The sequence below is a fragment of the Arthrobacter sp. ISL-69 genome, from assembly GCF_018613775.1.
GTDB lineage: Bacteria > Actinomycetota > Actinomycetes > Actinomycetales > Micrococcaceae > Arthrobacter.
Window position 1 is genome coordinate 56,783 of sequence record NZ_JAGGPO010000019.1, and the last position, 55,111, is coordinate 111,893.

Annotated in this window: 56 protein-coding genes and 3 tRNA genes (2 of these 59 cut by a window edge); 43 read left to right on the forward strand and 16 right to left on the reverse strand. The window is 66.5% G+C overall.

All coding sequences use genetic code 11. From position 1 onward, the window contains the following. Positions 1 to 141: the 3' end of a diguanylate cyclase gene (locus J7I79_RS14895; protein WP_214954421.1), read on the forward strand. It extends 1,779 nt beyond the left edge of the window; only the last 141 of its 1,920 coding nucleotides appear in the window; its start codon lies beyond the left edge, outside the window; the stop codon is at positions 139 to 141. 6 nt (positions 142 to 147) lie between these two features. Here J7I79_RS14895 and J7I79_RS14900 read toward each other — a convergent pair whose 3' ends face one another. The 5 genes from J7I79_RS14900 to J7I79_RS14920 form a co-directional block, all read right to left on the reverse strand. Then, a complete protein-coding gene (locus J7I79_RS14900; RefSeq protein ID WP_214954423.1) occupies positions 148 to 1,080 on the reverse strand; it encodes a cation diffusion facilitator family transporter in 933 nt (310 codons plus the stop codon). Positions 1,081 to 1,094: 14 nt separating this feature from the next. Then, entirely contained in the window at positions 1,095 to 1,523 is a 429-nt protein-coding gene (locus J7I79_RS14905; RefSeq protein ID WP_214954425.1) for a metallopeptidase family protein, read from the reverse strand. Between the two features lie 9 nt (positions 1,524 to 1,532). Then, positions 1,533 to 2,510, reverse strand: coding sequence for a DMT family transporter (locus J7I79_RS14910; protein ID WP_214954427.1), 978 nt, complete (start codon positions 2,508 to 2,510; stop codon positions 1,533 to 1,535). A gap of 134 nt (positions 2,511 to 2,644) precedes the next feature. Beyond that, the gene (bla, locus tag J7I79_RS14915) at positions 2,645 to 3,586 is read right to left on the reverse strand and encodes a class A beta-lactamase (protein ID WP_214954429.1); all 942 of its coding nucleotides are present in this window, start codon (positions 3,584 to 3,586) and stop codon (positions 2,645 to 2,647) included. Positions 3,587 to 3,800: 214 nt separating this feature from the next. Then, a complete protein-coding gene (locus J7I79_RS14920; RefSeq protein WP_214954431.1) occupies positions 3,801 to 4,682 on the reverse strand; it encodes an ArgP/LysG family DNA-binding transcriptional regulator in 882 nt (293 codons plus the stop codon). 69 nt (positions 4,683 to 4,751) lie between these two features. On the opposite strand from J7I79_RS14920, the gene J7I79_RS14925 reads away from it, so the two are divergent. Further along, positions 4,752 to 5,354: a LysE/ArgO family amino acid transporter gene (locus J7I79_RS14925; protein ID WP_311380588.1), complete on the forward strand. Its 603-nt coding sequence runs from the start codon at positions 4,752 to 4,754 to the stop codon at positions 5,352 to 5,354. 82 nt (positions 5,355 to 5,436) lie between these two features. Continuing rightward, a complete protein-coding gene (locus J7I79_RS14930) occupies positions 5,437 to 5,997 on the forward strand; it encodes an isoprenylcysteine carboxylmethyltransferase family protein (protein WP_214954433.1) in 561 nt (186 codons plus the stop codon). A gap of 45 nt (positions 5,998 to 6,042) precedes the next feature. On the opposite strand, the gene J7I79_RS14935 is transcribed toward J7I79_RS14930, so the two are convergent. After that, positions 6,043 to 7,065: a PHP domain-containing protein gene (locus J7I79_RS14935; protein WP_214954435.1), complete on the reverse strand. Its 1,023-nt coding sequence runs from the start codon at positions 7,063 to 7,065 to the stop codon at positions 6,043 to 6,045. Positions 7,066 to 7,239: 174 nt separating this feature from the next. Between J7I79_RS14935 and J7I79_RS14940 the strand changes: the two genes are divergently transcribed. The 18 genes from J7I79_RS14940 (at position 7,240) to J7I79_RS15025 (ending at position 25,549) form a co-directional block, all read left to right on the forward strand. Continuing rightward, a tRNA-Glu gene (locus J7I79_RS14940) sits at positions 7,240 to 7,312 on the forward strand. Positions 7,313 to 7,427: 115 nt separating this feature from the next. Continuing rightward, a tRNA-Asp gene (locus tag J7I79_RS14945) sits at positions 7,428 to 7,501 on the forward strand. A 48-nt stretch (positions 7,502 to 7,549) separates the two neighbouring features. After that, positions 7,550 to 7,625: transfer RNA gene (locus J7I79_RS14950), tRNA-Phe, on the forward strand. A 433-nt stretch (positions 7,626 to 8,058) separates the two neighbouring features. Continuing rightward, complete coding sequence (locus tag J7I79_RS14955) at positions 8,059 to 9,141, forward strand: LacI family DNA-binding transcriptional regulator (protein ID WP_214954437.1); 1,083 nt, start codon at positions 8,059 to 8,061, stop codon at positions 9,139 to 9,141. A 78-nt stretch (positions 9,142 to 9,219) separates the two neighbouring features. Beyond that, positions 9,220 to 10,899 (forward strand): ABC transporter substrate-binding protein, encoded by a 1,680-nt coding sequence (locus J7I79_RS14960; RefSeq protein WP_214954439.1) that lies wholly within the window; start codon positions 9,220 to 9,222, stop codon positions 10,897 to 10,899. 164 nt (positions 10,900 to 11,063) lie between these two features. Further along, positions 11,064 to 12,041 carry an ABC transporter permease gene (locus tag J7I79_RS14965; protein WP_214954685.1) on the forward strand — a complete coding sequence of 326 codons (978 nt, stop codon included), beginning with the start codon at positions 11,064 to 11,066 and terminating at the stop codon, positions 12,039 to 12,041. A 12-nt stretch (positions 12,042 to 12,053) separates the two neighbouring features. Beyond that, positions 12,054 to 13,067 (forward strand): ABC transporter permease, encoded by a 1,014-nt coding sequence (locus J7I79_RS14970; RefSeq protein ID WP_251042836.1) that lies wholly within the window; start codon positions 12,054 to 12,056, stop codon positions 13,065 to 13,067. Next, positions 13,064 to 13,999: an ABC transporter ATP-binding protein gene (locus J7I79_RS14975; protein WP_214954441.1), complete on the forward strand. Its 936-nt coding sequence runs from the start codon at positions 13,064 to 13,066 to the stop codon at positions 13,997 to 13,999. Before J7I79_RS14970 ends, J7I79_RS14975 begins: the two co-directional genes overlap by 4 nt. Beyond that, on the forward strand, positions 13,996 to 15,120 hold the full coding sequence (locus tag J7I79_RS14980; protein ID WP_214954443.1) for an ABC transporter ATP-binding protein: 1,125 nt from the start codon (positions 13,996 to 13,998) through the stop codon (positions 15,118 to 15,120). Before J7I79_RS14975 ends, J7I79_RS14980 begins: the two co-directional genes overlap by 4 nt. Beyond that, positions 15,117 to 16,655 (forward strand): glycoside hydrolase family 32 protein, encoded by a 1,539-nt coding sequence (locus J7I79_RS14985; RefSeq protein WP_214954445.1) that lies wholly within the window; start codon positions 15,117 to 15,119, stop codon positions 16,653 to 16,655. The genes J7I79_RS14980 and J7I79_RS14985 overlap by 4 nt, the downstream gene beginning before the upstream one ends. 112 nt (positions 16,656 to 16,767) lie before the next feature. Further along, complete coding sequence (locus tag J7I79_RS14990) at positions 16,768 to 20,508, forward strand: glycoside hydrolase family 32 protein (protein WP_214954447.1); 3,741 nt, start codon at positions 16,768 to 16,770, stop codon at positions 20,506 to 20,508. A 398-nt stretch (positions 20,509 to 20,906) separates the two neighbouring features. After that, positions 20,907 to 22,502, forward strand: coding sequence for a glycoside hydrolase family 68 protein (locus J7I79_RS14995; protein ID WP_104173704.1), 1,596 nt, complete (start codon positions 20,907 to 20,909; stop codon positions 22,500 to 22,502). A 215-nt stretch (positions 22,503 to 22,717) separates the two neighbouring features. Continuing rightward, a complete protein-coding gene (locus tag J7I79_RS15000) occupies positions 22,718 to 23,161 on the forward strand; it encodes a hypothetical protein (protein ID WP_214954449.1) in 444 nt (147 codons plus the stop codon). An 88-nt stretch (positions 23,162 to 23,249) separates the two neighbouring features. Next, positions 23,250 to 23,711, forward strand: a complete 462-nt coding sequence (locus J7I79_RS15005; RefSeq protein ID WP_214954451.1) for an Asp23/Gls24 family envelope stress response protein — start codon at positions 23,250 to 23,252, stop codon at positions 23,709 to 23,711. Beyond that, positions 23,708 to 23,899 (forward strand): hypothetical protein, encoded by a 192-nt coding sequence (locus J7I79_RS15010; RefSeq protein ID WP_104173701.1) that lies wholly within the window; start codon positions 23,708 to 23,710, stop codon positions 23,897 to 23,899. Before J7I79_RS15005 ends, J7I79_RS15010 begins: the two co-directional genes overlap by 4 nt. Beyond that, complete coding sequence (locus J7I79_RS15015; protein WP_104173700.1) at positions 23,896 to 24,279, forward strand: hypothetical protein; 384 nt, start codon at positions 23,896 to 23,898, stop codon at positions 24,277 to 24,279. Before J7I79_RS15010 ends, J7I79_RS15015 begins: the two co-directional genes overlap by 4 nt. Beyond that, on the forward strand, positions 24,276 to 24,941 hold the full coding sequence (locus tag J7I79_RS15020; RefSeq protein ID WP_214954453.1) for a DUF6286 domain-containing protein: 666 nt from the start codon (positions 24,276 to 24,278) through the stop codon (positions 24,939 to 24,941). The genes J7I79_RS15015 and J7I79_RS15020 overlap by 4 nt, the downstream gene beginning before the upstream one ends. Continuing rightward, complete coding sequence (locus J7I79_RS15025) at positions 24,938 to 25,549, forward strand: hypothetical protein (protein ID WP_214954455.1); 612 nt, start codon at positions 24,938 to 24,940, stop codon at positions 25,547 to 25,549. Before J7I79_RS15020 ends, J7I79_RS15025 begins: the two co-directional genes overlap by 4 nt. A gap of 124 nt (positions 25,550 to 25,673) precedes the next feature. Here the strand turns inward: J7I79_RS15025 and J7I79_RS15030 are convergent, their stop codons facing one another. Then, entirely contained in the window at positions 25,674 to 27,566 is a 1,893-nt protein-coding gene (locus J7I79_RS15030) for an alpha-amylase family glycosyl hydrolase (protein WP_396020202.1), read from the reverse strand. 110 nt (positions 27,567 to 27,676) lie between these two features. On the opposite strand from J7I79_RS15030, the gene J7I79_RS15035 reads away from it, so the two are divergent. From J7I79_RS15035 to J7I79_RS15055, 5 genes are all read left to right on the forward strand, one after another. After that, positions 27,677 to 28,966 carry an ABC transporter substrate-binding protein gene (locus J7I79_RS15035; protein ID WP_214954459.1) on the forward strand — a complete coding sequence of 430 codons (1,290 nt, stop codon included), beginning with the start codon at positions 27,677 to 27,679 and terminating at the stop codon, positions 28,964 to 28,966. A 6-nt stretch (positions 28,967 to 28,972) separates the two neighbouring features. Next, entirely contained in the window at positions 28,973 to 30,010 is a 1,038-nt protein-coding gene (locus J7I79_RS15040) for a carbohydrate ABC transporter permease (RefSeq protein ID WP_214954461.1), read from the forward strand. After that, complete coding sequence (locus J7I79_RS15045; protein WP_214954463.1) at positions 30,007 to 30,903, forward strand: carbohydrate ABC transporter permease; 897 nt, start codon at positions 30,007 to 30,009, stop codon at positions 30,901 to 30,903. Before J7I79_RS15040 ends, J7I79_RS15045 begins: the two co-directional genes overlap by 4 nt. 8 nt (positions 30,904 to 30,911) lie before the next feature. After that, the gene (locus J7I79_RS15050) at positions 30,912 to 31,178 is read left to right on the forward strand and encodes a hypothetical protein (protein WP_214954465.1); all 267 of its coding nucleotides are present in this window, start codon (positions 30,912 to 30,914) and stop codon (positions 31,176 to 31,178) included. Positions 31,179 to 31,278: 100 nt separating this feature from the next. Continuing rightward, positions 31,279 to 32,355: a LacI family DNA-binding transcriptional regulator gene (locus J7I79_RS15055; RefSeq protein ID WP_214954467.1), complete on the forward strand. Its 1,077-nt coding sequence runs from the start codon at positions 31,279 to 31,281 to the stop codon at positions 32,353 to 32,355. Here the strand turns inward: J7I79_RS15055 and J7I79_RS15060 are convergent. Together J7I79_RS15060 and J7I79_RS15065 are read right to left on the reverse strand one after the other, a co-directional pair. Next, positions 32,352 to 33,305, reverse strand: coding sequence for a hypothetical protein (locus tag J7I79_RS15060; RefSeq protein WP_214954469.1), 954 nt, complete (start codon positions 33,303 to 33,305; stop codon positions 32,352 to 32,354). The genes J7I79_RS15055 and J7I79_RS15060 overlap by 4 nt on opposite strands. Positions 33,306 to 33,315: 10 nt before the next feature. Then, positions 33,316 to 34,122: an exodeoxyribonuclease III gene (locus J7I79_RS15065; protein ID WP_214954471.1), complete on the reverse strand. Its 807-nt coding sequence runs from the start codon at positions 34,120 to 34,122 to the stop codon at positions 33,316 to 33,318. Positions 34,123 to 34,407: 285 nt separating this feature from the next. On the opposite strand from J7I79_RS15065, the gene J7I79_RS15070 reads away from it, so the two are divergent. Genes J7I79_RS15070 through J7I79_RS15085 form a run of 4 tightly spaced genes read left to right on the forward strand, consistent with a single transcriptional unit; the run spans position 34,408 to position 38,756 of the window. Then, on the forward strand, positions 34,408 to 35,907 hold the full coding sequence (locus J7I79_RS15070; protein ID WP_214954473.1) for a CoA-acylating methylmalonate-semialdehyde dehydrogenase: 1,500 nt from the start codon (positions 34,408 to 34,410) through the stop codon (positions 35,905 to 35,907). Beyond that, the gene (locus J7I79_RS15075) at positions 35,907 to 37,007 is read left to right on the forward strand and encodes an enoyl-CoA hydratase/isomerase family protein (RefSeq protein WP_214954475.1); all 1,101 of its coding nucleotides are present in this window, start codon (positions 35,907 to 35,909) and stop codon (positions 37,005 to 37,007) included. Before J7I79_RS15070 ends, J7I79_RS15075 begins: the two co-directional genes overlap by 1 nt. Further along, complete coding sequence (gene mmsB, locus J7I79_RS15080; RefSeq protein WP_214954477.1) at positions 37,000 to 37,932, forward strand: 3-hydroxyisobutyrate dehydrogenase; 933 nt, start codon at positions 37,000 to 37,002, stop codon at positions 37,930 to 37,932. The genes J7I79_RS15075 and mmsB overlap by 8 nt, the downstream gene beginning before the upstream one ends. Positions 37,933 to 37,976: 44 nt before the next feature. Beyond that, entirely contained in the window at positions 37,977 to 38,756 is a 780-nt protein-coding gene (locus tag J7I79_RS15085; RefSeq protein ID WP_214954478.1) for an enoyl-CoA hydratase, read from the forward strand. A 43-nt stretch (positions 38,757 to 38,799) separates the two neighbouring features. Here J7I79_RS15085 and J7I79_RS15090 read toward each other — a convergent pair whose 3' ends face one another. Further along, on the reverse strand, positions 38,800 to 39,432 hold the full coding sequence (locus J7I79_RS15090; protein WP_214954480.1) for a cyclopropane-fatty-acyl-phospholipid synthase family protein: 633 nt from the start codon (positions 39,430 to 39,432) through the stop codon (positions 38,800 to 38,802). 63 nt (positions 39,433 to 39,495) lie between these two features. After that, entirely contained in the window at positions 39,496 to 40,461 is a 966-nt protein-coding gene (locus J7I79_RS15095) for an NAD(P)/FAD-dependent oxidoreductase (protein ID WP_214954482.1), read from the reverse strand. 78 nt (positions 40,462 to 40,539) lie between these two features. Between J7I79_RS15095 and J7I79_RS15100 the strand changes: the two genes are divergently transcribed. Then, positions 40,540 to 41,118, forward strand: a complete 579-nt coding sequence (locus J7I79_RS15100) for a helix-turn-helix domain-containing protein (RefSeq protein WP_214954484.1) — start codon at positions 40,540 to 40,542, stop codon at positions 41,116 to 41,118. Positions 41,119 to 41,124: 6 nt separating this feature from the next. On the opposite strand, the gene J7I79_RS15105 is transcribed toward J7I79_RS15100, so the two are convergent. The 3 genes from J7I79_RS15105 to J7I79_RS15115 all read right to left on the reverse strand — a co-directional run bounded on the left by J7I79_RS15105 (position 41,125) and on the right by J7I79_RS15115 (position 43,932). After that, the gene (locus J7I79_RS15105) at positions 41,125 to 41,553 is read right to left on the reverse strand and encodes a DUF1761 domain-containing protein (protein WP_104175770.1); all 429 of its coding nucleotides are present in this window, start codon (positions 41,551 to 41,553) and stop codon (positions 41,125 to 41,127) included. 81 nt (positions 41,554 to 41,634) lie between these two features. Beyond that, the gene (locus J7I79_RS15110; protein WP_214954486.1) at positions 41,635 to 42,141 is read right to left on the reverse strand and encodes a MarR family winged helix-turn-helix transcriptional regulator; all 507 of its coding nucleotides are present in this window, start codon (positions 42,139 to 42,141) and stop codon (positions 41,635 to 41,637) included. A 30-nt stretch (positions 42,142 to 42,171) separates the two neighbouring features. Beyond that, positions 42,172 to 43,932, reverse strand: a complete 1,761-nt coding sequence (locus J7I79_RS15115; RefSeq protein ID WP_214954488.1) for an AMP-binding protein — start codon at positions 43,930 to 43,932, stop codon at positions 42,172 to 42,174. A gap of 221 nt (positions 43,933 to 44,153) precedes the next feature. Between J7I79_RS15115 and J7I79_RS15120 the strand changes: the two genes are divergently transcribed. From J7I79_RS15120 to J7I79_RS15130, 3 genes are all read left to right on the forward strand, one after another. After that, positions 44,154 to 45,287, forward strand: a complete 1,134-nt coding sequence (locus J7I79_RS15120) for an acyl-CoA dehydrogenase family protein (protein ID WP_251042857.1) — start codon at positions 44,154 to 44,156, stop codon at positions 45,285 to 45,287. 85 nt (positions 45,288 to 45,372) lie between these two features. Beyond that, on the forward strand, positions 45,373 to 45,531 hold the full coding sequence (locus J7I79_RS15125) for a hypothetical protein (protein WP_181038982.1): 159 nt from the start codon (positions 45,373 to 45,375) through the stop codon (positions 45,529 to 45,531). 8 nt (positions 45,532 to 45,539) lie between these two features. Next, positions 45,540 to 46,427: a hypothetical protein gene (locus J7I79_RS15130; RefSeq protein WP_214954490.1), complete on the forward strand. Its 888-nt coding sequence runs from the start codon at positions 45,540 to 45,542 to the stop codon at positions 46,425 to 46,427. 33 nt (positions 46,428 to 46,460) lie between these two features. On the opposite strand, the gene J7I79_RS15135 is transcribed toward J7I79_RS15130, so the two are convergent. Then, positions 46,461 to 47,027, reverse strand: a complete 567-nt coding sequence (locus J7I79_RS15135; protein WP_214954492.1) for a dihydrofolate reductase family protein — start codon at positions 47,025 to 47,027, stop codon at positions 46,461 to 46,463. A gap of 381 nt (positions 47,028 to 47,408) precedes the next feature. Between J7I79_RS15135 and J7I79_RS15140 the strand changes: the two genes are divergently transcribed. The 4 genes from J7I79_RS15140 (at position 47,409) to J7I79_RS15155 (ending at position 49,920) form a co-directional block, all read left to right on the forward strand. Continuing rightward, positions 47,409 to 47,810 carry a cytochrome c oxidase subunit 4 gene (locus J7I79_RS15140; RefSeq protein WP_214954494.1) on the forward strand — a complete coding sequence of 134 codons (402 nt, stop codon included), beginning with the start codon at positions 47,409 to 47,411 and terminating at the stop codon, positions 47,808 to 47,810. A 131-nt stretch (positions 47,811 to 47,941) separates the two neighbouring features. Beyond that, positions 47,942 to 48,121: a PLDc N-terminal domain-containing protein gene (locus J7I79_RS24970; RefSeq protein WP_396020205.1), complete on the forward strand. Its 180-nt coding sequence runs from the start codon at positions 47,942 to 47,944 to the stop codon at positions 48,119 to 48,121. A gap of 84 nt (positions 48,122 to 48,205) precedes the next feature. Continuing rightward, positions 48,206 to 48,928 carry a TetR/AcrR family transcriptional regulator gene (locus J7I79_RS15150; RefSeq protein WP_214954498.1) on the forward strand — a complete coding sequence of 241 codons (723 nt, stop codon included), beginning with the start codon at positions 48,206 to 48,208 and terminating at the stop codon, positions 48,926 to 48,928. A gap of 56 nt (positions 48,929 to 48,984) precedes the next feature. Further along, complete coding sequence (locus J7I79_RS15155; protein WP_214954691.1) at positions 48,985 to 49,920, forward strand: hypothetical protein; 936 nt, start codon at positions 48,985 to 48,987, stop codon at positions 49,918 to 49,920. 46 nt (positions 49,921 to 49,966) lie between these two features. Here the strand turns inward: J7I79_RS15155 and J7I79_RS15160 are convergent, their stop codons facing one another. Then, positions 49,967 to 50,503, reverse strand: coding sequence for a hypothetical protein (locus tag J7I79_RS15160; protein ID WP_214954500.1), 537 nt, complete (start codon positions 50,501 to 50,503; stop codon positions 49,967 to 49,969). 117 nt (positions 50,504 to 50,620) lie between these two features. Here J7I79_RS15160 and J7I79_RS15165 point away from each other — a divergent pair, with 117 nt between their 5' ends. From J7I79_RS15165 to J7I79_RS15185, 5 genes are all read left to right on the forward strand, one after another. Then, positions 50,621 to 51,148 (forward strand): PadR family transcriptional regulator, encoded by a 528-nt coding sequence (locus J7I79_RS15165; RefSeq protein ID WP_214954502.1) that lies wholly within the window; start codon positions 50,621 to 50,623, stop codon positions 51,146 to 51,148. Next, positions 51,145 to 51,879, forward strand: a complete 735-nt coding sequence (locus J7I79_RS15170) for an ABC transporter ATP-binding protein (protein WP_214954504.1) — start codon at positions 51,145 to 51,147, stop codon at positions 51,877 to 51,879. The genes J7I79_RS15165 and J7I79_RS15170 overlap by 4 nt, the downstream gene beginning before the upstream one ends. Then, positions 51,876 to 54,110 (forward strand): FtsX-like permease family protein, encoded by a 2,235-nt coding sequence (locus tag J7I79_RS15175; RefSeq protein WP_214954506.1) that lies wholly within the window; start codon positions 51,876 to 51,878, stop codon positions 54,108 to 54,110. The genes J7I79_RS15170 and J7I79_RS15175 overlap by 4 nt, the downstream gene beginning before the upstream one ends. A 144-nt stretch (positions 54,111 to 54,254) precedes the next feature. Continuing rightward, positions 54,255 to 54,650: a DUF1801 domain-containing protein gene (locus J7I79_RS15180; RefSeq protein ID WP_214954508.1), complete on the forward strand. Its 396-nt coding sequence runs from the start codon at positions 54,255 to 54,257 to the stop codon at positions 54,648 to 54,650. 31 nt (positions 54,651 to 54,681) lie between these two features. Further along, on the forward strand, positions 54,682 to 55,111 hold the 5' portion of the coding sequence (locus J7I79_RS15185; protein WP_214954510.1) for a VOC family protein. Its footprint extends 332 nt past the window's final position; the window shows 430 of its 762 coding nt (coding positions 1-430); the start codon lies at positions 54,682 to 54,684; its stop codon lies beyond the right edge, outside the window.

The window sequence follows — 55,111 nt, forward strand, 5'->3', positions numbered from 1 at the left end:
ATCGCCGGACAGGGCTACCTGCTGGGCCGTCCCAGCGAACGGCCGGTAGGACTCGACACGCACCTAACCATCCTCGACGAGTTCTCCGTAGCAACGGCACAGCATCTGAGGGACCTGGACGAACAGCCGTGGATTCCCTAGTGCCGCTCAGGCGTGCTGGTGGGACTCGTGCTCGGAGTGGCTCTCGGGCTCCAGCTGGAACGTGCAGTGCTCGGTGTCGAAGTGGGAGCCCAGGCCGGTGGCTAGCTTGTCCAGCACCTGGTCGGCGCCGCGGGCACTCAGCACGGCGTCCTCCACCACCACGTGGGCGGAGAAGACCGGCACACCGGAGGTGATGGTCCAGATGTGGATGTCGTGCACGGACACCACCCCGTCCACGGATAGGATGTGTTCGCGGACCATCTGGACTTCGACGCCCTTGGGCGTGGCCTCCAAGAGCACGTCCACCACATCGCGAAGCAGGTGCCACGCCCGGGGGAGGATCATCACGGCGATGACCATGGAGGCAATGGTGTCCGCCGCCTGGAACCCGGTCACCATGATCACCACGGCCGCCGCGATAACGGCGAACGAACCCAGCAGGTCCCCGAGGACCTCGAGGTAGGCGCCACGCACGTTCAGGCTTTCCTTCTGGGCGCCGCGCAGGATCAGCAGCGACACCAGGTTGGCAATGGCGCCCAGGACGGCGGCGTACAGCATCACGTCGGTCTGCACTTCGGGTGCCGAACCGATCCGCCGCACGGCTTCAGTGAAGATCACCACGGAGATCACGATCAGCACCAGCGCGTTGGCGAGCGCGGCGAGGACCTCGGCGCGCTGGTACCCGTAGGTCCGCAGGTCGCTCGCGGGCCGGGTGGCGATCCAGGCGGCCAGCAGTGCGATGAACACACCGGCGGCGTCGGACAGCATGTGGCCGGCATCGGCCAGCAGCGCCAGGGATCCGGAGATCGCGGCGCCGAGGATCTGGACCAGGACCACAGCCAGGGTGATGCTAAGGACGGCGATCAGGCGTTTCCGGTGCTTGGCAGTGCCCGTGCCAGTGGCAGAGATGCCGTGTGAGTGGCTGTGGTCGTGTCCCATGCCTACAAGGCTAGCTAGTCCCAGCCGAGGTCGTGCAGCCGTTCGTCGCTGATGCCGAAGTGGTGCGCAATCTCATGCGTCACGGTAATGGCCACCTCCTGGATGACCTCTTCCCGTGACGAGCAGATGTCCAGGATCGGCTGGCGGTAGATGGTGATGCGGTCCGGGAGCGAGCCCGCGCCCCACCAGGCATCCCGCTCGGTCAGCGGGACACCCTCGTAGAGGCCCAGCAGCACGGTGTCCGGGTCCTCGCCGGGCTGCGGGACGTAATCGTCCTCGATGAACACGGCAACGTTGTCCATGGCCTGCGCCACGTCCGGCGGGATGCGCTCCAGGGCGTCGCTGACGGCCGACTCGAAGTCTTCCTCGGTCATGGGGAATGGCGCGTCGTTGTCGGCGCCGTCCGGGACGATGGGGAGACCTGGCGGCAGGTTGGCGGGCATACCAAGACTCTAGCGGGACTTTCGCCGGGTCAGCCCCACTCCCACCAGGCAGATCACGCCGCCCACCAGGCCCCACACGGTGGGCACTTCGCCGAGCACCAGCCAGGAGATGAGGATGGTGGTGCCGGGGACCAGATACGTGGTGGCGGCCAGTTTTCCGGCATCGATGAGGGACAGCGCGTACGCCCACGTGGTGAACGCAATCGCCGTCGGGAAGATCCCCAGGTAGACAAGCCCAAGGGTGGCCGGCAGCGGGGCCTGCTGCAGTTCGCCCACCAGCTGGCCGCTGAACGGCAGGCAGCAGACGGCGCCGATCATGATGCCGAACCAGGTGGCCTGTGCCGCGGGGAACTTCCTCAACACCGGCTTCTGGACGATGACGCTGACGGCGGCGAGCACGGCGGCCAGGAGGCAAAGCAGCACGCCCAGCACGTCCGCCGTCGACCGTTGGCCGGAACCCAGCGCAATGACAGCCACGCCCGCGAACGCTATCAGGCTGCCGATGATCAGCCAGCGCGGGAATCCCTCTTTGAGGATCACCCCGGCCATCACGGCGATCAGGATGGGGTTGACGTTGATCAGCAGGGCGGCGGTGCCGGCGTCCAGCATGTGCTCGGCGGCGTTGAGGGCCACGTTGTAGCCGCCGAACCACATCACGCCGTACGCGAGGATGGGCCACCACTCACGCCCTTGCGGCAGGTGCCGCAGCTTGGGCAGCACCACCGCACCGAGGACGACGGCGGCAATCGCCAGCCGCCCCAGGGTCAGGGAGCCGGGGGAGAAGCTTGGGCCCACCGCGCGGATGCCCACGAAGGCGGAGGCCCACAGGACCACCGTGACGGCGACGGCGGCCACTCCGAGTTTGTTGACCGGCCCCCGTCCGGGCGTGGCTGGCGCGGGTTGCGGGGCGGGTGCGGGGGCAGCGTGCGGGGACCCCTCGTGGGGGCCTGCGGACGGAGTGGGGCCGGGTGCGGCGGTGGTAGCCATGCTGCCAATCTAGCCCTCGCCGCATCCTTGCGGCTGGCGGAAATCGGTCACGTCTAGTCGAGATCCTGCCAAAGTTTCCCCGCTGACAGCCGGGCGCTTGCGGCAGGTCACTCTTCGCCGGTCAAATCCGCGGGTCACTTTCCGCTGGTCACCGCGCGGGTCACGGCCGCGACCAGTTCGTTGCTCCCCGGTGTGTCGGCCACGCCGGCGGCGGAGTCAGTGAGGATGGCGAGAACCAGCGGTTCGCCGGCGGGATTCCGGATGATGCCGACGTCGTTCACGGTGCCGAACAGCCCGGCGCCGGTCTTGTCCGCGGATGTCCAGCCGCCTGGCAGGCCCGCCCGGATCCGCGTTCCCGACGTGACGTTCGCCAGCATCCAGCCTGTCAGCCGGGTCCGCGTTTCCGGGCTGAGGGTGTCGCCCAGCAGCAGTTTCCGGTACCCCTGCGCGAGTGCCCGCGGAGTGGAAGTGTCCCGCGGATCACCGCGCTCGGCGTTGTTGAGCTCGGGCTCCCAGCGGTCAAGCCGTGTTTCGGTGTCGCCAAGCGAACGGGCGTAGGCGCCGATCGCAGCCGGTCCTCCCAGTTTCTCCAGCAACTGGTTTCCCGCCGTGTTGTCGCTGTGTGTCAGCGCCACTTTGCAAAACCATTTCAGCGGCAGGGTGCTCCCGGCAAAGTCGGCGCATTCGGGTGAATTCACCACCACGCCGGCGGGATCGATGCGGATGCCCCGGTTGAGGTCCGTCAGTCCGTCCCGGGCCCGTTCCAGCACAGCTGCCGCGGCGTAGACCTTGAACGTGGAGCACAAGGCGAACCGCTCGTCGGCCCTGTGTCCGAACTCCGCGCCGGTGAGTCCGTCTGCCACAAACAGACCAACTCTCGCGGAGAACTCCCGCTCGAGCCGCTCCACCCTCTGCGTCAGCCAGTCCCTCCGTTGAACGAACACACTGGCCGCAGCCGGCCCGTGGGAACTTGCTGCGACCGATGCCCCGGCGAGGGCGATGCTTCCTGCCACAGGCGCCGCCAGGGCTCCCGTGAGAAGGGTCCGCCGCGAAAGGTTTGAAGTGCGTCCGGCCATGGCTGCTCCCCGTGTGTTGGGCCTGTTCCCGCACGGCCGTCCGGATCGCCGACTGCAATGTCGTTTCGCCGACGGCGTGCACGCGAGGTCCACTCAACAGATGTCACCGTAATTTGTCAATCACTTTTACTAAGCTGTCATTCGGGTGCCGTTGGGATCCGGCCGCGCTCCGGCCGCCACCCAAGGGGACCGGCCGGGGCCGGGGCACCGCATCTCACCTCAGCACGCGGGCCGCGTCCTGGATAGCTGCCGCCACACCGTCCAGCACGGCCGATCCGTAACGCCACTGCTGCCAGTGCAGCGGGACGTCGACGAAGGACTTGGCGGCCAGGGTCTGCAGTGTTCGCTGGTCGAGGTCGTCGCCGAGTTCAATCTCGGGAAGCAGGCCCCATCCCATGCCCAGCCGGATCGCCTCGCCGAACTCGTGGGCTGCAGGCACATAGTGGCGCGGCGGCTGAAGGGGCTTGCGGCTGAACCGCCGCAGGTAGCGGTCCTGCAGGTCGTCCTTGCGGTCGAAGATGACGACCGGTGCCTTCGCAAAGGCACCCGCCGTCGCGCCGCCGTCGAACCAGGTTTCCGCGAAGGCCGGCGTGCAGACCGGCAGGTAGCGCATGACGCCGAGCCGCCGGGCGGTGCAGCCCGGAGCCGGTTTGGCGGCGGCCGTGATGGCCGCTGCCGCTGCCCCGCTGCGGAGGAGCTCCAGCGAATAATCCTGGTCCTCGCGCAGGATTTCCAGCTGGACCGTGCCGGCCACCGCAGCCAGCCCGGCCAGCGCCCAGGTGTGCAGTGAGTCGCTGTTGATCACGAGGGTCAGGCGGGTGTCCGGATGGGGGTTGCCGGGCTGCAGTTCATCGGCGAGGTCGGCGGACAGCATTTCGAGCTGCCGGGCGAACCGCACCACTGCCTGGCCGGACTCGGTGAGTTCAATCGGACGTGTCCTCCGCAGGACAGGGCGGCCGACGGCAACTTCGAGGGCGCGGATGCGCTGGCTGACGGCGGAGGCGGTAACCGACAGATGGCTGGCCGCGGCATCGAAGCTGCCCTGGGTGACGATGGCCGCCAGCGTCCGGGCCTGGTCCGGATGAATGTCTATCATTAGCTCATCTTATCTGTGAGCAGAATGTTTAACTGGTTTCATGATGACGATCCTCCTACCGTTGGGAGGGTGATCCTTCCTTTGCTCTCAGGCCTGGCCAGCGGACTGTCCCTCATCGTGGCCATCGGTGCCCAGAACGCCTTCGTCCTCCGCCAGGGCCTCCAGCGCTCGCATGTCGCCCTGGTCATCGCCGTCTGCGCCGTCTCGGACCTGGTGCTGATCCTGTTGGGTGTGGCGGGCATCGGCGTCGTGATTGAACAGGCTCCGGCGGCGCTCGAGGCGGTGCGCTGGGCCGGGGCTGCTTTCCTGGCGGCTTATGGTGCCTTCGCCGCCTGGCGGGCCATCCGCGGGCAGGCGCTCGGAAAGGTCGTGACAGGGCAGGCCGTCAGCTGGGTCGCTGTCCTGGGGACCGGCCTGGCCTTTACGTGGCTGAACCCGCATGTGTACCTGGACACGGTGCTGCTGCTCGGGTCACTGGCCAGCACGCACGGCCCGGACGGCCGCTGGTGGTTTGCTGCCGGGGCGGGGCTGGCGAGCATCGCCTGGTTCACGGCCCTGGGTGTCGGCGCACGATTCCTGGCCCCGGTTTTTCGGCGCCGGAGCGCGTGGCGCGTCCTCGATGCCGTCATCGCAGCCGTCATGGTGACGATGGCCATCTCGCTGGTCGCCTGAGTACCGCCCGCCCCCGTCCCGCCGGAAGGACAGGGCCGGTCGGCACTTGCCCGCCCAAGGGGGCGGGTTCACGATTGCTGGTATGGCAGCATCTGCAGCTTCGGCCCGCGACAGAAGGCGGGCAGCCATCGGCACGGCGGCCTTCGCCGTTGCCCCGGCAACAGTGGCCGGCGTGGTTCCGTGGCTCCTGACCCGCTGGGAAGTGGCGGCGCCTGTCCCCGGGGGTGTGCCTGCGCAGATCACCGGCGCACTGTTGATCGGAGCGGGCGCGGCGGTGATTGCGAACTCCTTCGTGCATTTCGCGGTGGAGGGCCTCGGGACTCCCGCGCCTTTTGCCCCTCCCAAGCATCTGGTGGTAGGTGGGCTCTACCGGTACGTGCGGAATCCGATGTACGTGTCCATAGCAGCGGCCGTCGCCGGGCAAGGGCTGTTGCTTGGGCAGCCGAAGCTCTTTCTGGCACTGGCCATCGGTGCCGTCCCGGTGGTCGGGTTCGTCCGGCTGTACGAGGAACCGGTGCTGACCCGGAAGTTCGGTGCGGAATACGACGAGTACCGCCGCAACGTCCCGCGCTGGCTGCCCAGGCTCACGCCATGGCGCCCAGAGGGCCCTGGGTCGCCCCGCGCCAGTCGCAGTACAAGGTAGGCCGCCCGTGGGGGTGGGCCGCCGGCGTGCTGGCCGGACGGGCCACTACTTTCCGCGGCCGGCCCACTCCAGCAGCCGGTCCAGCGGCCAGGTGGTGACGATCCGCTCGGCGGGCACCCCGTTCGAGGACGCGCGCTCGGCGCCGTACTGCAGGAAATCCAGCTGTCCCGGCGCATGGGCGTCACTGTCGATGCTGAAGAGGCAGCCGGCGTCGAGGGCCAGTTGGATCAGCTCGTCCGGGGGGTCCTGCCGCTCGGGACGGGAATTGATTTCGACGGCGACATCCTGCTCGGCACACGCGGCGAATACCCGCTTGGCGTCGAACTCGGACTGGGGCCGGGTTCCCCTCGACCCCTGCAGCAGGCGCCCGGTGCAGTGGCCAAGGACATTCATGTGCGGATCATTGATGGCGCCGAGCATCCTGTCGGTCATGGTGCGCCGGTCGGAACGGAGTTTCGAGTGGACGCTCGCCACCACGATGTCCAGCCGGTCCAGCATGTCCGGCGACTGGTCCAGGGTGCCGCCCTCCAGGATGTCCACCTCGATGCCGGCCAGCAGGCGGAAGCCGCTGCCGTCGACGTGGTTGATCCCCGCAACAACGTCCAGCTGCTCCGTCAGGCGTTCGGCGCTCAGTCCGTTGGCGATCTTGAGGTTGGGTGAGTGGTCCGTCAGGGCGAGGTAGTCCCGGCCCAGCGTCCGGGCGGCGTCAGCCATGAGCTCGATCGGGGACCCGCCGTCGGACCAGTCGCTGTGGCTGTGCAGGTCCCCGCGGAGGGCGGAGCGCAGTTCGGCGCCGCCTTTTGCCAGTGGCTGCTGCCCGCGCTGCCGCAGGCCCTCGAGATAGTCGGGGACGCCGCCGTCGACCGCCTGCCGGATGACTTCAAAGGTTCTGTCCCCGATGCCCTTCATGCTCTTCAGCCGGCCGTTGCGTGCCCGGGCTGACACCTCGTCCGGGTCCAGGGCCCCGATGATCCTGGCCGCCTTTCGGAACGCCTGGATCTTGAACGTGGGGGCCAGCTCGCGTTCTAGCCAGAAGGCGATCTCATTGAGGGCATCAACGGCGTCCATCAGTCCATCTTGCACCCGACAGGCGCCGAATCCTGCACCTGTGAGAGGCCGATTTTGGATATTCCGGAAGTAGGCTCTATAGTTTTAGAGGTCCAGTTCGGAGCAACTCGAAAGGACAAAAACGAAAGGCTTCGGCCCTTTATTTTTGCCCTGAATGAGCCGGATTGAGTTCAGGCCCCCATCGTCTAGCGGCCTAGGACACCGCCCTTTCACGGCGGCGGCACGGGTTCGAATCCCGTTGGGGGTACGCAAGGAAGTGGTCAAACCGGACCGAAAAGTCTGGTAGGCTAAAGGCCTTGAAAAATTGCAGTAGCGATACTGCAGGAAGCAAGAAACGCGCAGTACAAGCAGTAAACAAGCAAGGCCCTGTAGCGCAGTTGGTTAGCGCGCCGCCCTGTCACGGCGGAGGTCGCGGGTTCAAGTCCCGTCAGGGTCGCTCTGATTGCCAGAAGAAATTCCGGCCGTCAAGGTGACACGTCACCTAGGCTCTGTAGCTCAGTTGGTAGAGCGTTCGACTGAAAATCGAAAGGTCACCGGATCGACGCCGGTCGGAGCCACCACTGGGAAGCACCAGTTCTTCGGAACTGGTGCTTTTCTTCTTTAACCAGCCGCCCTGCCTCTGAGGCGCAGCAGGGCCACGCGAGGTGCCGAGCAGTATTCCGCCTCAGCTGGTCTTTTCCCCCAGCCGTCTGCGGGGGAGTGGACCGTTTTGAGGGGACTTTGCGGCCAAGCCAGCCTCGACCGCCCGACCGCCCGACCGCCCGACCGCCCGCGTCGGCTCGGCGCCCCTTCCGCCCGGCACTGCGCTGTATCGCGTAGATGCGGGGCCCCGGAATCCTTATGGGAAGCCGCAGAACCGCCTTCGAAAATTAGTCGTTGACAGGATCCTAGTAACGCGCGTAACCTAAATCACACGCTCGAAGTAACGCGCGTTACTAAAGAAGATTCAACTGGCCACGGCGGCCAGTGTTGGCAAGATACCCGGAGCATTCAATGGCGAACAGCACACCCACTGCGGCGGAGGCGACTCCGTCGGCCCCCGGCAACCGCGGCGCCACCATGGCGGACGTTGCCAAAGCCGCCGGAGTGTCCCGCACCGCCGTGTCGTTCGTCCTCAGCAACCGGGAAAACGCCAGCATTTCGCAAGACACCAAGCAGCGCATCCTCGAAGCGGTCCACAGGCTCGGTTACCGGCCCAATGCCGGCGCCAGGGCGCTGGCTTCCCAACGGAGCGACTGGTACGGCATCGTCACAGAGATCGTCACGGCACCGTTCGCCGTCGACATCATCAAGGGCGCGCAGGACCAAGCCTGGCTCTCCCGCCGGTTCCTGCTCATCGCCCCTTCAGACCAGGCGGATGCCGTAGGACCCAACCAGGGCATGGAGGATGCAGCATTTGAAATGCTGCTGGAGCAGAGGGTGGAAGGACTTCTGTATGCGGCCACCTTCCACCGGGCCGTGCATGTTCCGAAAAGCGCCAACGAGGTGCCCACAGTCCTCATCAACTGCTTCGACGCGGACGGGAAGCTGCCCTCGATTGTCCCGGACGAGCGTGCCGGTGGCCGCGTCGCCGTCGAGCGTTTGCTCCAGGCAGGCCACTCCAGGATCGGTGTCATCAACCTGGATCCGAACATCCCCGCCGCCGTCGGGCGCTTGGACGGTTGCCGCGAAGCACTCGCCGGGGCAGGGCTGGAACTCGATCCTGATCTTGTAGTCCCGGGATACGCGACGGCGGACGGCGGCTACGAGGCAGCCTGCCAAATTCTTGACAAATATCCCGCCGGGGCAGGCAGGCCAACCGCGCTGTTCTGCCTCAACGACCGGATGGCCATGGGCGCCTACGACGCCATCAAGGAGCGCGGGCTCGCCATCCCCCAAGACATCGCCGTGATCGGCTTCGACAACCAGGAACTCATTGCGGCCTACCTCAGGCCGAAACTGACCACGGTTGCGTTGCCCTTCGAGGAGATGGGTGCGCTGGGTGTCCAGACACTCGCAAGCCTTACAGCAGGACAGCCGATCACTGCACATCAGCAAATGGTCGACTGTCCGCTGCTAGAACGCTATTCAGTCTGACGGCAAATCAACTACTGAACAGCAACCCCAACCACACCTTCACCTTCGACAGCGAAGACGAGGAAAGAGATATCCATCATGACACAAGCACGATTCCTGAGGTCTGCCCGCATTGCGGCGGCCGGCCTGGCCATGGGTGCCCTGGTGCTCACCGGGTGCTCCGCCAATGCGGGCAACTCCGGCTCCGCGAAGGCTGACGCCTCGGCCCAAAGCGCGCTCCTGACCATTCCCCGCGAGGACATGGGCACGTTCGTCCGGAACTTCAACCCGTTCGCCCCCACCGTGGCCCCCATGACCCAACAGGCCATCTACGAATCTCTGCTGGTCTACAACCCGGCCAAGGGTGAAACCACCCCGTGGCTGGCCAGCGAATGGAAGGCAGCCGAGGACGGCAAGTCCATCATCTTCACCCTCCGCGACGGCGTGAAGTGGTCCGACGGCCAGCCCCTGGTCCCGGCCGACGTGGTCACCACGTTCGCGCTGCAGAAGAAGATCAAGGGCGGTTACGACTACCTGGACACGGTCACGGCCGAAGGCACCAACCAGGTCAAGTTCAGCTTCAAGACCGCCTGGTCCCCGGCGCTGTTCGACCTCGGCCAGCTGAGCATCCTGCCGGACCACGTCTGGTCCAAGATTGCGGACCCCGAGAAGGACGCCAACGAAAAGCCCGTGGGCACCGGCCCGTACACCGAAGTGGACACCTTCCAGGCCCAGTCGTTTGTGCTCAAGAAGAACCCCAACTACTGGCAGCCGGAAAAGCAGAAGATCGCCGGCATTAAGATGCTCGCCTTCGCCGGGAACGACGGCGCCAACCTCGCCGCCGCGAACGGCGACGTGGACTGGGCCCCGCAGTACATGCCCAACATCGAGAAGACCTTCATTTCCAAGGACCCGGACCACCGCAAGTACTGGTTCCCGCCCACGGGTTCAATGATCAACTGGCAGCTCAACACCACCAAGGCCCCGTTCAACGACACGGACGTTCGCAAGGCCCTCTCCATGGCCGTGGACCGTGAGCAGGTCACCAAGATCGGCATGAGCGGCTACACCCAGCCGGCGGACTGCACCGGACTGTCCGGAAACTACGAAACCTGGAAGAACAAGGACGTCCAGGACGACTGCGACTGGACGAAGCTCAACGTTGACGAAGCCAACAAGCTCCTGGACAAGGCCGGCTACGCCAAGGGCGCGGACGGCAAGCGCACGCTGAAGGACGGCAAGCCCTTCGAGTTCAAGATCTCCGTGGGCGCCGCGTCCTCCGACTGGCTCTCCGTGGCCAACGTGATCGCACAGAACCTCGCCGAGGTGGGCGTCACGGCCAAGGTTGATTCCCCGGACTGGGCAGCCGTGGTTGCAGGCTATGAGACCGGTGACTTCGATTCCGGCATCGTCTGGAGCGCCAACGATCCCAGCCCGTACAAGTACTTCGCGGGCATGATGGGCACCGCCACGGTCAAGCCGGTGGGGGAGAAGACGTTCAAGAACTACCACCGCTTCGGCGACGCCAAGGCCGACGCCCTCCTGACCGAATTCGCGGCCGCCGCCGACCAGGACAAGCAGCACGAGATTGCGGACAAGCTCCAGGAGGAGTACAGCGCCGTTGCCCCCGCCATCCCGCTGTTCGCCGGTCCGGAGTGGGGCGCCTACAACAACACGCGCTTCACCGGCTGGCCCACGGAAGAAAACCCGTACGCCACCCTCTCGGTCCGGGCACCCACCACGGTGCTGGTCCTGACCTCACTGGAACCTGCCAAGTAAGGCCCCACCGGCTCCCTGACCTCGCTCCGCGTCGGCCAGGGAGCCGGCCAAGTATGGCCAGGGCCCTCAGGCCCCGCCCCACCAGCAGCATCGGCGTGCCCGGCACCAAGCCACGGCACCGGGCGCGCCGCCCCACTTCCGCAATTCCCGAATGGAGGGAAACCGTGCGCTTTATCCTGCGCCGCCTGGGTTTCTACCTGATCGCCTTCTGGGTGTCCATCACTTTGAATTTCCTCCTCCCGCGCTTTATGCCGGGGGACCCCGTATCCCGCATGTTCGCCCGCACCCAGGACCGCATGCAGCCCGAACAGATCGAGGCCCTGCGCAAGCTGCTCGGCGTCGACGACCGGCCCATCTGGGAGCAGTACGTCGGCTACCTGCACAACATGGTCACCGGACAGATGGGCGTTTCCATCTCCCGCTTCCCCACCCCGGTCACCGAAGTCATCGCCTCGCAGGTGGGCTGGACGCTCCTGCTGGGCGGGACCGCGCTGGTGATTGCCGCCGTCGTGGGCAACCTGCTCGGCATCCTGGCCGCCTGGCGGCGCGGCGGAGCCATCGACTCGGCACTGCCACCCTTCCTGATCTTCATCGGGTCCTTCCCGTACTTCTGGCTCGCTATGGGTGCCCTCTACCTGTTCGGCGTCACGCTGGGCTGGTTCCCCATCCGCCACGCGTTCAGCGACACCATTGAGCCCAGCTTCAGCTGGGAGTTCATGTCCGACGTCGGCATGCACCTCGTGCTGCCGGCCCTCACCATCGTGCTGGTTTCGGTGGGCGGCTGGATGCTGGGCATGCGCAACACCATGATCGCCACCAACGCCGAGGACTACATCACCATGGCCGAGGCGAAGGGCCTGCGCCCCGGCCGGATTATGTTCCGCTACGCCGCCCGCAACGCCATGCTGCCGTCCGTCACCAGCTTCGGCATGAGCCTGGGCTTCGTGGTGGGCGGTGCGCTGCTGACCGAGGTGGTGTTCGCCTACCCCGGCGTGGGCTACCAGCTGCTCAACGCCGTGCAGGGCCTCGACTACCCGCTGATGCAGGGGCTCTTCCTGACCATCACGGCCGCCGTGCTGCTGGCCAACTTCCTCGTGGACATCCTTTACGTCCGCCTCGACCCGCGCGTGCGCGCCAACTAGGAAGGACGGACCATGACCTCTTCCATCGCAACCACCGCCTCCACCGTGTCGGGGGAGACCCCCGCCGGGAACACGGCAGGAACGCCCGACGGCGGCGCCGGACTCCCGCCCGGAGCCTCCGTCCGCAGGCCCAACCGCAGCCTGCTGCACGGCCTGCTGACCAACAAGAAGGCCATGACGGGCGCGGCGATCCTGTTCATTTTCATCGCCCTCGCGCTCCTGGCCCCCGTCCTCTACCCGGACAATCCCTCCAAAATCACCGGCATGGCGTCCCAGGAGCCCGATGCCGAGTTCTGGCTGGGCACCACCGCCAAGGGCCAGGACGTCCTGGCCCTTACCATCCACGGTGCACGCAGCTCCCTGTTCGTGGGCCTGACCGTAGGCTTCGCCTCGACGTTCATCGGCATCCTGGTGGGCCTGGCCGCGGCCTACTTCGGCAAGTTCATCGACGAGGCCCTGTCCCTCACCACCAACGTGTTCCTGCTCCTGCCCGGGCTGCCGCTGCTGGTGATCCTGGCCGCGTTCCTGCCGCCGGGGCTCGGCACCGTGATCCTGGTCCTCGTGGTCACCGGCTGGGCCGGCTCGGCGCGGGTGCTGCGCTCCCAGGCACTGTCCATCCGGTCCAAGGATTTCGTGGCCGCGGCCGTGGTCACCGGTGAACGGCCCCTGCGGATCATGTTCCGCGAAATCCTGCCCAACATGGCCTCCATCGTGATGGGCACGCTCCTGGCCTGCATCATCTACGGCATCGGCGCCCAGGCCGGTCTCGAGTTCCTGGGCCTCGGCGACGTCAGCACGGTCTCCTGGGGCAACAACCTCTACTGGGCCGGCAACGAGGGCGCCCTGCTCACCGGCAGCTGGTGGGTGTTCGTGCCCTCCGGCCTGTGCATCGCGCTGGTGGCGTTCTCGCTGTCGCTGATCAACTACGCGGTGGACGAGGTCACCAACCCTCGACTGAGGAAAATACAGCTCAGGAAGATCCGCAGGCCCACGCCTGCAAAACCCGGAAAGCGAGCATCGGCATGACCGTCTCCCAGACCTCCTTCGGTTCCCACGAACCGGTCCTGGAAATCAGGGACCTCACCGTGAAGTACCGCGGCGACACCCGCTCCACTACCGCCGTCGACCGCGTTTCGTTCAGCATCGGCACCGGTGAGATCTTCGGCCTGGCCGGGGAATCCGGCTGCGGAAAATCCACCATCGCCAACGCCATCATGCGGCTCCTGCGCGACCCGGCGGAGATCGCCGGCGGCAGCATCCGCTTCGGTGGAAAGGACGTCCTGGCCATGGGGCAGGAAGAGCTGCGCCGCTTCCGCTGGCAGGACGTGGCCATGGTGTTCCAGTCCGCCATGAATTCGCTGAACCCGGTGATGACCATCGGCGACCAGATCGTGGATATCTACACCACCCATGCCGGCTACACCCGGAAGGAGTCGCTGCGGCGGGCAGCCGGCCTGCTGGAACTCGTCCGGATTGACCCCGCCCGGCTGAACTCCTACCCGCACCAGCTCTCGGGCGGCATGCGGCAACGGGCCGTGATTGCGATGGCCGTCGCGCTCAAGCCCTCGCTGCTGATCCTGGACGAGCCCACCACCGCGCTGGACGTGGTGGTGCAGCAGGAGATCATGGCCCAGATCAAGGAGCTGCAGCGCGAACTGGGCTTCTCCGTCCTGTTCATCACGCACGACATGTCCCTCATGGTGGAGCTCTCGCACCGGATGGCCGTGATGTACGGCGGCCGGATCGTGGAGACTGCCAAAGCCAAGGACATCCACGCCGCCCCGCTCCACCCCTACACGCAGGCACTCATGGGGGCTTTCCCTCCGCTCACCGGACCGCGTGTTCCCCTGACGGGCCTGGCCGACGGCGTGAAGTTCAGCAACATCGCCGACCTCCGGGAAGTCTCGCCCGGACACTTCGTTTCGCCCCTTCCCGTCCTCCAAGGAGCACAGCCATGAGCACCCCGGTTTCAGCACGGCCGGCCCCGGCAGCCAAGGCGCCGGACCTCACCCCGGCCGGAGCTCCCGCCCTCGAAGTGAAAGGCCTGGTCAAGGACTTCCACAGCGGCGGCCTGTTTTCCCGGGCCTCGGTCCGGGCGCTCGGCGGCGTGGACCTCGCCATCAGGAAAGGCGAGATCGTGGCGCTCGTGGGGGAGTCCGGCTCAGGCAAGAGCACCCTGGCCCGCTGCATCGCGCGGCTGGAGAAGCCCACCGCCGGCCAGATCCTGATCGACGGAACGGACGTCCTCAAACGCGACCGGTTCCAGGCATCCAGGGAATACCGGTCCCGGCTGCAGATGGTGTTCCAGGATCCGTTCGGCTCGCTCAACCCGGTCCACCGGATCGAACACTTCCTCACCCGCTCGCTGACCCTGCACGGAAAGGCCGGGACACCGGAGCAGCTGCGCGGCCGCCTGGATGAGCTGATGACGACGGTGGGACTCACCCCGGACATGCTCAACTCCTACCCGCACGAACTCTCCGGCGGGCAGCGGCAGCGCGTGGCCATCGCCCGGGCGCTCGCCGTTGAACCCGAAGTGATCCTCGCGGATGAACCCACCTCCATGCTGGACGTCTCGGTGCGGATCGGCATCCTGAACCTGATGCGCCAGCTGCGTGACAAGCAGGGCATCTCGATGCTCTACATCACCCACGACCTCGCCTCCGCGCGCTACCTGGCGGACCGGATCGCCGTGATGTTCGCCGGGGAACTCGTGGAGGAAGGCGAGTCGATTGACCTGCTGGCCAACCCGGCCCACCCGTACACCCGGCTGCTGGTCTCGGCCGTGCCGGACCCCGCCCGCACCGGATCCTATGACCCGCACGAGCGTGCGGCGCTGCGCGCCGCCGTGATGGAGTCGGCGTCGTGCGCGTTCGACGGCGACGCGGAGCAGCGCTGTTCCGCCACCGAACCTGTCCGGCACCGCGTCGGCGATCCCGCCAACGAGCACTGGGTCCGCTGCCACCTTTACCGGCCTCCGGCCACGGCAGCGAGCCATGCCCTGTCCGCCGAGCCCCTCGAATCCCCGGACGCGTCGCCAACCGACGAATCCCGCACAGAAAACAAGGCTTCCGCATGACCGAACTGACCCACCCCCTGGCCACCGTGCCACGGGATGAGCTCGTGGCACGGGCCGAGGCAGACCCGCACCGCCCGCGCTTCCACTTCGTCTCGCCCGCAGGCTGGCTCAACGATCCCAACGGGGTGAGCCAGTGGAACGGAACCTACCACCTCTTCTACCAGTACAACCCGGAGGGCGCCTTCCACCACCGCATCCTGTGGGGCCATGCCACCAGCACGGACCTGGTCAACTGGACCGACCGGCCCGTGGCGTTGGAGCCTTCCGGCGGGCCGGACGCCGACGGCTGCTGGTCCGGTGTGCTGGTGAACGACGGGGGCACGCCCACCCTGGTGTACTCCGGCAGGCTCGGGGAGCGCGAACTGCCCTGCGTGGCGGTCGGTTCGCCGGACCTCCTGACCTGGACCAAAGCACCCGAAAACCCGGTGATTCCGGCGCCACCGGCCGGTGTGGACATCACCGCCTACCGTGACCACTGCGTCTGGCGGGAGGGCACAGTCTGGCGCCAGCTCGTGGGATCCGGAATCCGCGGCCGCGGGGGCACGGCCTTCCTGTATGAGTCCGCCGACCTCCGCCGCTGGGAGTACATCGGCCCGCTGTTCATCGGCGATGCCGCCGGCGACCAGGCAGCCACGGACTGGCAGGGCACCATGTGGGAATGCGTGGACCTGTTCCGCGCGGGCGGGGGGACCTTGGGGGCCGGCGCTGTGGGTGACCGGACACCCGGCACCGACGTGTTCGTCTTCTCAGCCTGGGACGACGGCCACACCCGCCACCCGCTCTACTGGACGGGCCGCTACGCCGGGGATTCGTACACGCCCCGGGAACTCCACCGGCTCGACTACGGCGGACGCTACTTCTATGCCCCGCAGTCCTTTGCGGACGGATCCGGCCGCCGGGTCATGTTCGGTTGGCTGCAGGAGGGCCGGACGGAGGCCGCCATGGTGGAGGCCGGCTGGTCGGGCGTGATGAGCCTGCCCCGGGTGGCCACCCTCGACCCGGACGGGGAACTGTCCTTCGCTCCTGTGCCGGAGGTGGAGTCGCTGCGGCGTGACCATGTCCGGATCGGTCCCCGCACCGTTGGCGCGGGCGAGGTGCTCGCCGGGGTTTCGGGAAACCAGCTGGACCTCGAACTGGACCTCGAAATGGAGCCTGGGAGCGTCTTCCGGCTGGGGATACTGGCTACCGGGGCCGAGGAGACAGTCATCGAGGTCGGATACGACGTCGGCAGCGGCGGCGTCCCGCAGTCCTATGTGCTCCTGGACCGCGAGCACAGCAGCCTGGACCGGACCGTGGATGCCGAGGAGAAATCCGGTCCGGTGCATTTGCCCGGCGGCAAGCTGCGCCTGCGTGTCCTGGCGGACCGCTCGGCGCTGGAGATCTTCGCCAACGGGAAGCCGCTGACGGCCCGGGCGTATCCAACCCTCGGCGGGGAGGCCGTCCGGTTGTCGGCGGCTGGAACGGTCCGGCTGCAGCAGCTGGACGCCTGGCGCATGGAGGGAGTCTTCGGCGGCCCGCGCCCGCTGTTCCCCTAGCACTGCCACGCCACCCCACCGGGGGCCCGCCCCACCGAGGCGGGCCCACCCCGGCAGGGGCCCGCCTAAATCAGTCCATCCTGAGCATTTTCCAAGATCAAAGGCGATCTGAATGTCCAAAAGGTTAGTTGCAGGTTTTACCGTGGCCGCGCTCGGCCTTGGCACCCTGGCTGCGGGTTCCGTTCTGGCCCCGGCCATGATGGCCCCGCCCGCCCGTGCTGTTCCGGGAACCGGGCCCATCACGCTGGGCAGCAGCACCAGCCCCATGCCCGATGTGGTGCCCGTCAGCGGAAGCTGGACCCGGACGTCCGGCGGCGGCCAGTCCGCCGTCGTCCCGCCGGACCAGAACGCCGCTGCCATCAGTGAGCAGCGCATCAGCGGGACCGCGAGGTATACGGCCGACGTGTCCGTGGACCCGGGCAGCCCCCACGCCGTGGGAGCGCTGGTGTTCCGCGGCGCGGCCGATGCCAGCAGCGGCTACGCGGCCACCATCGATCCGAACCTTGACCGGGTCCGGCTCTTCGATCTGGCCACCGGCGAGGATGTGGCGCCGTCCGCGGCAGTCCCGCTGGATACCGGGCGGAGCTACTCTGTGGACGTCCACGTGGACGGACCGCGGATCTACGTGGCAGTGGACGGCGTGGCCCGCATCGACACCTCGGACCAGCGGTACCAGGACGGCCATGTGGGGCTCCACGCCTACAACGGCGCAGTGAACTTCAGCCAGCCCCGGGTCCGCACCATCGACGCCAACGTCAGCGGCTGGCTGGCCGACGCTTCCGACTGGACTGCCACCGCCACCGGTTTCCGGGGTGCTGCTCCCGGCGGCGCCAACATCAGGGCCGTCGCCACCGGCCAGTCCCCGCAGGTCACGGACTTCACCGCCGACATCCAGGTGACGTCGGCCCATGCCGTGGGTGCCGTCCTGTTCCGCACCAACGCTGCCGGAACTGCCGGTTACGCGGCAGAAGTGGACGCCAACGCGGGCCGGCTGCGGCTGTACCGGATCGAGGACAACGCCACCCTGGGCACCTACGCCACGGGCGTCACGGTCAACGCGGTGTACCGGCTGCGGGTGACGGCCGACGGCGGGCAGCTCGCCGTGCGCTGGCAGACGGACCTGTTGGACCCGAACGGCTATGCCCCGGTGATCACCGCTACTGACACCGCGCACGGCTCCGGCCACGTTGGTCTGCTCGCCTTCAACGGCGCCACCGTGTTCCAGGGGATGGCCCTCAAGGGTCTCGACACGTCCCTGCAGGGCTGGCGGACCTCTTCGGGCAGTTGGGAGCCGGATGCCCGCGGCATCCGCGGCGCGACGGACGGCCTGCCTGCCGGTACGGAAGCCGCACGCTCCGTTCCGGCGGCAGCGTCCGACGTCGTCGCGTCCCTCGACCTCGACGTCGCCGCACCGGCAACGGCCGCCGTCGTGGTCCGGAGCGCAGCCGACGGCACCGGCGGCACCGAACTCCGGGTGGACCCCGGCGCAGGTACGGTGCTCCTGAAAGACCGCAGCACCGGAACCGTCCTGGCCAGCGGGTCCGTTCCGCCGGACAGCTTTGCCGCGGGCCAGCTCAACCGCGTCCAGCTCACGGTCCGGGGCGCCCAGGCAACAGCCCTGATCAATGGCGTCCAGGCCGTCTCCGGGCCCGCCGGAACGGGAGCGGGCAGCGGCTTCGGGCTGCGCGTCAGCGGCGGCGGAGCCTACTTCCAGAATGTCCGGGCAGACGATGTCGCCAGCTACATGAACGGCGTCTACCAGCCCGGATACCACTACAGCCAGAATTCCGGCAACAGCTCCGACCCCAACGGACTGGTCTATCTGGACGGCGAATACCACCTCTTCCACCAGGACCGCGGCCGCTGGGCGCACGCCGTCAGCACCGACCTGCTGCACTGGACACAGCTGCCCATCGCGTTGCCGCACCTGGCGGCCGGCGAGTCCTGGTCCGGTTCCGCCGTGGTGGACGCCACCAATGCCAGCGGGCTGTTCGACGGCGGCCAGGGGCTCGTGGCGTTCTACACGAGCTTCAACCACGACGCCGCCAACGGAAACCAGTCCGTGCGCGCCGTGTACAGCAAGGACCACGGCCGCACCTGGGCGCTGGTGCAGGCCGCGCCCGTCGTGGAAAACCCCGGTGGTCCGGATGGTGGCTGGGACTTCCGGGACCCCAAGGTCACCTGGGACGCCGCGAGCGGCAAGTGGATCATGGTGGTGGCCGGCGGCGACCACCTGCGCTTCCACACGTCCACGGACCTGGTCCACTGGACGTTCACCAGCGCGTTCGGCTACGGCGACTGGGTCCGCGGCGGGGTCTGGGAATGTCCGGACTTCTTTGAACTGCCGGTGGAAGGACAGCCCGGCGTCAGACGCTGGGTGCTGTGGTGGAGCACGGGTGCCGTCAGGCCAACCAACGGCTCCGCCGCGCAATACGTCACCGGGACGTGGAACGGGGCCGCATTCACCGCGGACACCGGTCCGGAGCAGGTCCTGCAGGCCGATTCCGGCCGCGACTACTACGCGGCCATGAGCTTCTTCGGTGTCCCGGACGGCCGGCGCATCATGCTCGGCTGGATGAGCAACTGGGACTATGCCTTCAGCCCGCCCACCGGCCGGTGGAACGGGCAGCTGAGCGTCCCGCGGCAGCTCAGCCTGAAGGATGTTCCCGGCGCCGGACTCCGGCTTGGACAGGAACCGGTGGCCGAACTGGCCGGCCTGCGGACGTCAACGTGGCAGGCGTCCGAGGTCACCGTCACACCAACATCAGCCAACCCGCTGGCGGCCGCCTCCGGCCGGTCCTTCGAACTGGAAGCCGAAGTGGCGATCCCCTCCTCCGGCGGTGCCTCGGCTTTCACTTTCGGGCTCCGGAAAGGCCCGGCAGGCGGCACCGTCCAGGAAACGCTGCTCCGCTATGCCACCGGCGCTGGGACGGGAGCCGGCACCATGACGCTGGACCGCGGACAGTCCGGCAGGGCGGACTTCACCCGATATTTCGCGGGTGCGGCGGCGGACAACTCCAGCACGGCGTGGAGTTCCGAAACCGTGACAGCTTCCGGGGGCGGCACAGAGCGCCGCGTGAAGCTGAGGGCGCTGGTGGATTCATCCTCGGTTGAAGTCTTCGGCGGAGACGGCACGGCAGCCATAACCTCCCTGGTCTTCCCAGACCCGGCCTCCACGGGGCTGTCCTTCAGCACAAGCGGCGGCAACGCCAGGCTGGTCTCCGCGAAAGTCCACCAGCTCGCGGACACCTCGCGCCTCACCGGAGCTCCGCCGTCGTCCGTCCTTTCCGCAGCAACCGGCACCGCGAGGCACAACCTCGGCTCCTACTCGGTGGTTCCGGGCGGCCGTTGGGAAAGCACGGGAGCGGGGCTGGCCGGCATGTTCGACAAGGACTCCACCGCCATGAGCGAGGCCACCTACTCGGACGTCCGGGTGGCGGCGACCGTGCGTTTCGGCGGTGTGCCCTACGCCGGGGCCATGCGTAACAGCGACCAGGTGCCCGGTCGCGGTTACGGCGGCGCAGGTTCGGTGCTCCTGCGTGCCTCGGCCGACGGCTCCACGGCGTATTACGTCAACGTGGACCCGAACCTGCGGCTGGCGCGGATCTTCAAGCTCCAGGACGGCGTCTTCAATCCCGCCAGCAGCGTCCTGGCCAGTGTCCCGCTGCTGCTGAACCACGGCGTCAGCTACAGCCTGGAGGCCCGGGCCGCGGGGGAGCGGCTGACCGTGACGCTCGACGGCGCCGAAATCCTGGCCGTCGATGACGCTTCGCTGGCCTCCGGAAGGGTGGGGCTGAACGTGTTCGACGGCCGGGCAGCGTATCAGGATGTGCTGGTGACAGGCTCCGGATAAGCGTGCTCCAAGCCGTGGAGGAAGGTGAACCGGTGGTGGCCGGAGGGTGATATTTCACACTAAATCTGATTTAAGATGCAACATTTGACGTGGAAAATCTCCTGTGGCACGCGCGCGCAATGGGCAATGTAAGCGCTTGCACAAATGGAGCGAACCTCGGTTTTTGGCGGCCCGAAACATGGTTTGATAAGAGGCCGCGGCCCGCCTAGCGTGGAAACCGGCGCCGGAAGAGATCATCTTTCGGGTCGCCTCCCGGGGCCCTACCCAAGCCCCGAACCCCTCGACACAAAGGCGTCCTCGGTGACGCCTGCCGTGTCATCGGGAAACGCCGGAGTTTCGGGAAAAAGGGCATATGCCCGTCTTCCACGAATGGTCTTACTCCGCGAGAAGAGCAAAAAATGCACAAGCACCCCAACACACCCCGGATGCTGCGGTGGCGCCCCGCCGCCGCAGCACTGGCAGCGGCCGTGGCGGCCTCTGCCTTCCTTGCGGTTCCGTCGGCACAGGCCAACGAACCCGCGGACCCGCCCGCCGCTGAGCAGATGCCTGCCCCCACCCCCGGCTTCCCGCTGCCCACCGATCACAGCCAGAAGGCCTACGACCCGGCGGCGGACTTCACCTCCAAATGGACCCGCGCCGACGCCAAGCAGATCATGGCGCAGAGCGATTCCACAGTGACGCCCGGCCAGAACTCCATGAGCCCCGACGTCACCATGCCGGAAATCCCCGAGGATTTCCCCGCCATGAATGACGACGTCTGGGTCTGGGACACCTGGTCCCTGACTGACGAGAACGCCAACCAGATCAGCTACAAGGGCTACGACGTCATCTTCTCCCTGGTCGCCGACCGGCACGCCGGCTACGGTTTCGACCAGCGCCACTGGAACGCCCGGATCGGTTACTTCTTCCGCAAGACCAACGCCGACCCGGCCAAGGACAAGTGGAACTACGGCGGACACCTGTTCCTGGACAACACGTCCATCGGCAACACCGAATGGTCCGGCTCCACCCGCCTGATGCAGGGCAACCACGTCAACGTGTTCTACACGGCCACCACGTTCTACGACGTGGCCGAGCGGAACGCCGGCGGCGGCGGCATCGCGCCGGACGCAGCCATCGCCAAGGCGCTGGGCAACATCCACGCCGACAAGAACGGCGTCACGTTCGACGGCTTCCAGCACACCAAGCTGCTTGAGCCGGACGGCAAGATGTACCAGAACAAGGCACAGAACCCGGGCTTCGCCTTCCGCGACCCCTACACCTTCGCGGACCCGGCCCACCCGGGCAAGACCTTCATGGTCTTCGAAGGCAACACCGGCGGCAAGCGCGGCGAATACGAGTGCAAGCCCGAGGACCTGGGCTACAAGCCCGGCGACCCCAACGCCGAGAATCTCAACGAGGTCAACAGCAGCGGCGCCTACTACCAGACCGCCAACGTCGGGCTGGCCGTGGCGGACAACAAGGACCTGACCAAGTGGTCCTTCCTGCCGCCGGTCCTCTCCGCCAACTGCGTCAACGACCAGACTGAGCGTCCGCAGATCTTCATCCAGAACGAAGGCGGCAAGAACAAGTACTACCTGTTCACCATCAGCCACCAGTTCACCTACGCAGCCGGCATGCGCGGACCGGACGGTGTCTACGGCTTCGTTGGCGACGGCGTCCGTTCCGACTACCAGCCGATGAACAACAGCGGCCTGGCCCTGGGCTCACCGACGGACCTCAACCTTCCGTCCGAGTCCCCGGAGGCTCCCACCCCGAACCAGAACGGCCGCCAGTTCCAGGCCTACTCGCACTACGTGCAGCCGGGCGGCCTGGTGCAGTCCTTCATCGACAACGTGAACGGCGTCCGCGGCGGCTCACTCTCGCCCACCGTGAAGATCAACTTCCGTGACGGCGTGTCCCAGGTGGACCGCAGCTTTGGCAAGAACGGCCTCGGCCCGTTCGGCTACCTGCCCACCAACCTCAAGGTTGGCGGCGAAGGTCTCTACAAGTAACACCGCCGCGTAGCTTCACACCCGCAGCAGCAGGGGCGTCCGGAATTATCCGGACGCCCCTGTCCGTTTTTGTACCTCTTATATACGGACGTCCGCGGTCCCGCGTGGAATCCCGCACGTCATCCGGGCTAGACTCGCACGCCGGGGACAGAACGCCAATGCCGCCAGCTGCCGGAACGGAGCGGGCGGCGCAATCTCAACCAGAAAAGTGACTCTTGAAAAACCTTGCACGCCCTCTGACCGCAGCCGCCCTCTTTGCCGCACTGGCACTCACCGCATGCTCCGCGCCCGAAGCCGGCAGCGCGCCGTCGTCGTCCGCTCCCGCAACCGCCACGGCAGCGGCGACACCCAGCAAGAGTTCCGGGCCGTACGGGGACTTCCCTTCCGCAGCGGAGGCGTGCACCACCATCTCCCAGCAGGCCACCGGCGCCTCGCTGTTCCCGCTCTCGGCCGCCCAGGGCAAAACGGCGGAACTGGAGCAGCTCAAGGCTGAGCTCAGCGAAACCGCCGAACGGGTTCCGGACGAGCTCAAAGCCGATTTTGCCAACCTTAACGATGTTGCCGTCGCCGGGCTGAGCGACCAGACGGTGTATTCGAGCGGAAAGTTCGACGCCGCCATGACCCCGGTTACGGCCTGGCTCGCCGCCAAATGCAAGTAGCGGATTTCGGCTGAGCAATTTCCACTGGCGTTCAGCCGCTTCCCGCGGTCAAGGGATAGGGTGGTGTTCAAGAGAAGGGGAGTGCCTGATGGAATACCAGAATCCACATCCCGCGCCGGGGGCCCACGCTGAACCAGGCAGTGCCCTGACGGCCGGCACCGGACGTACCGTCATTTCCGAAACGGCAGTTGCCAAGGTAGCCGGCATCGCCGCCCGCGCCGTGCCGGGTGTCTATTCGCTTGGCACCGGACCGTCCCGTGCCCTCGGAGCCATCCGGGACGCCGTGGGCAGCTCGGACCACGCAGCCGGAGTCCACGCGGAAGTCGGCGAGACGCAGGTGGCAGTGGACATCAACCTCGTTGCCGTCTACGGGACGCCGCTGCACTCCCTCGCGGACCAGGTCCGCGCCGCCGTCTATACCGCAGTGGAAGAGCTCGTGGGCCTGCAGGTCATCGAGGTCAACGTGGAGATCAACGACGTCTACGTAGCAGGTCCGGCAAAGCCCGGCCTGCCCGTGGAAGCCCGGACTGAAAGGGAGGCCATCCAGTGAACCTGACCGTGGTGGGAATTGCAGTGGGCGCCTTCGTGGCCTTTATGTCGTTCCAGTTCGGCGTCTGGGGCTTCCTGGTTTCGCTGCTGTTCATGGGGATCGGTGCCCTTCTTGGCCGGGCCGCGGAAGGGAAACTTGACCTGCGCAGCGTGTTCGATGCCATTACTGGCCGGCGCTCGTCCTCATGAGCAGCGCGGCCGGAACCGTGGCCGGTGGCTCCGTGATGGCCGGACACAACCGCATCAGTACGCAGGCGCTCACCAGCCTTGCCAGGGCCGCTGCCGCTGAGGCCCTGGGGGTCCCGGCGCACGACGTCCGTGCTGACTGGTCCGACGACGACGGCCTGCTGGCCTTGTCGCTTGTCCTGCCCATCAGGATCCCGCCACTAACAACGGTCCTGCGCGATCCCGGCCGCGTCGCCGGGTTCGGCGGATCCATCTGGGAGCGCGCCGTTGCGGCCAAAGCCGTGATCCTGCACCGCGTTGCGGAACTTAGCGGGGCGCAGTTGAGCCGGGTCGACATCCGGATCAGCGGCGCCGCCATCAGCGAAGGGGGAAGGGTCCAGTGAACGACCCGACGGACGTCCGCCCAAAGGGCAGCCACACCGCGGGTCACGGCGCGGATACCGCCTCCGCTGGCCCTGCAGCAGATTCCCGCGGTGCCGGGATGCGGCGGTTCCTGGACCGCGAAATGCGCTCTTCCCGGGCCGGAGTGTCCGGCATCGCCGCGGTCCTGGTGGTGCTCCTGTGCGGTTACGGTCTCCTCGAAGCCGCGGTGCGTGCCATCGGGCAGCCTCCGTGGCTCATCGATCCGGAGACTGCGGCGGAGCGCATCATCGCCCTCCCGCAGGGCATACCACCCCTGCTGCTCGGCGTCATCGGAGCCGTCACGGCCATGGTGGGGCTGTTCTTCTTCCTCAATGCGGTGCTGCCCGGGCGGCGGGCCAGGCACCTGCTCTCCGATCCCCGCGCCGGAGTGGTGGTTGACGACGAAGTGATCGCCTCCGCGCTGGCCCGCCGGGCCCGGCTGGCCGCGAACGTCACCCCGGAACAGGTGATGGTGGTGGTTTCGCAGCGGCAGGTAACCGTCAGCGTGCGTCCCACGTCCGGGGTGCCGGTCAGCGAAAACGCCGTGCTGGCGTCGGTGCTGGACGAACTGCGGGAGATGGCTCCCGCTCCCATGCCCGAAGTACGCGTCAGTGTGGCCACGTCCGGGGTGATCGGGGCATGAACAACACCCCCAGAGTACTTAACCGGATCCTGATCGGAATCCTAGGCCTGAAACTGCTGGTCATCGGACTGCTCCTGGTCACGCTGGCCACTGTGCCGGCCGCGGGTCCGTGGTGGCAGCACTGGTCCGCCGGCGTGTGGAGCGGAATGAGCCAGCTCTTCCAGCACACCGGAGTTCCGGGCCGTGAGGAAAGCTGGCTGTGGGCCGTGCTCGCACTGCTGCTGGTCGGGGTCATTGCCGCGATGGTGGCGTGGGTGGCTCAGCAGGGCAAAGGCCGCTCCGGCCTGATTGTCGCCGAGGACGACGCCGGCGATTTCCCCGGCAACGTGCGGATCGGCGGCGGCGTGGCCGAGCAGGCGCTGCGGGCGGCATTGGCCGAACGGCAGGACCTCGCCGGCGCCACGGTAGCTACCTACGAGATCCGCGGCGAGCCCGCGTTGAAGATCCGGCTGCAGCCGCGCCACGGTGTGGCCCCGCACCTCCTTGCCGCGGATGTTTCCGCCCTCGTGGAGGCGCTGGACGCCGTCGTCGGCAAACGCACGCCAGTGCTGATCCACATAAGTGCGGGGGCCCGTTCACGGTTCAGCCGGGCCGAACGCGCCCGCTGACAGGCCGGCCCGGCCGCAGGGCCCAAGCCCGGCAGTGCCTAAGCGCGAAGAGCCCGAACGCAGCAGGGGCTCCCGTCCGTCCGGAAGGGAGCCCCTGCTGCGTAGTGCGCCTGAGCCGTGGGCTTTAGCCGGCGAGGAGGTACGCGGCGGAGTTCGGTGCCAGCTTCCGTGCGCCGGCCAGGTCCGTCTTCGCTTCGGCGTCGCCACCCGTCACAGCCTCCGGCGTGCTGGCCAAGGCGATCCGGTATCCGTCCGGCAGCGGGGCTGCGGCAATGCCCATGTTGGCGATCACCAGGACGTCCCCGTTGCGGAAGGCGAGGACCCCGTCGGCAGGCTCGTGCGAATCTGCCCAGACGAAGCTCCCTGCGCCCAGCCGGTGTTCGCGGCGGAGGGCCAGTGCGGCACGGTACAGCTCCAGGGTGGAACCGGCGACGCCGTCCTGACGGTCCGCGGCCAATACACCGAACGACTCGGGCTGGGGGAGCCAGGGGGCGGCCGGGGCGTTGGCTGCTCCGGCTCCTGTTCCGGCTGCCGACGCGAACCCGTAGCCCGGTTCCCCGGACTTCCACGGAAGCGGGACACGGCAGCCGTCGCGGCCGCGTTCCACGCCGTTGGTCCGGAAGAACGTGGGGTCCTGGCGGGCTTCGGCCGGGACGGCGGTGTGCTCGGGTAGGCCCAGTTCCTCGCCCTGGTAGAGGTAAGCCGAACCCGGGAGGGCCAGCGAAACCATGGAGGCGGCCCTGGCACGTGCCAGACCCAGTCCGGCGTCGGGCTGCTCATCCTCGGCGGCAATGCCCTTCGGGAACGTGGTGGGGTCCTTGAGCCCGAAGCGTGTGCTGTGCCGGACGGTGTCGTGGTTGCTGAGCACCCACGTGGTGGTGGCACCCACGGTGGCGGCAGCGCGCAGTGAAGCCTCAATGGCCACGGCAGTCCGTGCGGCATCCCAGCCGGCCAGCAGGAAGTCGAAGTTGAATGCCTGCTGCATTTCATCCGGCCGGACATACCGGGCCAGCCGCTCGGCCGGCTCCACCCAGGCCTCGGCCACCAGCATGCGGTCGCCGTCGTATTCGGCCAGCACCCGGTTCCAGTCACGGTAGATGTCGTGGACGCCGTCCTGGTCAAAGAACGGCGACGGCGGATAAAGCGGCGAGACCGGCTGGTGCCCGGCACCTTCGCCGTCACCGGTCATTGCAGCCGCGTGGGCGCGGTGCGGTTCGTCCGCTTCGGTATGGCCGCCGTGGGCATCGCCGGGCAGTTCGGTGGCCCCTTCCACCATGGCCGCGGAGCCTTCCCAATCTGGCAGTCCCGCTTCCTTGACCATGCCGTGGGCCACGTCCACGCGGAACCCGTCCACGCCGCGGTCCAGCCAGAACCGCAGCACCGAGCGCATTTCCTCCTTGACCTCGGCGTTTTCCCAGTTCAAGTCCGGCTGCTTGGTGTCGAAAAGGTGCAGGTACCATTCGCCGGGCGCGCCGTCGGCCTCCGTCACTCGGGACCAGGCCGGGCCGCCGAAGATGGACTTCCAGTTGTTTGGTGCCAGGTCGCCGTCGCCGGAACCGGGAACTGAATCCTTGCCGGGCCGGAACATGTACCGGTCCCGTTCACTGGACCCCGGGGCCGCTGCAAGGGCCTCCTGGAACCAGGTGTGTTCGTCCGAAGTGTGGTTGGGGACCAGGTCAACGATCACCTTGAGCCCCAGGCCGTGAGCTTTCTGCAACATTTCGTCGAAGTCCGCCAGGGTGCCGAACAGCGGGTCCACTTCGCGGTAGTCGGCGACGTCGTAGCCGGCATCGGCCTGCGGTGACTTGTAGAAGGGGGACAGCCAGACGGCATCAACCCCGAGCTTGTGCAAATGGTCCAAATGCGCCGTCACGCCGGGGAGATCGCCCATCCCGTCCCCGTTCGCGTCGGCGAAGGACCGGGGGTAGACCTGGTAAACAACGGCGCTGGCCCACCAGGCCTTGATCGAGGAGCCGGCAGTGGGGACTGGGCTGTATGCCACAGATATCCTTTCCATAAACTTCGGTGTAAACGCTTGCATTTCTCACCGCAACGTTACTAGTGTGATGGGCACCACTTCAACCGCACCCCCGATCTTGCTCGACACTCAGCGAGGAGTCTCTCTTTATGAAATCCCCTAAGTTCCTTTTGCCGGCCGCTGCCGCCGGCGTACTGGCGTTAACCCTCTCCGCCTGCGGTGGCGGAGGCGGCACCACCACCGGCGGCGGAGGCGGCGGCGACGCCGAACAGGGCCTCGACGGCCGCGGCCCCATCACGTACGTCCAGGGCAAGGACAACAGCAACGTTGTCCGTCCCCTGATCGAAAAGTGGAATGCCGACCACCCGAACGAGAAGGTCACCTTCAAGGAACAGACCGACCAGGCCGACCAGCAGCACGATGACCTGGTCCAGCACTTCCAGGCGAAGGACGCCGGTTACGACGTCGTCGATGTCGACGTGGTCTGGACGGCCGAGTTCGCGGCCAAGGGCTGGCTCCAGCCGCTCAAGGACAAGATGGCGCTGGACACGTCCGCCATGCTCAAGCCGACGGTGGACAGCGGAACCTACAAGGGGACCCTGTATGCGGCCCCGCAGACCTCAGACGGTGGCATCCTTTACTACCGCAAGGACCTGGTTCCCACCGCGCCCACGACGTGGGACGAGATGATGGGCATGTGCTCCATCGCCAAGGCAAACAACATTGGCTGCTACGCGGGCCAGTTCAGCAAGTACGAAGGCCTGACGGTCAATGCTTCCGAGGCCATCAACTCCTCGGGCGGCTCCGTACTGGACAAGGACGGCAAGCCCAGCCTGAACACGGCCGATGCCAAGGCAGGGCTGGAAAACCTCGCGAAGGCATACGCTGACGGCAACATCCCGAAGGAAGCCATCACGTACAAGGAAGAAGAGAGCCGGCAGGCATTCCAGGACGGCAAGCTTCTGTTCCTGCGCAACTGGCCGTACGTCTACAACCTGGCTACCACTGAAGGTTCCTCCAAGGTCAAGGACGTCCTGGGCATGACAGCCCTTCCGGGCAAGGATGGCCCGGGTGCCTCCTCGCTCGGCGGCCACAACCTCGCCGTGAGTGTCTACTCGAAGAACAAGGCCACGGCCCTGGACTTCCTGAAGTTCATGACCTCGGAAGAGACTGAGAAGTTCTACGCCACCCAGGGCTCGCTCGCCCCGGTTCTGGGCTCGTTGTACGAGGACAAGGAGCTCGTGGCCAAGCTGCCGTACCTTCCGGTCCTGAAGACCTCCATCGAGAATGCCGTGCCGCGTCCGGTCTCGCCGTTCTACCCGGCGGTTACCAAGGCCATCCAGGAAAACGCCTACTCTGCCATCAAGGGGGAGAAAACCGTGGAATCTGCTTTGTCAGATATGCAAAAGTCCATCGAGTCCGCTAGTGCGGGACAGTAGCCACTTATGGCAACCGAATTGGGCCCGACGCCGGTAAAATCACCGGCGTCGGGCGGTACCCCGGTCCATCACGGCCCAAAGGGCGTCGGTGAGGACAACAAGATCCTGAGCCAGGGCAAGTGGGCTTCCTGGCTTCTTGCCCCCACCATCATCGCCTTGGCCATTGTGATCGTTTATCCGATCATCAGCGCCATGGTCATGTCCTTCCAGAAGGACGCCGGGCTGGATCCGGTCACCGGACTGTTCACCGCCGGCGGCCCGGCCGGCGTCCAGAACTACGTGAACTGGCTTGCCCAGCAATGCGCGGCACCCGGTGGCGGAACGGTGGCATGCCCGCCCGGAACCCTCGGTGGCCAGTTCTGGTCAGCGACGGCAACAACGTTCTTCTTCACCGTGGTCACGGTGACGTTGGAGACCGTGCTCGGTTTCTGGATGGCCCTCATCATGGCCAGGACGTTCCGCGGCCGCAGTCTGGTCCGCGCAGCCGTCCTGGTTCCGTGGGCCATTCCCACCGCCGTGACTGCCAAGCTGTGGCTGTTCATCTTCGCTTTCGAAGGCATCGCCAACAAGCTGTTCAACACCACCATCCTGTGGACAGGCAGTGAGTGGCCAGCCAAGTGGGCCGTGATCATCGCCGACGTCTGGAAGACCACGCCGTTCATGGCGCTGCTCATCCTGGCCGGGCTGCAGATGATCCCGGCCGAGGTCTATGAAGCTGCAAAGGTTGACGGCGCCACCACCTGGCAGCGGTTCCGGATGATCACCCTGCCGCTGGTAAAGCCGGCGCTGATGGTGGCTGTCCTCTTCCGCACCCTGGATGCACTGCGTATGTTCGACCTCCCGTACATTCTGACGGGCGGCGCCAACAACACCACCACACTGTCCATCCTGGTGATCAACCAGATCAGACAAGGGTTCAACGCAGCGGCAGCATTGTCCACGATCACGTTCATCATCATCTTCCTCGTCGCGTTCATCTTTGTACGGTTCCTCGGGGCGAATGTCGTGGAGCAAAGCGGAGCCACCGGTAAGGGGAAGAAATGAGCACCGCGTCAGCCGCTACTGCCCTGAGGGCAGAACAGGACAAGGGCCGCAAAGCCTCCCAGAACCGGGAGAAATGGGCGCAGGGGCGTACCTACATCAGTGCCGTCGTCGTCCTGATCTGGTGCCTGGCACCGGCTTATTGGATGGTGGTGACAGCGTTCCGCGATGTGGGCTTCACCTATGACACATCGATACTGCCGACGCATGTCACGCTGGATAACTTCAACACGGCCTTCGACACGTCCTTCGGCAACAGGTTCGGGCAGGCACTGCTCAACAGCATCTTCATCGGCGTCGTCGTCACGGTTGTGTCGCTGCTGATCGGTGTTTTCGCCGCGTATGCACTGGCCCGCCTGAACTTCCGGTTCAAGTACTTGGTGCTGGGCTTCATCCTGGGCGCGTCCATGTTCCCGGGCGTCGCCCTCATCACGCCGCTGTTCCAGCTGTTCACCAACATCGGCTGGATGGGCACCTACCAGGCGCTGATTATCCCGAACATTTCCTTCGTGCTGCCGCTGACCGTGTACACCATGACCTCCTTCTTCCGCGAAATGCCGTGGGAGCTGGAAGAATCGGCACGCGTGGACGGCTGTACCCAGGGGCAGGCGTTCCGCAAGGTGATCATGCCTTTGGCGGCGCCGGCCATCTTCACCACCGCCATCCTGGCGTTCATCTCCTCCTGGAATGAATTCCTGATCGCCAGCCAGCTGTCCAGTGACGCGACCCAGCCGGTGACGGTGGCTATCGCCAGCTTCGCCGGTGCCCAGCCGAACCAGATCCCGTACACGGCCATCATGGCCGCCGGAACCATCGTCACCATTCCCTTGGTGATCCTTGTGCTCGTCTTCCAACGCAAGATTGTTGCCGGCCTCACCGCCGGCGCCGTCAAGTGAGCCGTCAAGTGACAGGTTCGGCTGAAGGCAAAGAGAACCACGGATTCGTCCGGAGCGAGCACAAACGGGCCCGCTCCGGGGAAGACTTTGACATCATCATCGGATTCCTCGGGTTCTGGGCCGCCGTGCTGCTGGTGGTCACCGTCTGGATGGAGGTGACCGCCCAGCCGGCACTCGGCTGGGCGCTGGGCCTGCTGGCCACGCTGCTGGCGCTCTACGGGATGGTCCGGCTTCGCCGCGGGCTGCCCGCCAGGACCGCTACGCGTAAGAAATAGGAGCTGATCAAGAGCTCAACGGCTGAGCGGAATAGACTGGTTTGTTGCCGCAGAACACCAGATAGCAAGACTCTGCGGACAGCTGACAAGGGGAAATACCGTGGCACGCACATCTGACAGGGCTCAACGGGGCGGCCATTCCGGCGTCAGCATTGAGGATGTTGCCGCAGCCGCGGGGGTTTCCACCGCCACCGTCTCGCGCGCAGTCCGCGGACTGCCCAGGGTTTCACCGGCCACCCGGGAAAAAATTCTCGAGGTGGCCGGTGCCTTGGGCTACGTGGCATCCTCGTCCGCCTCGGGGCTGGCCACCGGGCGGACCAAGACCATCGGCGTGCTGGCGCCGTTCGTGAGCCGCTGGTTCTTCTCGAAGGCCATCGAGGGCGCGGACCGGGAATTGCACGCCCGCCAGTACAACCTCTCGCTGTTCAATCTGGGCGGGCACGGCAGCAACCGTGAGCGGCTCTTCAGCAAGACCATGGTCTACAAGCAGATCGATGCCCTCCTGGTGCTTTGTATGGCGCTGACCCACGACGAAATCGAGCACCTGCAAAAAATCGACATTCCCCTGGTGGTGGTCGGCGGCCACGTGGAAGAGTGCCCCTACATAGGCATCGACGACTATGCCGCGGCGTCCACAGCCGTTCGGCACCTGATCAGCCTTGGCCACAAGGACATCGCCCTCCTGCACGGCGACGACGAAACCGACCTCAACTTCGACGTTCCCCGCGTCCGCATCAAGGCCTTCCAGGACGTTATGGCGGGATCCGGGCTGACGGCACGTCCGGAATGGGATGAATGGGGCGACTTCACGGTCCGCAGCGGGCAGGATGCCTTCACCAGGATGTGGGCCCGGCCCGGCCCGAAACCCACCGCTATCTTCTGCGCATCGGACGAGATGGCCATGGGCGTGATCTTCGAAGCCTACAAAGTGGGCGTCCGCGTGCCCGAAGACCTGTCCGTCATCGGGATCGACGACCACGATTTCTCGGACGCCATGGGACTGACCACGGTGCGGCAGCGGCCTGACGAACAGGCTGAACTGGGCACCAAGATGCTGCTGGATGAGCTGGACGGTGCCATCGGTTCGGTCCACTCGACGGTGGCACCGCACCAACTAATCGTCAGGCGAACGACGGCGCCGCCCCCTTCCCGCGGACAACGCCAGCTAAAAGCTTAGGACGCGCGGGCGAGCTGCCTGATGGGAATCCAGCGCGAGGCTAGCCGGCGGTAGGCCGCAGCGGCCCCGGTCATGTCCCCCTCCGCCAGGCATTCGATGCCCAGACGCACATCCATGGGTGAATCGTCCGGATACACCTTGTCCGCAACGGCGCCGTAGTCCAGTTCCACCACGGAGCCGGGGTGGAAGAGTTCCAGCCACTCGGTGAGCTGGGTCATGTCGTCCAGCATGTCCAGGTCGGGGGCGGCCAGGGCCAGGTTGGCCACGGCATAGCGGACCCGTTCCAGGGCTTCCCCGATCCGTGCCCAGACCCGGACCGTGACGATCCGTCCGCCCGATTCCACCACGTCCTGGTGGTCGGATTCCTGGAAGAGCGAGAACCAGCTGAACGGGATGCCCCACGTGGAGGCACGGGTGTGGACGCGGGTGGAGCCCTCGCGGGCCTTCACCAGGTCAATGCGTTCCTGGTGTTTGTCCCGCTGTTCCTCCGGAATCAGGAGCTCGGCCAAGGGCCCGTGGATGCCCTCCATGAGGGCGTTGGCAGCAAGCCCCGCCCGCAGCACCAGCTGGCTGGGGCAGTACAGCAGTGCCGGCCCGATACCGGCGGCAGCAGAGGCATCGGAACCCGGCCCGCCGGCGTCGGACGTTCCGGCAGTGTCCGGCGCGCCGGAAGACGTGTGCCTGCGCGGCTGTTCCGGCTCCGGGGGAGCCGGTACGATCCGCACCAGATCGGTCCGACCGGTGGGGAAGGGATCTCCGCCGGGTCGCGTGATCCGGCCGAGGGACGCCTGAAGTTCAGCGTTTTCCACGGCAGCACGGGACGCCGTCCGGGCGCCTGCCTTCTGCAGCGCGGCGCGCTGCTCCTCGGGGAACGCGGAGAGCGGCTCGTAGATCCGCAGCGCGGACGAGAAGGGCAGGCCCGCCTGGCCCCGGTAGATGTTGCCCGTCATCGCGGACCCATCAGTCGGCCAGCTCCACGATGACCGGCGCGTGGTCGGACGCGCCCTTGCCTTTGCGCTCCTCGCGGTCGATGGACGCCCCGGTCACCCGGGAGGCCAGCGCGGGGGAGGCGAGGACGAAGTCGATCCGCATGCCTTCCTTCTTCGGGAACCGGAGCTGGGTGTAGTCCCAGTAGGTGTAGACGCCGGGACCGGGGGTGTGCGGGCGGACCACGTCGGTGAATCCGGCCCCTTCCAAGGCGTGGAACGCGGCGCGCTCGGGTTCGCTGACGTGGGTCATTGCGTTGGCGCGGAAGAAGTCGATGTCCCAGACGTCGTCGTCCTGCGGGGCGATGTTCCAGTCACCCATCAGGGCAATCTGTGCTTCGGGGTTTTCGGTGACCCAGGTCTGGGCGTGGGTCTTCAGCATGTCCAGCCAACTGAGCTTGTAGGGCATGTGTTCGTCGTCGAGGGACCGGCCGTTGGGGACATAGAGGCTCCACACCCGGACGCCGCCGCACGTGGCGCCGATGGCACGGGCCTCCTGGACGGGGTCCTTGCCGTTCTTGCCGAACACCGGCTGGTCCAGGAATGACCGTTCCACGTCGTCGAGCCCCACGCGGGAGGCGATTGCCACGCCGTTCCACTGGTTCACGCCAAAGTGGGCCACCTCGTAGCCCATGCGCTCAAAAAGCTCCCAAGGAAAGTTGTCGTCCTTGCACTTGGTTTCCTGGATGGCCAGGACGTCGCAGTCACTGCGCTGCAGCCAGGCCTCCACGCGGTCGGCACGGGCACGGAGGGAGTTCACATTCCAGGTAGCAATCTTCACAGTTCCTAACTTACCGAACTTGGGCGCCCGGCATAGCGGACTGGCGCTCCGGCGGGGCCGGCTTTGCGCCCGGCATCGCGGCCGAAACGGGGCACTTCGGCGCGGACACGCCGGCAAATAAGGCCTGATCCAGCAGAATCCACGTCAAAGTGCCCCACGACGGCGGCGCACGACGGCGGCGCCCGGCCGGCGCGGGCGCCCTCGCACGCTCTGGAATTTAGTAGGAAGTCCGAGTATATTCAGCAGCAAGGATGATGTAGGTCACATGCAAAGGAGCATTCCGCCATGGTTCGCGAGCTTTCCCATTATGTAGACGGACAGCGGGTAGAAGGCACCTCCGGGCGCTTCAGCGACGTCTACGATCCGTGCACTGGCGAGGTCCAGGCCAGGCTGCCGCTGGCCAGCGCTGAAGAGGTCCGCAATGTCATCGCCAGCGCGGAGAAGGCCCAACTGGCGTGGGGCGCCATGAATCCCCAGCGCCGCGGCCGGATCCTGCTCAAGTTCGTGGACCTGGTGAACGAGCACCTGGACGAACTCGCTGCACTGCTGTCCTCCGAGCACGGCAAGACCCTGCCGGACGCGAAAGGCGACATCCAGCGCGGCATCGAGGTGGTGGAATTCTCCGCCGGCGCCCCGCACCTGCTCAAGGGCGAGTTCTCCGACGACGCCGGGTCCGGCATCGACGTCCACTCCATGCGCCAGCCCCTGGGCGTGGTGGCCGGCATTACCCCGTTCAACTTCCCCGCGATGATTCCGCTCTGGAAGTCCGGCCCTGCCCTGGCCGCGGGCAACGCGTTCATCCTGAAGCCCTCGGAACGGGACCCGTCCGTGCCCCTGCGGCTGGCCGAGCTCTTCACCGAAGCAGGCGTGCCGGACGGCGTGTTCAACGTGGTCAACGGGGACAAGGAAGCGGTGGACGCCCTGCTCGAGGATGAGCGTGTCAAGGCCATCGGCTTTGTGGGCTCCACCCCGATAGCCCAGTACATCTACGCCACCGCGGCCGCGCACGGCAAGCGCGCCCAGTGCTTCGGCGGGGCCAAGAACCACATGGTGATCATGCCGGACGCGGACCTGGACATGGCCGTGGATGCGCTGATGGGTGCGGGCTACGGATCCGCGGGCGAACGCTGCATGGCCATCTCGGTGGCGGTACCCGTGGGCAAGGACACTGCCGATGCCCTGGTTTCTAAGCTGGAAGAACGCGTGAAGCATCTCAGGGTGGGCCACAGCCTCGATAAGGATTCGGACTTCGGGCCGGTGGTGGCGGCGTCCGCCAAGGAGCGGATCGAGGGCTACATCCAGTCCGGCGTTGACGAGGGCGCAACCCTCGTGGCGGACGGCCGCGGCCTCACCGTTGACGGCTATGACGGCGGGTTCTGGGTGGGGCCCACGCTCTTCGACAACGTCACCAAGGGCATGAAGATCTATAAAGAGGAGATCTTCGGCCCGGTGCTCAGCGTGCTGCGCGCCGCCGACTATGACGAGGCCCTCCGGCTCTGCAGCGAGCATGAGTTCGGCAACGGCGTGGCCATCTTCACGCGCGACGGCGACGCCGCCCGTGACTTCGCCAGCCGCGTGCAGGTGGGTATGGTGGGCATCAACGTGCCCATCCCGGTGCCGATCGCCTACTACACGTTCGGCGGCTGGAAGGCCTCCGGCTTCGGAGACCTCAACCAGCACGGCGCCGATGCGTTCCGTTTCTACACCAAGACCAAGACCGTGACCAGCCGCTGGCCCTCCGGCATCCGCCAGGGCGCCAGCTACGTGATGCCGGAAGGCAGCTGATGAGCGCAGGAACTACCGCAGATACGAACAGAGCAAGCCCCACTGACGAAGTCCTGTTTGAGCGGCGCGGCCACCTCGGCGTCATCACGCTGAACCGGCCCAAGGCCGTGAACGCCCTCACCGCCGGCATGGCCGCCGCCATGCTGGAGCGGCTCGCAGCCTGGGCGGACGACGCCGGCGTGGCCACCGTCCTGGTGCACGGTTCCGGTGAACGTGGGCTGTGCGCCGGCGGCGACATCGTGGCCATCTACGAGGACATGCTGACGGGCGGTGATTCAACGGCGGACTTCTGGCGCACCGAATACCAGCTGAATGCGCTGATCGCCGGGTACCCGAAGCCGTACGTGGCCTTTATGGACGGCCTGGTGCTGGGCGGCGGTGTGGGGATCTCGGCTCACGGTTCCGTGCGTGTGGTCACCGAACGCACCCGCACCGGCATGCCGGAGACCACCATTGGATTCGTGCCCGACGTCGGCGGCACCCTGCTGCTGTCCCGCTCGCCGGGGGAGGCGGGCACCCATGCGGCCCTGACCGGCGCCCACCTGAGCGGAGCGGACGCACTGTTCCTGGGCATGGCCGACCACTTCGTGGCCTCGGCGAACCTACCCGCCCTGGCGGCAGCACTGGAAAGCGAAACGGCGGAGGCCGCCGTCGGACGCTTCACCGAAGAGCCGCCGGCTTCGGCGCTGGCCGGGCAGCGGCACTGGGTCGACGCCTGCTATGCAGGTGACGACGTCGAGGAGATCCTCTGCCGGTTGCGCGCCTTTGACGGAGGCTCGTCCGGGGAGGCCGCGGGCGCGGCCGACATGATCGAGGCGAAGTCGCCCACCGCGGTGAAGGTGGCGCTGGAATCGCTCCGCCGCGCCAAGGGCCTGACGCTGGAGGAAGCCCTGGAGCAGGAGTACCGCGTGGGCCTGCGGTTCCTGGCCGGACCGGACTTCCGCGAGGGCATCCGGGCGCAGGTGGTGGACAAGGACCGCAACCCCCAGTGGAAGCCGGCCACGCTGCACGAGGTCTCCGCCGCCGACGTCGGGAGGTTCTTCGCGCCGCTAGGGGAGCGGGAGCTCAATCTGCAGTCAAAGGAGGCCGACAATGTCTGAAGCAACAGGGGCCGGGAAAATGGCGCACGTTGCGTTCCTGGGGTTGGGGCACATGGGCGGCCCGATGGCCGTCAACCTGGTCAAGGCCGGGTACACGGTGGCGGGTTTCGACGTTGTGCCCGCGGCGCTGGACGCGGCCCGGGAGCACGGGATTCCCACCGTGGCAACACCCGCCGAAGCCGTTGCCGGTGCGGACGTGGTGCTCACCATGTTCCCCAGCGGCCAGCACGTCCTCGATGCCTACCGGGGAACGGACGGCCGGCCGGGGCTGCTGGACGTTGCCGGGCCGGACACCATGTTCCTGGACTGCTCCACTATCAACGTTGACGAGGCCCGGGAGGCTTCCGCGCTAGCCGTTGCCGCCGGCCACAGGGCAGTGGACGCCCCCGTCTCCGGTGGCGTGGTGGGGGCCGAAGTCGGAACCCTGACCTTTATGGTGGGCGCCCTGCCCGAGGACTTTGACGCCGTGCGGCCCCTGCTGGAAGTGATGGGCAAGCGCGTGGTCCACTGCGGCGCCCACGGCGCGGGCCAGGCCGCCAAGGTCTGCAACAACCTGATCCTGGGCGTCTCGATGATCGCGGTGAGTGAGGCCTTCGTGCTCGGCGAGAAGCTGGGGCTGACGCACCAGGCCCTGTTCGACGTCGCGTCCGCGGCGTCCGGGCAGTGCTGGGCGCTCACCACCAACTGCCCGGTCCCCGGGCCCGTGCCCACCAGTCCGGCCAACCGGGATTACCAGCCAGGTTTTGCCGGGGCTCTGATGGCGAAGGACCTCAAGCTGGCCCTGAACGCGCTGCAGAGCACCGGAGTGGCCGCCCGGATGGGGCCGCTGGCATCGGAGATCTACGATACGTTTGCGGCGGAGGGCGGCGCGGGCCGTGACTTCTCCGGCATCATCACGGACATCCGGGACAAGTCGGCGCATTAGGCGCGGCAGCAGTATTCGAAGCAGCACCACGTGAGGAGTCAGGCATGACGGAACAGTACGGGAACATTCTGGTGGAGCGGCGCGGACGCGTGGGGCTGGTGACGCTGAACCGGCCCGAAGCGCTGAATGCGCTGAACAAAGCCACCATGGATGAACTCGTGGCTGCCGTCACGGCCATGGACGCGGACCCTGAAGTGGGCGCCGTGGTGGTCACGGGGTCCGGCAAGGCGTTTGCTGCCGGCGCGGACATCAAGGAGATGGCCGCCCAGGGCTACATGGATATGTACGCCGCGGACTGGTTCCGGGGCTGGGAGGACTTCACCAGGCTCCGCATCCCCGTGGTGGCGGCCGTCTCGGGCTTCGCCCTGGGTGGCGGCTGCGAGCTGGCGATGATGTGCGATTTCATTATCGCCGGGGACAACGCGAAGTTCGGGCAGCCGGAAATCAACCTGGGCGTAGTGCCGGGCATGGGCGGTTCGCAGCGCCTCACCCGCGCCGTGGGCAAGTCCAAGGCCATGGACCTGATCCTCACCGGGCGCTTTATGGATGCCGACGAAGCGGAACGCGCCGGCCTGGTGTCCAGGGTGGTCCCCGCCGCTGATGTCGTGGAAGAGGCCCTGAAAGCCGCCGAGGTGATTGCCTCCAAGTCCAAGCCGGTGGCGATGGTGGCCAAGGAAGCGGTCAACGCGGCGTTTGAAACCGGGCTGGCACAGGGCGTGCTTTTCGAACGGCGGATCTTCCACTCGCTGTTCGCCACCGAGGACCAGAAGGAAGGCATGGCTGCCTTCACGGAGAAGCGCCAGCCGGAATTCAAGCACCGCTAAGGCGTTCGGTTCCGAAAGAGTCTTGCCCTTCAGGGTTTGGGCCCTAAGGGCGCGGCGGCCGGCGGTGGGCGCGGAGCACTGAATCCGTGACGGAGACGGCATTGCCGTCCTCGTCCGGGGCGGCGCGCCGGCGTGCTTCGCAGACGTCGATTTCCCACTCGTCCGGATCCAGCCCGGCGGCGATTTCCTCCGGTGTGAAGAGCAGGCCGGGCTCGCTGGGGCGGCGGATTCCCGCTTCAAGGTCGGAGGGGTGGTGACCCACGATCAGGAGGGTTCCGCCGGGGGCAACTGAGGCCGCGAGCCGGTGGTGCAGCTCGGTTCGCTGGGCCAGGGGCAGGTGCATGAACTGGGCGGACACCAGGTCGAACGTACCGGCCGGCGGGGGCGATGCGGTGAGGTCGTGGTGGGCCCAGGTGATCCGCCCGGATGCCGCTGAATCCTGCGACGCCCTTTCGGCTGCCCGGGCCAACGCCACCGAGGAGATGTCCACGGCCGTCACCCGCCAACCCTGGCGTGCCAGCCAGATTGCGTCGGCGCCCTCGCCGCTGCCCACGTCCAGCGCCGATCCCGGGCGGAGCCCGGCAGCCTCGGCCAGCAGGTTCGGGTTCGGATTGTGGCTCCACACCGAACCGTGCTGGCGGTAGCGCTCATCCCAGAACGACTCGTCAAACTTCATCCCTGGTCTCCTCGCTGCCCGTGCTTCAGGCCCCGGGCAGCGTGCCGTCAGGGACGGCCCACGCTACGCCGTGACACTGCCACGATACGCCGTGACGGCTTCCTCCAGTTCCTCGGCCATCAGGTCGGCGTTGATGACGACGCCGGTCCAGGCTCCGGCCGCAGCTGAGGACAGCACCTGCGCGCGGAGGTCGGTGACGTTGCCGGCGGCCCATACCCCGGGCACGCCGGTGGCGCCGTCGGCGTCCGTTTCGAGGAATTCGCCCATCCCCATCGGGTGCTGGACGGCCGTGAGCCCAAGACCGGCGAAGGCTGCTGTCCGTGCCGCGAACCGCGGCGCGGCGGCCACGGCGTCCACAGGCACCAGGCCGCCGTCGGCCAGAACCACGCCGGTCAGCTTGTCGTGGTCTACCCGCAGGGAGCCAACGGGGCCGTGGACCACCGTGATGCCGCGGGCGGCGAGCTGGTGCAGCTCCAGGTCCGTGGGTTCCATGGCGTCATTGAGGAAGAGCGTGATGTTGGCGCTCCACTGCCGGAACAGCAGGGCCTGGTGGACCGCGAACGGGCCGGTGCCCAGGATTCCGAGGGACTGGTCCTGGACTTCCCATCCGTGGCAGTAGGGGCAGTGCAGCACGTCGTTGCCCCAGCGTTCCTGCAGCCCGGGGATGTCCGGAAGCTGGTCAACCAACCCCGTGGTGATGAGGAGCCTGCGGCCACGGACCACGGTGCCGTCCGCCAGTTCCACCGCGAAGGCTCCCTTGGCACCCATGGCGCCAAGCACCTGCCCGCTGATGATCCGGACGCCGTAGGACTCCGCCTCCTCGCGTCCAATCCGGTACAGCTCCGCCGGGCTGATGCCGTCGCGTGACAGGAAGCCGTGCACTCCATTGGCGGGTGCATTCCGGGGCTCGCCGCCGTCGACCACCACTACCGACCGGCGTGCCCGGCCCAGTATCTGGGCCGCATTCAGTCCCGCTGCGCCGCCGCCAACAATGACGACGTCCGCCGGTGTGTTTTTCTCTTCAGTCATTTTTCTTACCTCCGCATCCATCGTCGAAGGCTGTCCGGAAAGTGGCAAACATCTTTGCCAAAGTGGCAAACTGAAGGCATGGATGAACTTGACGGCGTGCTGGCGGCCGTGGGTCCGCGGCTTCGCGCGCTGCGGATCAGCCGCGACACCACCCTGACTGCCCTTTCGGCCGCCACGGGGATCTCCGTCAGCACGCTTTCACGGCTGGAGTCCGGCCGGCGCCGGCCGAACCTGGAACTGTTGCTGCCCCTGGCGAAAGCGCACCAGGTTCCGTTGGATGAACTGGTGGGTGCGCCCACCACCGGCGACCCCAGGGTTCACTTGCGGCCCATCGTCAACAAGAGGATGACCATCGTTCCGCTGACCCGGAGGCCCGGCGGGGTGCAGGCGTACAAACTCATCCTGAATGCCGGCGGTCCCGAGGAGCCCACGCCGCAGGTCCACGAGGGGTACGAGTGGATCTATGTGCTCAACGGCAGGCTGCGCCTGGTCCTCGGTGACACGGACATCGTGCTGCCCCCGGGTGAAGCGGCCGAGTTCGACACCCGGACCCCGCACTGGTTTGGCCGCGCGGACGAGCGGCCGGTGGAATTCATTAGCCTGTTCGGGCGCCAGGGCGAACGCATGCACGTCCGGGCCAAGCCCTCAGGCTCATAGGCGCAGCTAAGCTGCGCTGATGCCGAACAGCCCGATGATGAGGCCCATGACCACCAGGGTGACCAGTTCGTGCGCGCAATTCAGGAGGGTCAGACCTGCCGGGCGGCCTTCGAAGGCGTCATGCGTGATGAAGCGGGCGGCCGTGAACCCGGCCCAGAGGATGACGGCGGTGATCAGCGTGTTGGCCAGGAAATTGCCGCCGTAGAAATGCTGGGAGATGGCGGCCGATCCGGCGAGCACCAGGGCGCTCACAAAACTGACCACCAGCGTGATCAGGATGGGTTTGACCGCGTCTTTCGCTTCGCCGCTGGGGGAAACCTTCGCGACTTTCATCCAGTAATTGCCGAAGACTTTCGGGGTGTACCAGACCGAGCCCACCACCATGCTGGAAAGGGTGGCCAGCAGTACGGCCCAGATGTTGATTTCCGGAATCATTGCGCTCTCCTCAGGTCCAGCTTCAGGTCCGTTCCCTCGAAGTCTAGGGCTGCCCGCCGCCTTGTCTGCGGCAACACGGGGTCAGTCGGCGAAGTCTCCGGCGTTCCGGCGGAATTTCCCCAGGATCCCGATCAGCTGGTCCACGTCTTGGCTGGCGAAACCGGACTGGCCGAACACCTCGGTATTGAGTGCCGCCGTCGCACTTTTGGCCAGCGTGCGTCCCTCGGCGGTGAGCTCGATCAGGGTGGTGCGGCGGTCCGTCGGATGCGGGGAGCGGACCACCAGGCCTGCATCCTGGAGGCGGTCGACGGCGTTGGTCACCGAGGTGGGGTGGACCTGCAGGAGTGCACTCGCCTTGTTCATGGGCAGCGCGCCGCTGCGGGCGAAACTTAGCAGCGCCAGGAGTTCGTAGCGGGCGAAGGTCAGGCCGAAGGGCTTGAGGACGCCTTCGATCCGGGCCAGCAGGATCTGCTGGGTCCGCATGATGGCCGTGATGGCGGCCATCGGCGCGGCAACATCACCCCAGCCGTGCCGTTCCCAGTTGCGCTGGGCGTCGGCAATGGGATCGCGCGGGAGCGGGTTTCCCATGGCACCTCCTGACATATGGGTTGGTACAGCCTAGCTTTTCAAACCCGGGAAATCCGCCTCCGAGTACTCGGTCCCCAGGCCTTCCGGCAATGGTCCGCTGCCGTGCCGGAGCTCTTCGCTGTGCCGGAGTTCCACGCGCCGGATCTTGCCCGAGATGGTCTTCGGCAGCTCCGCGAATTCCAGCCGCCGGATGCGGTTGAACGGGGCCAGATGGTCGCGGCAGTACTGCAGGATTTCTTCGGCGAGTTCGGGGCCGGCCTGATGCCCTGCGGCCAGGACGACAAACGCTTTCGGCACGGACAGCCTGAGCGGATCCGGGGACGGCACGACGGCGGCCTCGGCCACCGCCGGGTGCTCGATCAGGACACTTTCGAGCTCGAAGGGGGACAGCCGGTAGTCGGAGGATTTGAACACGTCGTCGCCGCGGCCAACGTAGGTGATGATGCCGCGTTCGTCCCTGCTGGCCATGTCTCCCGTGTGGTAATAGCCGCCCCGGAAGGCGTCCGCGGTCTTCTCGGCGTCGCCGTAGTACGCCTTCATCAGCCCCACGGGCCGGGGGTTCAGGCGAAGGCAGAGCTCGCCGTCGTCGGCCTCTTCCCCTGTCGCGGGGTCAACCAGCACCACGTCGTAGCCGGGGAGCGGCTTGCCCATAGCGCCGATCTTGATCGGCTGGCCGGGGGTGTTGGCGATCTGAACAGTTGATTCGGTCTGGCCGAAACCGTCCCTGATGGTCTGGCCCCAGGCGCGCTGCACCTGGTCGATCACCTCGGCGTTGAGCGGTTCCCCGGCGGACACCACTTTGGTGGGCGGGTTTTTGAGGACGGTGAGGTCGGCCTGGATCAGCATGCGCCACACGGTGGGCGGGGCGCAGAAACTGGTCACCCTTTCGCGGACCATCTGTTCCATGAGGGCCTTGGCATCGAACCGGCTGTAGTTGTAGATGAATACGCAGGCCTCGGCGATCCAGGGCGTGAACACGTTGGACCACGCGTGCTTGGCCCAGCCCGGAGACGCGACATTGAGGTGCACATCCCCGGGTTCCAGCCCGATCCAGAACATGGTGGAGAGATGGCCCACCGGGTATGAGGTGTGCGTGTGCTCCACCAACTTGGCCTTGGACGTGGTCCCGGACGTGAAGTAGAGGAGAAGGGTTTCGTCAGCCTTCGTCGGGGCGTCCGGCGTGAAACCGGCAGGGGCACCGGCTGCGTCCGTGTACTGGGCGGCGCCGTGTTGGACGGCATCGTATTCGCCGGCACCGGCTGCCGAAACTGCGGCAGGGCCGCTGTCGGCGATCTCAATCAGCTTGTAATTCCCCGGAACGTCGGCAAACTTGCCGATGTTGGAACTTCCGACGGCGGCCCAGCCCGCCTCGCCGCGCTCCACCCGGTCCGTCAGGTCCGCCGGGCCCATCAGGGTGGTGGTGGGAATCATCACGATGCCCAGCTTGATGCCGGCCAGCATCAGTTCCCACAGTTCCACCTGGTTGCCCAGCATGATGATCATGCGGTCGCCGCGGCGGACCCCTTGGCTCCGGAGCCAGTTGGCCACCTGGTTGGAGCGCTCGGCCAGTTCCGCGAAGGTTCGCCGCGTGGCGCTGCCGTCCTGTTCAACGATGACCAGGGCCGGCTTGGCGCCTTTGCCCGGGTCCTCAGCGATCCGGTCGAACCAGTCGAGGGCGAAATTGAACTCGTCAAAGCGGGGCCACTGGAATTCACTCCGTGCCTGGCCGTAGTTCTCGCGCAGGGCCAGCAGCCTGTCCCTCGCGGCCCGGAAGTCGTCGGTGACTGTCATGGGGGCCCTTTCGCCTAGTGATCCACATCACTGTGCAATATACTAGGACATCCAATGGTTTGGAAGGGCCGGCACGATGGCGTGGCCGGCGGACGACGAAGGGATACATGCCCGTGCAGACACAGGGACGTGCCAGCGGATCGCCCGAAACAGAGCCCGGGGCGCCGGCGGAAGCGATTGCCCCGGGACCGGAGCAGCCGCCGTTCCCGGATGCGGACCTGATGTACATCGTGGACCTGCTGCCTGCAGGGGAGCGATCGCGCTATCTGGAGGTGCGTGACTTCCTGCAGTCCCGCATCCGTGCCGCGTCCATCGAGTACTGGAACCGCGAGGAATTCCCCTTCGGGCTGCTCGCTGAAATGGGCAAGTACGGGTTGGGCGGCCTGCAGACGGACGGGACGTCGGCGCTTTTCAAGGGCCTGATGTACGTGGAAGTGGCCCGCGCCGATGTTTCCCTGTCCGCGCTGGTGGGCATCCACAATGAGCTGATCGTCGGGATGATCGACGAACTCGGATCGGAGGAGCAGAGGCAGCGGTGGCTTCCCGGGCTGACAGCCTTCACCCAGCTGGGGGCCTTCGCACTCACGGAGCCGGACCACGGATCGGATATTGCCGGCGGCCTGGAAACTACGGCCCGGCTGGAGCGTGGCGAATGGGTGATCAACGGGGCGAAACGCTGGATCGGCGCCGGTACCATCGCTGATTTCGCGCTGGTCTGGGCCCGCGATGAGGCGGACGGGCAGATCAAGGGCTTCATCGTGGAAACGGACCGTCCCGGCTACTCCGCCACGAAGATTTCCAACAAGATCGGCCTGCGGATCATGCAGAATGCGGACATCCGGCTGGATGACGTGCGGATCCCCGAATCCAATCTGCTGCCGGGCGCCACGGACTTTTCCAAAGCCAATGACCTCCTCCGCGACTCGCGTGCCTGGGTGGGCTGGCAAGGTGCCGGGATCCAGCTGGCCGCGTTCGACGTCGCCCGTTCCTATGCCCTGAAACGGAAGCAGTTCGGCAAGGAGCTGGCGAGGTTCCAGCTGATTCAGCAGCAGCTGGCCGAAATTTTGGGGAATGCCAGCGCCTCCCTGGCGCTCATGGCCCAGCTGGCCCGGATCCAGCAGGACGGCAAGCTGGAGATGGCGCAGGCCGCCATGGCCAAGTCCACCACCACCCGCCTGGCGCGTGCCTCTGTGGCCATGGGCAGGTCCCTGATGGGCGGCAACGGCATCAGCAGCGACTACGAGATGGGCAAGCTATTTGGCGACGCCGAAATTCTCTATACGTACGAGGGCAGCTACGAGATCAACTCGCTGATCGTGGCACGTGCCGTGACGGGGAAGTCGGCATTCGTCTGACGGTCTGCGGGGCTGAGTCCGGGCGGCAGGGAAGCCCCGGCTGCGGCCGGGGCCCGGCTTGAGCTTGGCTCAGTAGGGTTGCCGGATGGATATCACGTGGGTGTTTGTACTCATCCTTCTGGTCATGTTTTTCGGCACCATCAGCGTCATCGGCGCACTGAACCGGATCGCAACGGCCACCGAAGCCTCCGCCGCCCATCTCGAGGCCCTTGCAAGGGCGGCCGACGTCCGGGCGGGCTCTTAGGGTACTCAGTGGACCCGATAGCTGATGCGGAACGGGGTGCCTGGCTTCGCCCATTGCTCGATCCGACTGCGCGGGACATGCATTTCGTTGTGCCCCATGGCTATCCCGCGTACGCCCGGGTGTTCCATCCGGCAACCCGGGACAGGCCTGCCGGGACGTTGTCCTGGCATTCGCAGGACCGGTCGTTGTTCGTCGAGATGGACAGCGAGCCGGCTCCGTGGTCAACCGTCGCTGCGACGTTCGGCAAAACCATGCACCCTTTGGCGCAGTTCCACCGCCTGGTGGGCCCGCCGTCCGGCCCCTACGGCGAAATCCTCGACGCTGACGGGTGGCGGTACTCCGAACCCCAGCAGGGAAACCTCGATGTGGACGTCCTGGCGGCGGCTACGGCCGTGCTGTGCCGCCACACGGCGACTCCGGACGTGGGGGTGGCGGCCGTCTGGGAGGGGTGGGGCGGCCTCACCAGTGCGGCGGGGTATGCGCAGTTGACCTTCGTTGCGCCGGACGACGAGCCCGGAACCACAGTGTGGAGCCAGACCGAAAGTCCGGGACCGGGGCTGCTGCCGGCGAGCGTGGTGGACGGTCCCCGTCTCGAACTGCCAGGCCGGGGCCATATCCTTTTTTCGGCCGGGCCGGGCGGGTTCACCGACCCTGCCTGGACCCTCACCGCGCCATGGCACCATGATCCGCGCTGGCCACAGTCTCCAAGCCTGCTCTGGCCTGAGGACAGGTCCTGGGTGCTGGTCACGGAGATCGATTTTGATTCGACAATTGTGGCCGGGAGCTCAGCCCTGATTGCGGAACTGGTGGGGGCGCCGGGGGTTGAGGCCCTACAGATCAGTGAGGGGGCGTGCCTCACCTGGGACGCTGACGGGCTGAACCTGCCCGGTACGTAGCGCACCGCCGGACTGAAGCGTCGCTGATTCTTGTTAGTCCCTGCCGCGCTCGTAGTGGAGCAGGACCACTCCGTTGCCGAAGGTCCGCGTCCCGGCCAGCTTGAGGTTCATCCTGACGTCCGGTGACTGGAACAGCGGATGCCCCTGGCCCAGCACCACAGGGTGGACGTAGAGCCGATATTCGTCGATGAGGTCGTGCCGCATGAAGGTTGCCGCCAGGTTGGCGCCGCCCAGTCCCAGGTCGCCGCCGGGCTGCGCCTTCAGTTCCGCGATTTCTTCGGGCACGACGTCGCGGATCACCTTGGTGTTCCATTTCGCCGTGGTGAGGGTCCGGGAAAAGACGAACTTGGGCATGTCACGCCAGATCCCGGCGAACTCGGCCATGGCCGCCGTGCTGTCCGGATCCTGGTCGGCCGTGGGCCAGAAATCGGCCATCAACTGGTGCGTGATCCGTCCGTCCATGAACCCGCCCATCGCCCTGCACTCATCGTTGAAGTGTTGGTGTAGTTCCTCGTCCACGAGGTGCCAGCTGATGTCGCGGTCCGGTCCTTCAAAAAATCCGTCTATGGACACAGACATCATCAGGATGATCTTCCGCATGGTGCTACCTCCGTGGCTGGGCGGGCATCGGGCGGGGCCGCCGTCGTATGTTTCAGTGAATCACTCAAGGATCCGTTGGAACAGGACGTGATCCTGCCACGAGCCGGCAATCTTCAGGTAGGCCGGCGCAAAACCTACGGTTCAGCCGGTACGCGGCACTCATCGGCCGGGAATCAGAGGCTTGAAGCATGCGCACTTGAACATTGCCGATGAGGGTTGTGGCGTCCGCGGTCATTATCTGACTCTATCCGCGGGTGGTTTGTATCCGTTTCAGAGTGGGGTCCTTTGTCCCTTACGCCGCATCCGCGCGAGGATCACAGTTGATTCACGGGGAACTGTGGGGGAGTAGCTCCCAAGTGATTCGCCGCAGAAGGAGAAGCCATGAAGATCGAATCCTGGATTTTCGGAGGCCTGGCCATGTTCTTCGTGCCCGTTGGGGTGGTCTACGGCTTTGTCACGGGCTGGACCGAGCCGGTGGGCTTCCTGGCGTTGTGGCTGGTGGGCGGCCTGGCCGGCCTGATCGGCGGCTACCTCGGCTACACCGGCAAACGGGTCGGGATGCGTCCCGAAGACCGTCAGGATGCGGAAATCCACGAAGGCGCAGGCGAGCAGGGCCAGTTCAGCCCGTGGAGCTGGTGGCCGATCGCCGTGGGCTTTTCCGCCGCCGGGGGGTTCCTGGGCCTGGCCATCGGATTCTGGATCCTCTACATCAGCGCCGGATTCGCCCTGGTTGCGCTGATCGGCTGGGTCTTCGAATACAGCAGGGGGGATCACGCCCACTAGCAGTACTGCCCACGCATGGCGTGTTAGCCTGCAACTCCAACATCCGGCTTGGGGGACGCGATGCATTTTCTTGAACTGATTCCTGCACTCGTTGGTGGTCTCGCTGCTGCGTTCTTTTTCGGCTCCGTCCTCTGGGGAATCTTCGACATCCTCGGGGACGAAAGGCTGGAAGCCCCGTCCGGATGTTCTGGCTGGTGGCCATTTTCGCAATGCCCTTCGTCGGCGTAGTTGCCTGGTTGGATGTGCGGCCGGGGTCGCCGGACGCGAAAGGCCGGCCATCCGGCGTCATACGCCTGCCTCCTAAGTTGTGAGAAGCACATCGGCCCACAACGACGTCCCGACAGGTGTACGTAGTACACTTATCTGGAGGAAACGGCAAAACGAAAGGCGGCCGCATGACTCAGCAAGTGGAGGATGCCACACGCCGGACCCCGCTGAACCGGGACCGCGTGCTGAGTGCCGCCGTCGTACTCGCCGATGAGGCGGGCATCGAATCACTCAGCATGAGACGGCTCGCGCAGGAGCTCGGCGTGGTGCCGATGGCGCTCTACAAGCACGTCGCCAACAAAGAGGAACTCCTCGACGGCATGGTGGACGTTATTGTCGGCGAGATCGATCCTCCTGTCGGCGGTGCCGACTGGAAGAATGCGGTCCGGCTGAGGATCCTCTCAGCGAGGAGGTCGCTGCTGCGGCATCCTTGGGCGCGCCAGGTGCTCGAATCCCGCACCAACAGGACGCCGGCGGTTCTGGGGTACATGGACTCGTTCATCGGGATGTTCCTGGCCGGGGGCTTCTCCGTGGATCTCGCCCACCACGTCATGCATGCACTCGGCAGCCGCATGTGGGGATTTACCCAGGAGCTGTTCGACGACTCAGCCAACGCGGCGCCGGACCCTGTAACGGCGGAAACCCATGCGGCCATGTTCCAGGAGATGGCAACGCGGTATCCGAACATTCTGGAAGTCGCCATGGCGGCAAAACACGACGACGGCTCGGTGGTCGGGCAGGGCTGCGACGATCAGTTTGAGTTCGAGTTCGCGCTGGACCTCCTCCTTGACGGGTTCGGGCGTTTCCACGATCAGGGCTGGACGTCGAAGCGGGCGAAGCTGGAGAAATAGCTCCGGGACGCCGGGCTCCCTGTCGAACCCCAACGCAGGCATGTTAGCTTTTGCGGATGGACGTGCTCGCCTGGCTGCTCGACTCTGACCCCGCGATCCGCTGGCAGGTCCTTCGCGACCTCACAGACGCACCGGCGTCGGAGGTACGGGCCGAACGGGCGCGCGTGGCCACAGAAGGCTGGGGCGCCCGCCTGCTCGCGCTGCAGGACAAAAACGGTCAATGGGACGGCGGCACCTATTTCCCGTCGCCGTTCGACGACTCCGAGGACGGCCAGCCCTGGACTGCTACCACGTACAGCCTGTTGCTGCTGCGGGACTTCGGGCTCGACCCTCGCAGCGATGAGGCCCGCAACGCCGTCGCCCTCGTCCGCGACAACAGCCGCTGGGAGGAAGGCGGCCAGCCTTTCTTCGAAGGGGAGGTGGAGCCGTGCGTCAACGGAATGGCCGTGACGCTCGGCGCCTACTTCGGCGAGAACGTCGACGGCGTGGTGGTCCGGTTGCTGGGTGAGCAGCTCGCCGACGGCGGGTGGAACTGTGAGGTGGAACGAGGCTCCGTACGTTCGTCGTTCGGGACCACGATCAACGTGTTGGAAGGCCTTCTGGAGTACGAGCATGCCACCGGCGGCTCGCCACCCTCAGTCCGGGCACGGCAGCGCGCCGAGGAGTACCTGCTCGAGCGCGGGCTCCTGCGGCGCAGGACCACCGGCGAGGTAATCGACAGCGACTGGCTGGACTTCTCGTACCCGACGCGCTGGTTTTACGACGTACTGCGCGGCCTCGACTACTTCCGTGCCACCGGCAACCGACCGGACGAACGCATCGCCGAGGCGGTGGAGGTGTTGCGCTCGAAACGGCAGCCTGATGGCACCTGGCTTCTGGAGAACTCCCATCCCGGCCGGATCCATTTCGCCATGGAGGACGGCGACGGATTCCCGAGCCGGTGGAACACCCTCAGGGGGCTGCGGGTGCTCGACTGGTACGAACGGCCGTAGCCGCCGTCAATTCGGCCGGTGCTGTTGCCCGCGCTGCCCTTGTGAGTTAGGTTGCCGGGACGATCCAGAAGCCGACCACTGAGCCTGCTCCGGGCTCCGGGGTCATGCGAATCCCCTGGGCAAGGACCGGGCCGTCTTCCAGTTCAAGCGTGGTGGTCGCAGTCGTGCCGCAGTCCAGGGCCAGCTCGTGCGTGGTCCCTCCTCGAAGATTGCTCTGGGAGATATGGAGCACCGCATTCGGAATGCCGATGCAGGCGGCGGTGACCGTGTAGGACCCCTTGTCCAATGCTCTGACCGATTTTCGGAACCCGCTGCCGCCGAGGCCTCCGGCGCCGTCCAGGACGGTTCCGCCAGGTCGCGGGCCCATCAGTACTTCAAGAACGGCCAGGTTGCGGGACTCGTTCTTGCCGAGCCCCGGGTCGGCGGTCGGCGGGGGAGGAGGGGCTGGCCGGGCGGACCTTGCAGGGGCCGCCGTCGGATCCCCGACGTCATCCCCGTATTCGCACCCGGTTATGGCGGCGGCCAGGCAGGCCAGCAGCAATGCCATCCCCCGAATCGAATGTCTTCCCCCAAGTAATGACATGGGCAGAGCCTATCGTCCGGGCCTGCACCAGGCGGCCGAAAGGAACCGAGCCAATCCATTTTCTCGGAAAGCATGGCGGAACTGGACGTAACTATGTACTGAGTGTATAGATGAGGTGTGAACAACACACTTACCCTTCTGGGGCTGCTGAGCCGGGAGCCCAGCTACGGCTACGACCTCAAGCATTCGTACGACCGCTATTTCGGAACGCAGAAGGCTCTGGCCTTCGGCCAGGTCTATTCCACCCTTGCCAGAATGGTCCGGGATGAACTGATCCGGGCACTGGGCGAGGAGACAGGCGGCGGTCCGGACCGCAAGAAATACGAAGTCACTCCGTCCGGCAAAGCCCGGGTCCACCAGTGGCTGTTTACCCCCGACACTCCGTCCGAGGCCCTGCAGAGCGAGCTGTTCGCCAAGACCGTTGTGGCCCTGCTTATCGACGACGACGCCGACCGGCTGCTGGACGTGCAGCGTTCTGAGCATATGGCCAGGATGCGTGAACTGACGCGGCTGAAGAAGGACGCCGACCTGCTGCAGGTGCTGATGTGCGACCACGCCCTGTTCCACATCGAGGCAGACCTGCGGTGGATCGACCTCACCATGGCCCGTCTCGCCCAACTCAAGAAGGAGCTCCAGGGCGCATGAGCACGATTGATACCCGGTCACCCATTCTCAGCGCCCGCGGGGTTCGTCACTCCTACGGCCAGACGGAAGCGCTGCGCGGCATCGACCTCGACGTCCACCCGGGCGAAGTCCTTGCTGTCATGGGTCCCTCCGGATCGGGCAAGTCCACCCTTCTGCACTGCCTGGCCGGCGTTCTGGTCCCGACAAGGGGCAGCGTGACCTACAGTCCCTCCGCCGGGCAGTCCCCGGTAGCGGCCAGGCAGCCAGTGGAGATCAGCGCCCTCAGCGAGCCGAAGCGGGCCCGGCTGCGGCTGACCGATTTCGGGTTCGTCTTCCAGTTCGGCCAGTTGTTGCCGGAGCTCAGTGCCGTGGACAACGTCAGCATCCCAATGCTCCTGGGCGGAACCAAGCGGTCCGAGGCGCGACGCCGGTCGGCGGACATGCTGGACCGCCTGGGACTGGAGGGGCTGGGCGCCAAGCTTCCGGGTGAGCTGTCCGGAGGCCAGGCACAACGCGTCGCCGTGGCCCGTGCGCTGGTGACGTCCCCCGCCGTGTTGTTCGCTGACGAGCCCACGGGCTCGCTGGATTCCCTCGGATCCGAGAACGTACTGACGATCATGCTCGAGCTGGTCCGGGAGTTCGGCACGACGGTGGTGATGATCACCCATGACGCGCGCACTGCCGCTTATGCGGACAGGGAAGTAATAGTGCGCGACGGCGTGATCGGCGCCGGCTACCGGGTGTCCTCGTGAACCGGGGGTTGCTGAAACTCGCCGTGGTCGGCAGCCGGTCCTCCTACGGCAGGCTCGCCGGAATCTCGGTCGGCGTCGCCGTCGGAGTCTGCCTGCTGCTGTTGCTGTGGGGCGGCGCCAACGGGCTCAACGCACGGGACGACCGCGGTGCCTGGCTACGCGAGACCGGCAGCCCCTCAGTCTCAATTCCGACGTCGGCCGGCGATCCGACCGCGTCTGGACCGGCCACCCCGGTTCCGCTGACCGCGGACACCGTGCTCATGAGGGCAAACCCGGTGGAGATCTTCCGTGACCAGCTGATTAACCGCCGCGACTTCGCAGCACTCGGCGCGAGCACGGTCAAGATTCCCGGAATCGCCAGCCCGCCTGCGCCGGGCGAGTACTATGCGTCGCCGGCCCTCCAACGCCTGATCGAAACCACGCCGCAGGACCAGCTGGGTGACCGTTTCGGGCGGTTCGTGGGCACGATTGGCGAAGCTGCACTGCCAGGCCCGGACTCCCTGGTCGTCGTCACCGGAGCAACAGAGACGGAACTCCGCCAGAGCGGGCAGGCTTTCCTGGTGTCAGGGTTCACCGCCAACCCCTACGGAGCCAGCGCGGCCGCGTACAGCACGGTCCTGCTTATCGGCGCCATCGCGGTCTTCTTCCCCGTACTGCTGCTGATCAGCATCGTCACCGGCCTGGGAGCAGCCCAGCGCAGGGAACGTTTCGCCACACTTCGGCTGCTTGGCGCAACCCCACGGACGATCTCGCGCATCGCCGCCGTCGAAACCGCAGTGCCCAGTCTGATCGGTGCAGTGTCCGGTGTAGCGCTCGCCGCCGTGCTGAGGCCGGCCGCCGCCCAGATAACGGTCAACGGCACCAGGATGTTCGAAGCGGATCTGGCCACGGGCTGGGAGGCGGCCGCCGTCGTTGTCGTACTGGTTGTGACGGCATCGTCCCTTGTGGCCGCCTACCGCACTTCCCGGGAAGGCATTGGTCCCCTGGGGGTGACGAGGGCCATCCAAGAAAGAACACCCAACGCGTGGCGGATGGTGCCGCTGCTGGCCGGACTGGCTGCCATGATCACGGCAGTTCTCCTCATCCGTGTCCTGGAAGTACGGCTCGCTTGGCTTGAATCACCGCTGCTCATCGGCGGATTTGCGCTGATCCTCGTGGGCATAGTGATCGTCGGTCCCTGGCTGACACAGCTCGTGAGCCGGATAGGGCTTCGCCAGGCACGCAGCGCGGCAGCAGTCATCGCCGCCAGCCGGATCCAACGAACACCGGTGGCGACGTTTCGTTCCGTTTCCGGCCTGGTGATCGCAGTGTTCGTCGTCTCCGTCTTCGCCGGGGCATCCAGCATTATTCAGGAATCAGAGGCGCCCGCGGCCCGCCCCGGTCTGCTCCAGCCCGCCAGCCTCCACGCTACGGTGGCCGCCGGAGCCAGCCAGGACCGGGTGGCGGAGGCCGCTCGCCGGGCCGGGCAACTCCCGGGAATCCGGAGCGCGACCATCGGCTACGGACCAGCAGCCCTTAACCAAAGGGACGCCGGTCCTGAAATCTTCCTTCGTGCCGCGGAGGCTCCCGGCCTGGGATTCGAGGACATCCCGGAAACGGAGATCGTCGCCGTTGATTCGTCATTCCTCCACTATTGGACAACGCAGCCACTGGCGCTGACCCGGGCTGCCGCCCAGAACCTCGACGGACTGGTTCCGGTCGTCATTGTGGTCGCCACGGACGGGACGCCCGAGGCCATGGACCGCGCCAGGACGGCACTGGACGGTTCCGGCGTCACAGCCATCCCGGCCACCTCCCCGCGGGACATCAAACTGCAGTCCTCCGCCCGCCTGGTTCAGGGCCTGGCGGTGCTGGCGTACCTCGGCATGTTCGTGGCGATTGCCATCGCCGGCCTTTCCCTGGCCGTCGCCACCGCCTCCGCGGTGTTGGACCGAAAACGAGTCCTCGGCCTGATGCGGCTGATGGGGATGCCCGTGTCCGTCCTGCGCCGGATAATCACGCGTGAGGCGGCCGTCCCGCTCCTGAGCGTGCTGATGCTTTCCATAGCACTCGGGTTCCTCGTGGCCTGGCTGATGGTCACCGGCATCGATGACACCTACCGGGTGACGTGGCCGGCGACCGATTACTTCGCAGCCTTGGGCCTAAGCCTGCTACTGGCACTGGCCGCCGTCGGATCAACCTTCAGTCTCATCCGTGCCGGAACCGCAATCACAGCCACACGATTCGAGTGATGACCAGCCGTGGGTCGCCTCAGCCTGGAATCTCCCCGTAATCATCACCGGGGCCCTCGCGGCTGTATGCGGGGTCGCGGCCATGCTCTTCTGAGGCGGCGATACCCGTTCCCTTGTGTTTGGCTAATGTGCGAATGTGATGGCATGGACTACAGCAAGGACGCCCGTGTGGATCACTACATTGGATCGCTGCCCGTCTGGCAGCAGGCCATCTGCCAACAGGTCCGCGACCTCGTCCACGCCGCCGATCCCGAGGTCGCGGAAGTCATCAAACGCTCTGTGCAGCCGTACTTCGTCGTGGACGGCAACATCTGCGCGCTCCTCGCGGCGAAGGATCACGTCAACGTTTTCCTGTACGACGGCGGCATCGTCCCGGATCCGCAGAACATCATCACCGCCGGACACGACAACAAAACAGCCCGCACCGTTGCCTTCCGTGAGGGCCAGGCTGTGAACGAGCAGGCACTCGGCGAAATGTTCAAGGCAATCATCGCCAACAACCGCGCCGGTGGCTGGCGGAAAATCAATGGCAGCCGGTAAAGAAGTTCTCCAGCAACAGAAGGGCACCTCAATGACGAACCGTGAAACCCGCTCCGTCGGCGCTCCCTGCAGGGTCGACACTTTCCAGCCGGATCCCCGGGCCGCCATGGACTTCTACGGCCCGCTTTTCGGCTGGAGTTTCGACGATCCGACCCCGATGCCGGCCGGCCTTGAGGGCGACTACTTCGCAGCGCGCCTCGACGGGAGGCGGGTGGCCGGGATCGGCCAAGCGCCGCCGTCATCGCCGCCGATGTGGAACACTCACGTGCGCTTCGACGATGTCGGGGAGTCCCTGGCCCGCGCCGAGCAAGCGGGAGGCACGCGCCTGGCAGGCCCCTTTGGTGCCGGTTCGGATGGCGTCCTTACCGTGGTCGCAGACGCCACCGGCGTCCCGTTCTGCCTGTGGCAGGACGGCGAGAGTGACGGCGATGAGCTGGCGAATGAGCCGAACTCCTGGGCAA

What these genes read in the sequence shown, in the direction of transcription:
- J7I79_RS15140 (WP_214954494.1), top strand. Translation starts at nt 47,409, where the DNA reads ATGAAGATCGAATCCTGGATTTTCGGAGGCCTGGCCATGTTCTTCGTG.
- J7I79_RS14995 (WP_104173704.1), top strand. Translation starts at nt 20,907, where the DNA reads ATGCACAAGCACCCCAACACACCCCGGATGCTGCGGTGGCGCCCCGCC.
- J7I79_RS14960 (WP_214954439.1), top strand. Translation starts at nt 9,220, where the DNA reads ATGACACAAGCACGATTCCTGAGGTCTGCCCGCATTGCGGCGGCCGGC.
- J7I79_RS15085 (WP_214954478.1), top strand. Translation starts at nt 37,977, where the DNA reads ATGACGGAACAGTACGGGAACATTCTGGTGGAGCGGCGCGGACGCGTG.
- J7I79_RS14970 (WP_251042836.1), top strand. Translation starts at nt 12,054, where the DNA reads ATGACCTCTTCCATCGCAACCACCGCCTCCACCGTGTCGGGGGAGACC.
- J7I79_RS15040 (WP_214954461.1), top strand. Translation starts at nt 28,973, where the DNA reads ATGGCAACCGAATTGGGCCCGACGCCGGTAAAATCACCGGCGTCGGGC.
- J7I79_RS14930 (WP_214954433.1), top strand. Translation starts at nt 5,437, where the DNA reads ATGGCAGCATCTGCAGCTTCGGCCCGCGACAGAAGGCGGGCAGCCATC.
- J7I79_RS15110 (WP_214954486.1), bottom strand. Translation starts at nt 42,141, where the DNA reads ATGGGAAACCCGCTCCCGCGCGATCCCATTGCCGACGCCCAGCGCAAC.
- J7I79_RS15170 (WP_214954504.1), top strand. Translation starts at nt 51,145, where the DNA reads ATGAGCACGATTGATACCCGGTCACCCATTCTCAGCGCCCGCGGGGTT.
- J7I79_RS14920 (WP_214954431.1), bottom strand. Translation starts at nt 4,682, where the DNA reads ATGATAGACATTCATCCGGACCAGGCCCGGACGCTGGCGGCCATCGTC.
- J7I79_RS15180 (WP_214954508.1), top strand. Translation starts at nt 54,255, where the DNA reads ATGGACTACAGCAAGGACGCCCGTGTGGATCACTACATTGGATCGCTG.
- J7I79_RS15070 (WP_214954473.1), top strand. Translation starts at nt 34,408, where the DNA reads ATGGTTCGCGAGCTTTCCCATTATGTAGACGGACAGCGGGTAGAAGGC.
- J7I79_RS15015 (WP_104173700.1), top strand. Translation starts at nt 23,896, where the DNA reads ATGAGCAGCGCGGCCGGAACCGTGGCCGGTGGCTCCGTGATGGCCGGA.
- J7I79_RS15060 (WP_214954469.1), bottom strand. Translation starts at nt 33,305, where the DNA reads ATGACGGGCAACATCTACCGGGGCCAGGCGGGCCTGCCCTTCTCGTCC.
- J7I79_RS15005 (WP_214954451.1), top strand. Translation starts at nt 23,250, where the DNA reads ATGGAATACCAGAATCCACATCCCGCGCCGGGGGCCCACGCTGAACCA.
- J7I79_RS14955 (WP_214954437.1), top strand. Translation starts at nt 8,059, where the DNA reads ATGGCGAACAGCACACCCACTGCGGCGGAGGCGACTCCGTCGGCCCCC.
- bla (WP_214954429.1), bottom strand. Translation starts at nt 3,586, where the DNA reads ATGGCCGGACGCACTTCAAACCTTTCGCGGCGGACCCTTCTCACGGGA.
- J7I79_RS15025 (WP_214954455.1), top strand. Translation starts at nt 24,938, where the DNA reads ATGAACAACACCCCCAGAGTACTTAACCGGATCCTGATCGGAATCCTA.
- J7I79_RS15035 (WP_214954459.1), top strand. Translation starts at nt 27,677, where the DNA reads ATGAAATCCCCTAAGTTCCTTTTGCCGGCCGCTGCCGCCGGCGTACTG.
- J7I79_RS15105 (WP_104175770.1), bottom strand. Translation starts at nt 41,553, where the DNA reads ATGATTCCGGAAATCAACATCTGGGCCGTACTGCTGGCCACCCTTTCC.
- J7I79_RS14975 (WP_214954441.1), top strand. Translation starts at nt 13,064, where the DNA reads ATGACCGTCTCCCAGACCTCCTTCGGTTCCCACGAACCGGTCCTGGAA.
- J7I79_RS15100 (WP_214954484.1), top strand. Translation starts at nt 40,540, where the DNA reads ATGGATGAACTTGACGGCGTGCTGGCGGCCGTGGGTCCGCGGCTTCGC.
- J7I79_RS14935 (WP_214954435.1), bottom strand. Translation starts at nt 7,065, where the DNA reads ATGGACGCCGTTGATGCCCTCAATGAGATCGCCTTCTGGCTAGAACGC.
- J7I79_RS14985 (WP_214954445.1), top strand. Translation starts at nt 15,117, where the DNA reads ATGACCGAACTGACCCACCCCCTGGCCACCGTGCCACGGGATGAGCTC.
- J7I79_RS15090 (WP_214954480.1), bottom strand. Translation starts at nt 39,432, where the DNA reads ATGAAGTTTGACGAGTCGTTCTGGGATGAGCGCTACCGCCAGCACGGT.
- J7I79_RS14900 (WP_214954423.1), bottom strand. Translation starts at nt 1,080, where the DNA reads ATGGGACACGACCACAGCCACTCACACGGCATCTCTGCCACTGGCACG.
- J7I79_RS15150 (WP_214954498.1), top strand. Translation starts at nt 48,206, where the DNA reads ATGACTCAGCAAGTGGAGGATGCCACACGCCGGACCCCGCTGAACCGG.
- mmsB (WP_214954477.1), top strand. Translation starts at nt 37,000, where the DNA reads ATGTCTGAAGCAACAGGGGCCGGGAAAATGGCGCACGTTGCGTTCCTG.
- J7I79_RS15135 (WP_214954492.1), bottom strand. Translation starts at nt 47,027, where the DNA reads ATGCGGAAGATCATCCTGATGATGTCTGTGTCCATAGACGGATTTTTT.
- J7I79_RS14990 (WP_214954447.1), top strand. Translation starts at nt 16,768, where the DNA reads ATGTCCAAAAGGTTAGTTGCAGGTTTTACCGTGGCCGCGCTCGGCCTT.
- J7I79_RS15075 (WP_214954475.1), top strand. Translation starts at nt 35,907, where the DNA reads ATGAGCGCAGGAACTACCGCAGATACGAACAGAGCAAGCCCCACTGAC.
- J7I79_RS15030 (WP_396020202.1), bottom strand. Translation starts at nt 27,566, where the DNA reads ATGGAAAGGATATCTGTGGCATACAGCCCAGTCCCCACTGCCGGCTCC.
- J7I79_RS15095 (WP_214954482.1), bottom strand. Translation starts at nt 40,461, where the DNA reads ATGACTGAAGAGAAAAACACACCGGCGGACGTCGTCATTGTTGGCGGC.
- J7I79_RS15115 (WP_214954488.1), bottom strand. Translation starts at nt 43,932, where the DNA reads ATGACAGTCACCGACGACTTCCGGGCCGCGAGGGACAGGCTGCTGGCC.
- J7I79_RS14905 (WP_214954425.1), bottom strand. Translation starts at nt 1,523, where the DNA reads ATGCCCGCCAACCTGCCGCCAGGTCTCCCCATCGTCCCGGACGGCGCC.
- J7I79_RS15120 (WP_251042857.1), top strand. Translation starts at nt 44,154, where the DNA reads ATGTACATCGTGGACCTGCTGCCTGCAGGGGAGCGATCGCGCTATCTG.
- J7I79_RS14980 (WP_214954443.1), top strand. Translation starts at nt 13,996, where the DNA reads ATGAGCACCCCGGTTTCAGCACGGCCGGCCCCGGCAGCCAAGGCGCCG.
- J7I79_RS15155 (WP_214954691.1), top strand. Translation starts at nt 48,985, where the DNA reads ATGGACGTGCTCGCCTGGCTGCTCGACTCTGACCCCGCGATCCGCTGG.
- J7I79_RS15045 (WP_214954463.1), top strand. Translation starts at nt 30,007, where the DNA reads ATGAGCACCGCGTCAGCCGCTACTGCCCTGAGGGCAGAACAGGACAAG.
- J7I79_RS15125 (WP_181038982.1), top strand. Translation starts at nt 45,373, where the DNA reads ATGGATATCACGTGGGTGTTTGTACTCATCCTTCTGGTCATGTTTTTC.
- J7I79_RS15160 (WP_214954500.1), bottom strand. Translation starts at nt 50,503, where the DNA reads ATGTCATTACTTGGGGGAAGACATTCGATTCGGGGGATGGCATTGCTG.
- J7I79_RS14910 (WP_214954427.1), bottom strand. Translation starts at nt 2,510, where the DNA reads ATGGCTACCACCGCCGCACCCGGCCCCACTCCGTCCGCAGGCCCCCAC.